The sequence below is a fragment of the Rhizobium sp. CFBP 8752 genome (genome assembly GCF_014842035.1).
GTDB lineage: Bacteria > Pseudomonadota > Alphaproteobacteria > Rhizobiales > Rhizobiaceae > Neorhizobium > Neorhizobium soli.
On the sequence record NZ_JACYUZ010000006.1, the window covers coordinates 57672 to 114774 of the forward strand.

The following is a 57103-nucleotide window of genomic DNA, read 5'->3' on the forward strand; positions in this document are numbered from 1 at the left end:
GTGGATCGCAGCTGACGACGACGACAAAATCGACCCTTTTTTTGCCGCCGGTCTCAAACAGCAAGGGAATGTCGAGCACGACGAGCGCTGCGCCGGCGCTTTTGTGTTTATCGAGAAATTCTGCTTCGCGTTTGCGCACCAGCGGGTGGACGATGGATTCCAGCAGTTTGAATTTTTCAGGTGCTGCCGAAAGCTGGCGCGACAGTTCCTGTCGGTCGACGACACCGTCTCTGACCGCATTCGGGAACGCCTCCGCGATCGGATCGACCGCTTCACCGTGATAGAGATCGTGGACCACCTGGTCGGCATCGTTGACCGGGATACCCTCTTGCGCAAACATTTGTGCGGTGGTGGATTTTCCCATGCCGATGGAGCCGGTGAGGCCGATAACGATCATCCGTGCATATCCATATCTGCGATGACGAGATCCCGCAGCGTCTGATCGACGACAGGGCGGAGGCCGAACCATTTCTCGAAACCCGGCACGGCCTGATGCAGAAGCATGCCGAGACCATCCACGGTCACGAAGCCCTGCTCCTCCGCCTGTTTCAGAATGTCCGTTTGCAGCGGGATATAAACGATATCGGTAACGACTGCGTGCGTGAGCATGGTCGAGAAGTCGAACTGCGGTATCGGCGCGCCGTCCATGCCGAGCGATGTTGTATTCACAAAGAGACCTGCGCCGGACATGACCTCGCCCAGTGCTTCCATCGCATGCGCGTGCACGTTTTGTCCGAACCGGTCGGCAAGTTCCTGCGCACGCGCCACGGTCCGGTTGACGACGTGGATTTCTCCGACGCCCTGATCCCTGATGGCTTGAATGATGGCTCGGCTGGCACCGCCGGCACCGAGAACGACGGCGCGATCGACATTTTTCCAACCGGGCGACTGTTCGTCGAGGTTGGCGGTAAAGCCGTAGACATCGGAGTTCGAGGCGTGAAGAACACCGTCCTCCACCCAGAGCGTATTGGCGGCACCGAGTTCTTCGGCTATCGCATCTGGACGATCAGCGAGCGCAAAAGCCATTTCCTTGTGGGGAATGGTGACATTGCCGCCGCGATAGCCCGATGATCCGTCTTTGAGCTTGCTGACGAAAGCTGGAAAATCCTCAGGTGCCACCGCTTCACGTGTGTAGCGGCCAGAAATACCGAACTTAGCCAGCCAATGACCGTGGATGATCGGCGAACGCGAGTGCTTGATCGGCCACCCCGTTACGAAAGCGTTAACCAAAAGTGTTTCACGTGAATCAGCCATCGATCGCTCCGATAGCGCGCAAAGTGTCGAGAAGCGGCAGCATGGGGAGGCCGAGAATGGTGAAGTAATCTCCATCGATCCGCGAAAAGAGCTGAATGCCCTCACCTTCCAACTGGTAGGCGCCGACGCTTCCGAACACGGTTTCGCCCACCCTATCCAGGTAGCGATCCACGAATATTTCGCTGAGCGGTCTGACAGTGAGATCGGCACGGGCAACGTGCTCCCACAGGGTTTCGCCATCGCGCACCAGAGCGACGGCGCTATTCAGTCTATGGGTCCTGTCTGACAGAGACAGCAGGCTTTCGCGCGCCCCTTCCCGTGATTTCGGCTTGTGATAGACGCGATCGTCCAGCGACATGGTCTGATCCGAACCAATCACGATGGCGCCTTCAAAGTGACTGCTGACATCAAGCGCCTTGGCCTTCGCCAAAGTCAGCGCGACGACATCAGGACTGGCGCCAACCAGTCCGGTCTCGATTTCACGTTCATCGATATCGGCCGCCCGGCTTTCGAAACTCAGGCCGGCATTTTCCATCAGCATTCGTCTGAACTTGCTGGATGAGGCCAATACGAGGGGCATGGTCACGGCATATCTCCGGATGGATTTGGTGCGGATTACCGCAGCTTCGGGCGGAGCGCAACGATAGCAGCGGCTGTCTCCTCGATCGAGCGGCGGGTGACATCGATGATCGGCCAGCCGTGGCGGGAACAGAGCGCTCTTGCATATTTCAGTTCTTCGTTGATCGTTGCCCGATCCGTATAGTGACCGCGATCGAAATTTTGCGTGGTTCCGAGTTCGCGGTGTTCGCGCACCTGAGAAATGCGGTCGGTCGTCGCAACCAGCCCGACAATCAGTGGCCGGGTCGCAGATAGAAGTGTCGACGGAAGCTCCACGCCCGGCACGATCGGAATATTGGCTGTCTTGATGCCGCGGTTGGCGAGATAGATGCTGGTCGGGGTTTTCGAGGTGCGGCTGATCCCGACCAGCACGACATCGGCCTCGTCATAGCCTTCGGGCATCTGGCCGTCGTCGTGATCCATGGTGAAGTTCAGCGCTTCGATGCGGGCGAAATATTCCGCATTGAGAGCGTGTTGCGCGCCGACGCGGTATTTCGACGGTGCCCCCAAATAAGTCTGGAATGTCGCCATAACCGGTTCGAGCACGTTGACGCATGGGGTTCCCATCTGACGGCAGCGCTCGTCCAGCAGTTTCGCAAGCACGCGATCAACGATCGTATAAAGGACGATCCCCGGTTCGCGATCGATCGCCTCCAGCACGGCGAGAACCTGCTTGCGGTTTCGCACCAGCGGATAGACGTGCTCGACGGCGAGCGAGGTCTGAAACTGGGCTGTCGCCGCGCGTCCTGTCGAGATCAGGGTTTCGCCCGTGGAGTCAGATATGAGGTGGAGATGGAAGAAGTTTTTTCTGTTCTCCACGTTGTTCTTCGTCCTCTGTTGATAACCGGGGAGAGAGTGACCGCGTTTGGAGGGACGGGCCCGACCCCTGGGATAACCTCCGAGTTGTCCACAATCACGTATTTCGAGGAAGCCGTTTCAGGCCACCTGTTCAAAGCGGGGATAACCGGATGAACCTATCGCTTGATTCACAAGATATCCACAAGAGAGCTTCACCAAGCGCCCGGCACAAGCAATTGATATCCCTGATCGAAATATGGTTATCCAGAAGCTCTGCCAAGAACGCCCGGAAGTTTTCCTTTTCAACGATACGGAGCGGCAGATCGTCGCGTTTTCTGTGCAGGAGTTTTAATCCTTGCTACTCACCGACTCTAAGAAATAGAAGATCTTAAGAATCTTATTTTCTTTATTTGGAGAACCCATTGGCCGGTCCGACCAGGAAGATCGTTGAGGTGCTGAACGGCAAGACGATCACCCCACCGCCGATATGGCTTATGAGGCAGGCAGGTCGATATCTGCCCGAGTACCGGGAAGTCCGTGCGGCAGCCGGTTCGTTTCTCGATCTCTGTTATACGCCGGATCTGGCTGTCGAAGTGACGCTTCAGCCTATCCGGCGCTACCAGTTCGACGCAGCCATCCTGTTTTCCGATATCCTCGTCATTCCCGATGCCTTGAAGCGCAATGTTCGCTTCGTGCAGGGAGAGGGTCCAAGGATGGATCCGATCGACGAAGCAGGGATTGCAGCGCTCGATGGCAGCACGATGCTTTCCCACCTTGCACCGGTGCTGGAGACGGTTCGGAGGCTTCGGCTGGAGCTACCCCCTGAAACTGCCCTGATCGGCTTCTGCGGGGCTCCCTGGACCGTTGCGACCTATATGATCGCCGGTCAGGGAACACCGGACCAAGCGCCGGCACGTCTGTTCGCCTACCGCTACCCCGAGGCCTTTGAAAAACTGCTGGCTCTGCTGGCGGAGATGTCTGCCGAATATCTGATCGGTCAGATCGATGCGGGCGCAGATGTCGTGCAGATCTTCGATTCCTGGGCCGGCGTGCTCGGGGAGAAGGAATTCGAGGAATTCTCGATCAAGCCCGTGCGGCGGATCATCGATATCATCAAGGCAGCGCGACCTGACGCGAAGGTGATTGCTTTCGCCAAGGGTGCAGGCATGAACCTCAAACACTACCGGGCCCGGACGGGCGCAGATGCAATCGGGCTCGATTGGTCGGTGCCGATGTCGTTTGCGCAGGAGCTGCAGAAGGACGGGCCCGTCCAGGGCAATCTCGATCCAATGCGCGTGGTGGCAGGCGGAAAGTCCCTAGACGACGGGATCGATGCTATTCTCCAGGGGCTTGGACAGGGACCGCTGATCTTCAATCTCGGCCACGGCATCACACCGCAGGCGGATCCGCAGACTGTTGCGCATCTTGTGAAACGGGTCAGAGGATCGGGCGTATGACGCGGGACGATCGCACCGGTGCCGGAAATGGGCGGCGTGTCGCGTTCCGGGCGGCGACGGCGCTTTCGGTTTTCGTCGTCGTGCTGTTTTTTATCTACTGGCTGCGGCCGGATGATTTCCTGCTCTACATCAAGGCCTTTCACGTCATCGCCGTGATTTCCTGGATGGCCGGGCTGCTCTACCTTCCCAGGCTTTTCATCTATCACACGGAAGCCGAACCCGGCTCCGCCCAGTCGGAAACCTTCAAAGTGATGGAGGGGCGGCTCCTGAAAATCATCATGAACCCGGCGATGATGATCAGCTGGGCGCTCGGGCTTTATCTCGCTTGGGCAGTCTACGGTTTCCAGGGCGGCTGGCTTCATGCCAAGATACTGTTTGTCCTGCTGCTCACCATGGCGCATATGCGGTTCAGTGCCGCAGTTCGGGCTTTTGCCATAGACGGGCCGCGCAAAACCGCCCGCTACTGGCGGCTGATGAACGAAATCCCGACGGTTTTGATGATCGCCATCGTAATCATGGTCATCGTTAAGCCATTTTGATGGTGTCTTGAGCTTTTTCTTAACTCCGCCTGCCCCTCCCCCTTGCAGGCGTGCTCGTGAACAGCTATTTTCCCGGCCATCTCATCTCGTGGCATGTGTGTAATCGTCTGTCCTACCCCGGTGTCTTCCGCGGTAGCGAATTTCACCGACACGCCTGTTTCCCCAAAAAATTCTGAATATGGTCCCCTCTTCATGGCTGAAATGAAGCTTCAAGAACTCAAGAGCAAATCGCCGACCGATTTGCTGACATTCGCCGAATCGCTGGAGGTGGAAAACGCCAGCACCATGCGCAAGCAGGAATTGATGTTTGCGATTCTCAAGATCCTGGCCAGCCAGGATGTCGAGATCATCGGCGAAGGTGTCGTTGAAGTTCTGCAGGATGGCTTCGGATTTCTCCGTTCGGCCAATGCCAATTACCTGCCTGGCCCCGATGATATCTACATCTCTCCCTCGCAGATTCGCCGCTTCTCGCTGAAGACCGGCGACACCGTCGAGGGACCGATCCGCGGGCCGAAGGAAGGCGAGCGCTATTTCGCGCTGCTGAAGGTCAACACGATCAACTTCGATGACCCGGAAAAAATTCGCCACAAGGTGCATTTCGACAATCTGACGCCGCTCTACCCGAATGAGCGCTTCAAGATGGAACTTGACGTCCCGACGTCGAAGGACAATTCGGCGCGCGTCATCGATCTCGTCGCACCACTCGGCAAGGGCCAGCGCGGCCTGATCGTCGCGCCGCCGCGTACGGGCAAGACCGTTCTCTTGCAGAACATCGCGCATTCGATCACGGCAAACCACCCCGAGTGCTATCTCATCGTTCTCCTGATCGACGAGCGGCCGGAAGAAGTGACGGACATGCAACGCTCGGTGAAGGGCGAAGTTGTTTCCTCGACCTTCGACGAACCCGCCATCCGCCACGTTCAGGTGGCTGAAATGGTCATCGAGAAGGCGAAGCGCCTCGTCGAACACGGCCGCGATGTCGTCATTCTGCTCGACTCTATCACCCGTCTTGGCCGCGCCTACAACACGGTCGTTCCGTCATCCGGCAAGGTTCTGACCGGTGGTGTGGATGCCAACGCCCTGCAGCGCCCGAAGCGCTTCTTCGGCGCCGCCCGTAATATTGAAGAAGGCGGATCGCTGACCATCATCGCTACGGCGCTGATCGATACGGGCAGCCGTATGGACGAAGTCATCTTTGAAGAGTTCAAGGGTACCGGCAACTCGGAAATCGTGCTCGACCGCAAGGTTGCAGACAAGCGCATCTTCCCGGCCATGGATATTCTGAAATCCGGCACGCGCAAGGAAGATCTTCTCGTCCAGCGCCAAGACCTGCAGAAGATCTTTGTTCTCCGTCGCATTCTCGCGCCGATGGGAACGACCGATGCAATCGAGTTCTTGATCGACAAGCTGAAGCAGACCAAGAGCAACAGCGACTTCTTCGACTCGATGAACACCTGATCCTTAGCCGGATTCACTGCTACCGAGAGGCGCTCGTCGTAAAGACGGGCGCTTTCGAGTTTCTGGGACACAGTCGGAAAGCCGCACCATGAACCCTGATACGATCTTTGCCCTTTCGAGTGGAGCACTGCCCGCAGGTCTCGCCGTTATCAGGCTAAGCGGCAACCAAGCCTTCACCGCGGCTGAGACGCTTGCTGGTCGTTTAGCGACAAACCGTAAAGCATCGCTCAGAACGATTCGCGGCCGAAACGGCGCGATTATCGATCAGGGACTGGTGGTCGGCTTCCCGGGGCCAAACTCGTTTACGGGTGAAGACTGCGTCGAACTGCATGTGCATGGCAGCCGCGCCGTTGTTGCAGCTCTCATCCTGGAGCTCGAGCAAATCGACGGACTGAGGTTGGCCGAGGCGGGAGAGTTTTCAAGGCGAGCGTTTGAGAACGGCAAGTTGGATCTCGTCGAGATTGAAGGTCTTGCGGATCTCATCTCTGCCGAAACGGAAATGCAGCGCCGTCTTGCGGTCGAGCAAAGCTTTGGCGGCCAGTCAGCGCTCTATATCGACTGGGCTGAACGTCTGACGCGGTCGCGTGCTCTGATCGAGGCCGAGCTGGATTTCGCTGACGAGGACGACGTGCCGGGTTCCGTATCGGAGCGGGTCTGGAGCGAGGTGGGACAGATTTATCTGGAACTTCTCCAGCATCTGGAAACCGCAAAGTCTGGCGAGATCATCCGAGATGGCTACAAGATCGTCATCGCCGGGCCTCCGAATGCGGGCAAAAGCAGCCTTTTGAACGCGCTTGCGAACCGGGATGTGGCGATTGTGACGGAACGTGCAGGAACGACCCGGGATATCCTGCATGTCGATCTCGACATGTCGGGTTATCTCGTCCGTTTCTTCGATACGGCTGGCCTGCGGGAAAGCGACGACATTGTTGAAGTCGAAGGGATCCGTCGAGCCCGTGTTGCGATCGAGCAAGCCGACATGATCCTCGCTCTCAACGAGATCGATTCGCCGGCGTTACAAAACCATGAGTTCAGTCAGATTAACGTCCTGACTGTCGGAACGAAGCTGGATGCGCACGCACCTTCGGACGACTTCGACCTTTGCATCTCAACAAAAACTGGCGACGGGCTCGAGCTCCTCAGGGAGACCATCCTCCGAAAGATCACAGCGCTGTGGACCGGTTCGCTGCTTCCGAACAGAGCTCGGCAAGTCGACGCACTGAAAGATGCTTCCAATTTTATCGCAGAGGCGTTAAACGGCACGGAACTTGACTTGAGAGCCGAAAGCCTTCGAGCAGCCGCATCCGCCTTGGGGCGCATTACGGGCCGCGTCGATGTCGAGCAGTTGCTGGATGTTATCTTCTCGCAGTTCTGTATCGGAAAATGATTCACGTGAAACACTCGGCTGACGTGGGACAATGAATATGGACCAAAATTTCGATGTCATCGTCATTGGTGGTGGTCATGCCGGTTGCGAGGCCGCGAGCGCTGCGGCGCGGATGGGCGCGAGGACGGCCTTAATCACCCACAAACGTGAAACGATTGGTGTCATGTCCTGCAATCCCGCGATCGGCGGGCTGGGCAAAGGTCACCTCGTGCGCGAGGTCGATGCGCTTGACGGTCTGATGGGCCGCGTCGCAGACGTTTCTGGAATCCAGTTCCGTTTGCTCAACCGGAAAAAGGGTCCCGCCGTTCGTGGTCCCCGTACGCAGGCCGACCGGCGCCTTTACCGTGAAGCGATGCAGAAGGAAATCTTCAATCACCTGAGCCTCACTGTCATCGAGGGTGACGCATTCGACCTCATCACGGACACTGGTCGAGTGTCAGCTGTCATCATGAGGGATGGCCGTCGATTCGGATGCGGAACGGCTGTACTCACGACCGGTACGTTCCTGCGCGGGCTTATTCATATCGGGCAGGAAAAGATACCGGCCGGTCGGGTGGGTGAGGAACCATCGCTCGGGCTATCAGCGACGCTTCTTGGACTTGGCGTTGCCCTGGGGCGCCTGAAAACCGGTACACCGGCACGGCTTGATGGGCGGACCATCGCTTGGGACCAGCTTGACAAGCAGGAAGCCGATGAGCAGCCAGTTCCATTCTCGTTCATGACCGATAAAATCGTAACGCCGCAGATCAGCTGTGGAGTGACCCGCACGAACGAGGCGACCCATCGGATCATCTCCGACAACATCCACCTGTCCGCAATGTATTCCGGCCAGATCGAGGGCGTGGGCCCACGTTATTGTCCGTCGATCGAAGACAAGATCGTGCGGTTCGGTGAGCGCGACGGGCACCAGATCTTCCTAGAGCCCGAAGGGCTTGATGATCCAACTGTTTATCCAAACGGAATATCCACGTCCCTGCCCGCATCAGTCCAGGAAGCTTTCATTCGCACTATCCCGGGCCTTGAGCAGGTCGAGATAATTCAGCCCGGCTATGCGATCGAGTATGACTATGTTGATCCGCGGGAATTGACACCCACGCTGGAAGTCAAGAAATTGCCGGGGCTGTTCCTGGCTGGCCAGATCAACGGCACCACGGGTTACGAGGAAGCTGCCGCGCAAGGAATGGTCGCCGGCCTTTCAGCAGCGATCACGGCTTCGGGTGGGAAGCCGGAGCCGTTCAGCAGAGCCGAATCCTATATCGGTGTCATGGTCGATGACCTCACGTCGAAGGGCGTGACGGAACCTTATCGGATGTTTACATCACGTGCAGAATACCGCCTTTCGCTACGAGCCGATAATGCCGATATCAGGCTGACTCAAAAGGGCATTGAACTGGGCTGCGTGGGCACTGATCGTGCAGCGAAGTTCGCGGCCTACTTCAAAGCAGTCGACGAAATCCGTGCGATGCTGAAATCGCTCTCGCTGACGCCTAAACAGGGTGCAGCGCACGGATTGTCCCTCAATCAGGACGGCCAGCGGCGTACGGCGTACGAACTGCTCGCCTACCCCAACCAGTCGATGGCTGATCTGGCCGGTGTCTGGGGAGAACTCCGTGGGGTCAATCCAAAGGTAGCGGAAGCTCTCGAGATCGAATCCACCTACTCTGTCTACATGAATAGACAGGCTGCAGATATTGGCTCAACGATCCGCGATGAGTCAAAAACCATCCCCCTGTCCTTCGATTATTCTACAGTGCCCGGTCTCTCAAACGAGCTACGAATAAAGCTCGCGAAGCATCAGCCCAGCAATATGGCGCAGGCCGCAAAAGTTGACGGTATGACGCCGGCAGCGTTGGCACTTATTCTTGCGCTTGTAAAAAAAGAAGCCGCGGTCTCGGATCGCGTAAAACGAGTCTCGGCATGATGTTGAACGGCAGAAGTGTTTCACGTGAAACGCAGGAGAGGCTTGAGCACTTTGCCACGCTCTTCTCCAAGTGGGCGAAAACAATCAACCTTGTCGCTCCCTCGACCCTGAACGAGATTTGGCAGCGCCATATCGCCGATAGCGCGCAAATCTTTCAACTATCCCCGGAGCCATCAAAATGGATCGATCTTGGCTCGGGCGGTGGCTTTCCGGGCGTCGTGACCGCGATATTGCTCGCCGAGCTTGAAGATGGTTGGGTTCACTTGGTCGAAAGCAACCATAAAAAGGCTGCTTTCCTCCGCGTCGCCCTGAACGAAACCGGAGCTCGGGGTTCGGTTCATCCGCTCCGGATTGAGCAGGCGACACATGACTTGCCTGGATGCCAGCGCGTTTCCGCTCGCGCTCTGGCTGATCTCGACCAACTTCTATCCTATTCCTCCGATTGGATGGTCGAAACGGAAGCCAGAGGCTTCTTCCACAAAGGCCGGGATTATCGCCGTGAAGTCAGCGAAGCCCGTAGTCGCTGGGATTTCGATCTGCTAGAACACCAAAGCGTTGTCGAGCAGGACTCGGTTATTCTTGAGATCAGCAACCTCCGACGCAAGGACCCGTAAAGTCAGGTGCGATATGTTCGAAAAGAACCGTATTATTACCATCGCTAATCAAAAAGGCGGCGTCGGTAAGACGACGACAGCGATCAACCTGGCAACGGCGCTCGCCGCAATCGGCGAAAACGTCCTCATCATCGACCTTGATCCTCAGGGAAACGCCAGCACTGGCCTCGGTATTAACCGCAAGGATCGCGTTCATTCGTCTTATGACGTGCTGATGGGTGAAAGCGATATTGGTGAAACTGCCGTTCCGACTGCTGTTCCGAACCTGTCCATCGTTCCCTCCACCATGGATCTTCTCGGTTTCGAGATGGAGATTTCGCAGGCCACGGACCGCGCTTTCCGGTTAAAGCGGGCGCTGGATACTGATGTCGCGCGTGCATATTCTTATATCCTCGTCGACTGCCCACCCTCTTTCAATCTCCTGACGATGAATGCGATGGCGGCAGCGCATTCGGTGCTCGTACCTCTGCAGTGCGAGTTCTTTGCGCTCGAGGGTTTGAGCCAGCTCTTGGAAACGGTTGACCAAGTCCGCCGGACAGTTAATCCGCTGCTCGATATCCAGGGCATCGTTCTGACGATGTTCGATGCGCGCAACAATCTGGCCCAACAGGTCGTCAGCGACGTCAGGACATATCTCGGCGATAAGGTGTACCACACACTGATCCCGCGCAACGTTCGGGTATCCGAAGCGCCATCATATGGTAAGCCGGCTATTCTTTATGATCTCAAATGCGCTGGGAGCCAGGCCTACCTTCAGCTCGCCTCCGAGGTGATCCAGCGGGAACGTCGGCGCAAGGCGGCTTGAAACCCTTCTTTGATTACACGAAATAACAGGTGACAGGATGAACGAAGATCCCTCGAAAAGGCGGCTGGGCCGCGGGCTTGCTGCGCTTATCGGTGAGATGGATCAACCTGTGCAGGTCAATACACCTGCGAAAAACGTCAATCCGGACCGCATGGTGCCGATTGAGCATGTTTCGCGCAGTCCGAAAAACCCCAGGCGCCATTTCGATGAGGCCGAGCTGCAGGATCTCGCCAGCTCGATCAGGCAGCATGGCATTGTCCAGCCGGTCGTTGTTCGGACAGTCGACGGTCGCCTTGAGATCATTGCCGGTGAGCGCCGGTGGCGTGCAGCGCAACTGGCGGGACTGACTGAGATCCCGGTCATCGTCCGCGACGTAGACGATCGGACCGCACTTGAAATCGCAATCGTTGAAAACGTTCAGCGGTCCGACCTCAATCCGCTCGAAGAGGCACTCGGTTACGAGCAGTTGATTGCCGAACATGGGTATACCCAGAACGATCTGGGTGAAATCATCGGCAAGAGCCGCAGTCATGTCGCAAACAGCCTTCGCCTTCTGAAATTGCCGGACCCGGTTCGCGACATGCTGTCTGCTGGAAGCCTTTCGGCTGGTCACGCGCGTGCCTTGATCACCACGTCCGATCCCTCGTCCCTCGCGCGCACGATCGTGTCCAAAGGCATGTCGGTGCGCGACGCAGAGCGGCTTGCGCAAAACGATATCAAGTCCCAGGGCATGCCCCAGCTTGAAACCAAGTCGGTCGAAAAAGATTCCGATACGCTGGCCTTGGAGCGCACGTTGACCGATGCTCTCGGACTGGATGTGAAGATCAATCACCGCGGCGGCAGCGGCCAGGTTCGGATCAACTACCGCAATCTCGAGCAGCTTGAAGAGGTTTGCCGGTTGCTGGAGCGGCGCGGTTAGCGTCTTCCCAGATCGTCTTCAGCGATATCGCGACGACTGTATCGCGATTGCCATCAGGCTGTGGAAGGCGATGCTGGGCTCGAGACTTTGTCTTTGCCGGGACTGGAGGACGGCCGCCTGCAGGCGCTCGGTTTCCCGGGCAAGTGCCGGCGCGGTCCAGGATCGCAGCGCCTTTTCGATAATCGGCTTGCGCTTGAAATGGATATGCCGACCGAGCGTCATCATGACCTGTGCGGCCTGCAGCTTCTTGTCGTCCATTTCCGCCCGCATCACATCCAGCAACTGGAACTGTCTGAGGCAGGATTGCAGGATCAGGAAGATCGGCGTCTTGGATACAAGCACCTTCTGGAAAGCGCGCTGAAGAGACGCCACGTCTCCGGAGAGAATGGCGTCGACGGCCTCGTCCGCGGAGACGCTGCTCGCATCGCCGATGATTTCATCGACGTGATCTTCGGTAACAGTCCCCGCACCGCGACAATAGAGCGCCAGCTTCTTCACCTCATTGCGGGATGCGATTCGATCGCCGCCGAGAAGCTCCATCAGGCGCTGGCGGGCAGCGCCGCTGATGGTGAGGCCTTCGGCCGACAGTTCCGTATCGATCAGGCCAGCAAGCGCGCGTGCATCGTCCGCATAGCAGGGAATGACGGCGATGGAGCGGACCGGCTCCACCACCTTGCGAAGGCCGCTGCCCTTCTTCAGGTCACCAGCCTCGATGATTAAGATATTGGCGGGAGGCTCATCCTTGGCGAGCGCCTGCATGGCATCCAGCAGCGGCTTCTCGTTCATTGCGCCACGGAGCCAGACGAGCTTGGCGCCTCCGAAAAGGCCGAGTGAGTTGACCTCATCAAGCAGACGGCCGGGATCGCCCTGGAGATCGGATACATCCAGCTTGAGCATCGCGAATGGGTCGTCCTGCGCGACACCGGTCTTGGCTGCGATCTGCGCAGCCCGCTCGGAAACGAGCCCGCGATCGGGCCCATAGATGACGAAGATCTTGTAGAGGCCGACCGACTTGTCAAGAAACCGGTCGAACTCGTGGGATTTTATTTCTGCCATACGGGAGGCGACTGGGGCTCGCGGGCAAGGGCAATGGCGATTTCACCACGCAGGAACTCGGCTGTCTCGCGGGCAGCACGGTTTTCAGCGTCGCGGATTGCGCGCAGTTTTGCAAAGCTCTGTCCCGGGACATCGATCAAGGCGACGACTTCGCGCTTGGCCGATTTCAGGATCTTGCTGTCGCTGATACGGGTCAGCGTATAGGTGACATCCACCTGAACGCGGCCGGCAACAGGGATGTTGCTGACAGACACGGTGTCATCGTCGCTGGTAAGGTCGAGAATGCTCGAGGCGGAGCTCGTGGCCGTCATTTTCACTTCGTAGAGCGGATGGGCCGTCTCGCCTGCACCATGACCGGTGAGGAAGACGAGATTGTTGCGGATCACCTGCTCGATACGGGTCTTCGGATCCGCAAACTCCACGGATGCGAGCTTCTGACCGGTGCCTTCCTGTTCGGAATAGAGAGGCCGTGCCTGGCATCCCGCCAGAAGGGCAAGGCCGGCGATGCCAAGTGCGATGCCAAAGCGGCGGAATGAACGATCAGGCAACAATGTTCACGATCCTCTGTGGGACGACGATGATCTTCTTCGGTGGCTTGCCATCGAGAGCGGCTTTTACCACGTCGAGTGCGAGGGCTGCAGCCTCGACGGCAGTTTGATCCGCGTCGCGCGCGATTGTCAATTCGGCGCGCTTCTTGCCGTTGATCTGGACCGGCATCGTGACGTCGTTTTCGACAACGAGTGCCTGGTCGAACTGTGGCCAGGCAGTTGTCGAAACCATCGCGCCATTGCCGAGCACGGCCCAGCATTCCTCGGCCAGATGCGGCGTCATTGGCGCGACGATCTGGATCAGGATTTCCGAGGCGTTGCGAACAGCGGCACGGTAGGCGGCGTCGCCCTTGCCGGCGGCAACATCGGTCAGCGGCGCTGCAAGCGCGTTGACCAGTTCGTAGATCCGGGCCACGGCCTTGTTGAAGGACAGCTTGTCGAGATCGCCCTGCACGGCCTGCAGCGTCTTATGGGCAAGCTGCGAGATTGCCAGTCCATCGCCATCCTTAGCCGGAGTCGGATCGACCGTTTTGAGGTTTTCGGCGGCTTCAGAAATCAGGCGCCACAGGCGCTGGGTAAAGCGGTAGGCACCTTCGACACCCGCTTCCGACCAGATCACATCGCGATCCGGCGGGCTATCGGACAGAACGAAGAAGCGGGCCGTATCGGCGCCGTAGGATGCGATGATGTCATCGGGATCGACGACATTCTTTTTCGACTTCGACATTTTTTCGATCGAGCCGATGGTGACGTCGGCGCCGCTTGTCAGCAGCGTCGCGGTACGCTTGCCGTCGACTTCCTCGATACGGATATCGGCGGGAGCGACCCATTCACCGTTCTGGCCGGACTCGCCGAGACGGTAGGTTTCGTGCACGACCATGCCTTGCGTGAACAGGCCCTTGAACGGTTCCTTCACGGCCACGTGGCCGGTCTCGCGCATGGCACGGGTGAAGAAGCGCGAATAGAGCAGATGCAGGATCGCGTGCTCAATGCCGCCGATATACTGATCGACCGGCAGCCAGTGATCGGCAACGGCCGGGTTTGTCGGCTCGTTCAGCCAAGGGGCTGTGAAGCGCGTAAAATACCAGCTGGAATCGACAAACGTATCCATCGTGTCCGTCTCGCGACGGGCATCGTGGCCGCATTTCGGGCAGCTGACATGGCGCCAGGTCGGGTGGCGGTCGAGCGGGTTGCCCGGCAGGTCGAAGGTGACGTCGTCGGGCAACTGCACCGGCAGGTCCTTCTTCGGCACCGGCACGACGCCGCAGACTTCGCAGTGGATGACCGGGATCGGGCAACCCCAGTAGCGCTGGCGGGAAATGCCCCAGTCGCGCAGGCGGAAGTTCACCTTGCGCTCGCCCTGCGGTGCATTGCCGAGCGTCTGTTCGGACAGCCTATCGGCAATGATCTGAAACGCTTCGTCCGTGGACTTGCCGTCCAGGAAGCGGGAATTGATCATCACGCCGTCGTCGACGAAAGCGGTATCGCCGATCTCAAACGTGGCGGCATCACCATCCCTGGGCATCACCACGGCAACGACTGGAAGATTGTATTTGCGGGCAAAATCCAGGTCGCGCTGGTCGCCGGCCGGGCAGCCGAAGATTGCGCCTGTGCCGTATTCCATCAGCACGAAGTTCGCGACATAGACCGGCAGTTCCCACGAGGGATCGAGCGGATGCTTGACGCGGACGCCTGTGTCGATGCCCTTTTTCTCGGCCGTTTCCAGCGCAGCGAGAGACGTGCCCTGCCGCCGGCATTCCTCGGCGAAGGATTCGATCTCAGGGTTGTTCGCAGCCGCGGCCTTCGCCAGCGGATGGTCGGCAGCGATCGCCAGGAACGATGCGCCGAAAAGCGTGTCGGGACGGGTCGTATAGACCGTTACGTCCTTGTCGACGCCGGCGGGTGCGGTTTCCGCTACGATTTCCCAGCGCAGGCTCATGCCTTCGGAGCGGCCGATCCAGTTCTTCTGCATCAGGCGGACCTTTTCAGGCCACTGGTCCAGGTTATCCAGCTCGTCGAGCAGATCCTGGCTGAAATCGGTGATCTTGAAGAACCACTGCACGAGCTCGCGCTGCTCGACCAGAGCGCCCGAACGCCAGCCGCGACCGTCGATCACCTGCTCGTTGGCCAGAACCGTCTGGTCGACCGGATCCCAGTTGACCTTGGATTGCTTGCGATAGACCAGGCCCTTTTCCATCATGTCGAGGAAGAGGTGCTGCTGCTGCTGGTAATATTCCACGTCGCAGGTGGCGAACTCGCGCGACCAGTCCAGCGAAAGGCCCATCGCCTTCAGCTGCTTCTTCATGGATTCGATGTTCTGGTAGGTCCAGGCCTTGGGATGGGTCTTGTTGTCACGCGCGGCGTTTTCGGCCGGCATGCCGAACGCGTCCCAGCCCATCGGGTGCAGAACGTTGAAGCCGCGGGCGCGCTTGTAGCGGGCGACAACGTCACCCATCGCATAATTGCGCACGTGACCCATGTGAATGCGGCCGGACGGATAGGGGAACATCTCGAGGACGTAATACTTTTCCCGCGGATCGGCATTGTCGGTTTCGAAAACCTTCGCCTCGTTCCAGGTCTGCTGCCAACGGGGCTCGGCATCGCGCGGGTTGTAACGTTCAGTCGCCATCTGGATGATATTCCGGGAAATCAGGATATAGGAGTCGGGCAGACCTTCACCATGAATGGCCGCAAGCGTCAAGTTTTTGAGGCCTGACACGTGCCAAACTTTGATGGGACATGCCCTTGGCAGAGCCTCATATGGGCTTTAATCGCTTGCATCACAAGAATAGCGAAAGGTGACGGACAATGAGCGTCGAAGAACGGCTCCAGGAAGTCAGGACAAGGATCGGCAAGGCGGAAGAGACGGCCAATCGCTCCGCGGGCTCTGTCTCGCTCGTCGCTGTCTCCAAGACATTCGATGCCGGTGACATTAGGCCGGTCATCGCGTCGGGCCAGCGTGTGTTCGGCGAAAACCGGGTGCAGGAGAGTCAGGGCAAGTGGCCGGAGCTGAAGGCGGAAACGCCTGATATTGTGCTGCATCTGATCGGCCCGCTGCAATCCAACAAGGCCGGTGATGCGGTGGCTCTGTTCGATGTGATCGAGACGGTGGACCGCGAGAAGATTGCACGAGCGCTGGCGGCGGAAATGGCCAAGCAGCGCAAGTCGCCGAAGCTCTATGTGCAGGTGAATACCGGGCTCGAACCGCAAAAGGCCGGCATCGAGCCGAAAGAGACGGTAGCGTTCGTGGAGCTCTGCCGAAACGAGCTGGGGCTCGCAATCGAAGGGCTGATGTGCATTCCGCCGGCGGATGAAAATCCGGGACCGCATTTCGCGCTTCTGGCAAAGCTTGCCAAAGAATGCGGCGTGGACAAGCTTTCCATGGGCATGTCTGGCGATTTCGAGACGGCGGTGGAATTTGGCGCCACCAGCGTCCGCGTCGGTTCGGCAATCTTCGGCGCACGCTGAGGTCTAACCCGTTGGTCGGGCTTCCCGCCCGATCGTCCCTCCCCTACACTCGCCCGATCAGGCTATGCGGTTGTGTTGGGAGGTACAGATGCAAAGCCAATATTTCGACGTTTACAGCAGCTGGGAAAACAACCCAGATGCCTTCTGGAAGTCCGCGTCAGAGGCGATCGACTGGTTCAAAGAACCGGACGCGGTCTTTGATGCCAATGCCGGTGTCTATGGTCGGTGGTTCGTGGGGGGTGAAACCAACACCTGCTACAATTGCCTCGACCGCCATGTCGCAGCAGGCAACGGCGATCGGCTCGCCTTTATCCACGACAGCGCGATGACCGGTGCGCAACGGTCCTTCACCTATGCCGAGGTTCTGGCGGAGGTGAAGGCAATTGCAACTGTCATGCGCGATCTCGGCGTCGGTTACGGCGACCGGGTCGTCATCTACATGCCGATGGTGCCGGAAGCGATCTTCTCGATGCTCGCCTGCGCGCGGATCGGTGCTGTGCATTCCGTGGTGTTCGGCGGTTTCGCGGCACAGGAACTGGCAGCACGTCTCAACGATTCACAGGCGAAACTCGTTATCTCCGCGAGCTGCGGACTGGAGCCCGGTCGGGTCGTCGCCTACAAGCCGCTGCTCGACAAGGCAATCGAGCTCGCAACCGTGAAGCCGGAGCACTGCCTCATCGTGCAGCGGCCGGAACTCATAGCGCAGCTCAGGCCCGAAAAGGGCGAACTCGACTTTGCCGATCTGGTCGGCAACGCGCTTGGCCGGGATATCGAATGCGTGGCGGTCAAGGCTACCGATCCGCTCTACATTCTCTACACATCCGGTACGACGGGACAGCCAAAGGGCGTGGTGCGCGACAACGGCGGTTACATGGTGGCGCTCGCCTGGAGTATGCCGAATATTTTCGGGATCAAGCCGGGCGAGGTGTTCTGGACCGCGTCCGATATCGGCTGGGTGGTCGGTCACTCCTATATCGTTTACGCGCCGCTGCTTGCCGGCAATACCAGCGTCATCTTCGAGGGAAAGCCGGTGGGAACGCCGGATGCAGGGACCTTTTGGCGCGTCATCGCCGACCATGACGTCAAGGTGTTCTTTACGGCGCCAACGGCGTTCCGCGCTATCCGCCGCGAAGACCCGGACGGCGAACTCATGGCGCATTACGATCTCAAGGGTCTGCGTGCTCTTTTTCTGGCGGGCGAAAGGGCGGATCCGGAAACGCTGAAATGGGCGGAGCAGAAACTGAAAGTGCCGGTGATCGACCACTGGTGGCAGACGGAGACCGGCTGGCCGATCGCCGCCAATCCGCTGGGCCTGGGGCTGATGCCGTTCAAGCACGGATCTCCCACACGACCGATGCCCGGCTACGCCATCGATGTTCTTGATGATTCCGGACTGCCGGTGCCGGCGGGGACGCTCGGCAACCTCGCCATCCGGCTGCCGCTGCCGCCCGGATGCCTGCCGACCTTCTGGAGCGCAGATGAGCGTTTCCGCGAGACCTGTCTCAGCACCTTCCCTGGGTACTATACGACCGCAGATGCAGGCGTGATCGACGAGGACGGCTACGTCTTCGTGATGGCGCGCACGGATGACATCATCAACTGCGCCGGGCATCGCCTTTCGACCGGCTCGATGGAAGAGGTCTGTGCGAAACATCCTGATGTGGCGGAATGCGCCGTGATCGGCATCAGCGATACGGTGAAGGGGCAGATCCCCTGCGGCTTCCTTGTCCTAAAGCACAATGTTTCACGGGAAACGGATAAGATCTCGTCGGAAGTCGCAGAAATGGTGCGCTCGGAGATCGGCCCGGTTGCGGCGTTCAAGACGGTCATGATTGTGCCGAAACTGCCCAAAACACGCTCGGGCAAAATCCTGCGGGGCACGATGCAGAAAATCGCGGACGGGATGCCCTGGACCATGCCGGCAACGATCGAGGATCCGGGCGCACTGGATGCGGTGACAGCCGCGCTCACCGCGAAAGGCTATGGAGGGGGCATGCGGGCTGTATCGCGCACAGGCGACACCTAGGCTGGCGACTGAGCGCCCAAATAAAAAGCCCCGGGCTGTGGCCCAGGGCTTTCGTAAAATCGTATCTCGAAGATCGCGGCTTAGAAGCGGCCGTCGTCTTCTTCGTCGTCGTCCTTGCGGGTCGACTTGAGGGAGGAAAGCTTGGCGAACACGGCGTTCGCATCGATTTCCTTTTCCTTCTCTTCTTCGCGTTCGCTGCGGAAACCGCCGAAGCCGATGTTTTCGGCTTCTGCAGCCGGCTGCAGGGATGCACCGAGTTCGGCAGCGGTGGGCAGCGGGCGACCCTTCGAGGCCTTCTCGACTTCAAGGTCGAGATCGATCTGGCTGCAAAGGCCGAGCGTGACCGGGTCCATCGGCGCCAGGTTTGCGGCGTTCCAGTGGGTGCGCTCGCGGATCTGTTCGATGGTCGACTTCGTGGTGCCGACGAGGCGCGAAATCTGCGCGTCCTTCAGTTCTGCGTGATTGCGCACCAGCCAGAGAATGGCGTTGGGGCGATCCTGGCGCTTGGAGACCGGCGTGTAACGCGGGCCGCGGCGCTTGGATTCGGGAACGCGAACCTTCGGCTCGGAAAGCTTGAGCTTGTAGTTGATGTCTTTTTCAGCGCGTTCGATCTCGTCGCGCGACAGCTGGCCGGTGGCGATCGGGTCGAGGCCCTTGATACCCTGCGCTGCTTCGCCGTCTGCAATCGCCTTCACCTCGAGCGGGTGAAGTTTGCAGAACTGGGCGATCTGGTCGAACGAAAGCGCGGTGTTGTCGACGAGCCAGACGGCTGTCGCTTTCGGCATGAGCAGTGTTTGAGCCATAGATATAGTTCCTCTGTCCGTCCGCGCCGGTGTCGCGGGCGTGGGTATCAACCACAATTTCCGGGAATTTATTGCCCTATATTCGATTTGCGTCGGAATTGCAAATCGTCCAGCACCTTACCCTTTGTCTAATTGCGGCCCATGTTCCAAGTGTTAGATATGGGTCAAAGCAGGGAGGAGCACATGTCCGAAAAAATTTATCCGGTCGAGAAAGCCACCAAGGCAAAGGCGCTCATCGACAAGGACAAGTATGACAAGTGGTATGAGGAAAGCATCGAAAACCCGGACAAGTTCTGGGGCAAGCACGGCAAGCGGATCGACTGGTTCAAGCCTTTCACCAAGGTGAAAAACACGTCGTTCAAGGGCAAGGTCTCGATCAAGTGGTTCGAGGATGGCCAGACCAACGTTTCCTATAATTGCATCGATCGGCACCTGAAGACGCATGGCGAGCGCACTGCGATCATCTGGGAAGGTGACAACCCGTATATCGACAAGAAGATCACCTACAACCAGCTCTACGATCAGGTCTGCCGCATGGCGAACGTGCTGAAGAAGCACGGCGTCAAGAAGGGCGACCGTGTCACGATCTACATGCCGATGATCCCGGAGGCAGCCTATGCGATGCTGGCCTGCGCCCGTATCGGTGCGGTGCATTCCGTCGTGTTCGGCGGATTTTCGCCGGAAGCGCTGGCCGGCCGCATCATCGACTGCCAGTCGACATTCGTGATCACCTGTGACGAGGGCGTGCGCGGCGGCAAACCGGTGCCGCTCAAGGAAAATACCGATACCGCTATCCGCATCGCGGCCAAGCAGTATGTCACGGTCAACAAGGTTCTAGTGGTGCGCCGCACCGGCGGCAAGACGAACTGGGCGCCCGGCCGTGACCTTTGGTATCACCAGGAAATCGCCACCGTGAAGGAGCATTGCGAACCGGTGAAGATGAAGGCGGAAGACCCGCTGTTCATCCTCTACACGTCCGGTTCCACCGGAAAGCCGAAGGGCGTTCTGCACACGACCGGCGGCTATCTGGTCTATGCGGCGATGACGCATGAATACACGTTCGATTACCATGACGGGGATATCTACTGGTGCACGGCCGATGTGGGCTGGGTGACCGGGCATTCGTATCTCGTCTACGGGCCGCTGGCGAACTGCGCGACAACGCTGATGTTCGAAGGCGTGCCGAACTTCCCCGATCAGGGCCGGTTCTGGGAAATCGTCGACAAGCACAAGGTCAACATCTTTTACACGGCGCCGACAGCGATCCGTTCGCTGATGGGCGCCGGCGACGAGTTCGTGACGCGGTCGTCGCGGGCCAGCCTGCGGTTACTCGGAACGGTCGGCGAGCCGATCAATCCGGAGGCCTGGAACTGGTATCACGAGGTGGTCGGCAACAAGCGCTGCCCGATCGTCGATACCTGGTGGCAGACGGAAACCGGCGGCCACATGATCACGCCGCTGCCGGGTGCCACAGCGCTCAAGCCGGGTTCGGCGACAAAACCCTTCTTCGGCGTGCAGCCGCAGCTGGTCGATAACGAAGGCAATGTGCTGGAAGGGGCTGCCGACGGCAATCTCTGCATCATCGACAGCTGGCCGGGCCAGATGCGCACGCTTTACGGCGATCACGACCGTTTCGTCGAGGCGTATTTCACCACCTACAAGGGCAAGTACTTTACCGGCGACGGCTGCCGGCGTGACGAGGACGGCTATTACTGGATCACGGGCCGCGTCGACGACGTGCTCAACGTTTCCGGCCACCGTCTCGGTACGGCGGAAGTGGAATCGGCGCTGGTGTCGCACAATCTCGTGTCGGAGGCGGCCGTGGTCGGCTACCCGCACAACATCAAGGGTCAGGGCATCTACTGCTACGTGACGCTGATGGCCGGCAACGAGGGGACGGAGGAGCTTCGCCAGCAGCTGGTCAAGCATGTGCGCCAGGAAATCGGCCCGATCGCGGCACCGGACAAGATCCAGTTCTCGCCCGGCCTGCCCAAGACCCGATCCGGCAAGATCATGCGACGCATTCTGCGAAAGATTGCCGAGGACGATTTCGGGGCGCTGGGAGATACGTCGACACTCGCAGATCCAGGCGTGGTGGATGATCTGATCGCCAACCGGCAGAACAGGTCGGATTGATCCGATAACTCGCGTGGGATGTCAGCGATGGCATCCCACCCGGGACTGGATTTCCTGAACGTCTCGAAGCGAATGGCATACGGTTTCACACGGGATGCCGTCGCGGTCGGCATCGGCCCGGCTATACCCCTCGCACCAGAGGATGACGGCCTCTTCGCAGCTTGAAACGTCCTTGCAGATTTTCGCCTGCGCTCCCCCGCCAAGCAAAACCGCCGCAACCAGTATTACAAATCTCTTCATTTCCACCCCCGAATGCGAGGGTATATCTGCATCCGTGCCCAATTCAACCGGGCGATGCAGGCTCAGTCATCACAGACCTGCGCCATTTTGCGGCCGCCGTCATAGGGCTGGACCAATCCGGCCAGAAGCAGGTCCGAGCCGGCGCTGCGGCCATCTGGCAGCACGACATCGGCGACGATGCGGCCGAAATACTTGTCTCCGGTAATGTTGACGAGCTGGATCGTGGCGGACGCCGCCGTCAGTGCTTCCAGCGCCTGGCGCGCGTCACCACCGGCCTGTCGGATGGAATGACACTTCGACTTCAGCTCCGGCGCATCGATGCCGCGGATGCGGACATAGACTTCCACCGTCTGCTGCGGCCAGGGACGGGCCGCGACCAGGATCGTATCGCCATCAATGACGCGCAGGATCTCGGCAGCAACCGGTCCGGAGATTTCCTCGCGCGCGCTCGCGCCACCTGTAAAGGCACCCAAGAGAACAGCAATGAGCGCGAGATATCTGACCATGAAAGGAATAAATTCCGATCATTGGCTGAAGTCAATAGGAATATTTGCTTACCGCTTTGCCGCTCAGAAATCGATGGCGCGGCCGTTGATTTCCCAGTCGCCGAAGCGGGCGGGATCGGCGCCGCCGCGGCCGCCGAATTCTTCTGGCGTGTCCGCCTTCGCTGCAGCCTGCCGGCGCTCCTCGGCTTCCTTCAGCGCGCGCTGGGCAGCCGGCGAGAGCGGTTTGCTGGGCGCTGCGGTCTCGATCTGCGTTTCGCTGTTGTCGTTGTCGGGCGTCTGCATTTCATTCACCGGATGGTTTATTGAAAGTCTGAGCGAATTCACCACATTATAGGGCGTTCTGAAGATTTCGAAAACCCTTACACGGGTTGAATTGGCAACAGGAGATATGACGATGAATGTGATGCGCACCGCCATGCTTCTGGCCTTCATGACGGCGTTGTTCATGGGCATAGGCTTCCTGATCGGCGGCAAGGGCGGGATGATGATCGCGCTGGTGATTGCGGCCGGCATGAACCTGTTTTCCTACTGGAACTCCGACAAGATGGTGCTGTCTGCCTATCATGCGCAGGAAGTGAATGCGCAGTCGGCGCCGGAATTTTACCTGATGGTGCAATCGCTTGCGGCCAATGCCGGGCTGCCGATGCCGAAGGTCTATATCTACGACAACCCGCAGCCGAATGCGTTTGCGACCGGCCGCAATCCTGAAAATGCCGCCGTTGCCGCCTCGACCGGTCTGTTGCAAAGCCTGACCCATGACGAAGTGGCCGGTGTCATGGCGCATGAGCTGGCGCATGTGCAAAACCGCGACACGCTGATCATGACGATCACAGCGACGCTCGCCGGCGCGATTTCCATGCTGGGCAATTTTGCGTTTCTGTTCGGCGGAAATCGCGGAAACAACAGCAATCCGTTCGGTTTTATCGGGGTGATTGTTGCCATGGTCGTTGCGCCCTTTGCGGCAATGCTGGTGCAGATGGCGATCAGCAGGACGCGCGAATATTCGGCCGACCGTCGCGGCGCCGAGATCTGCGGCAAACCGCTGGCGCTTGCCTCCGCACTCTCCAAGATCGCCGGCACGGCGCGCCAGGTTCCGAATTACGAAGCGGAGCGCAACCCGGCGACGGCGCATATGTTCATCATCAACCCGCTTTCGGGCGAGCGGATGGATAACCTGTTCTCGACCCATCCGAATACGGACAACCGGATCGCAGCTCTTCAGCAGATGACCGGTGAGTTCCGGGGGGACATCGGCGGCGGTGGCTCGACGGGGCAGTCTTCGGCTGCTAGACCGCAGCGAAGCGCGCGCTCCGTTCCGAATTCCGGCTCCGACAGCCGGTGGGGCCGCAGTTCGAACGAACCGCCCAAGGGTCCATGGTCTTGAACGACAAGAAAAACAACAAGCCTTCCAGATCAACTGGCGCGCGGGAAAACCCCACATCCCATGCTCCAGGCTCCCGTCCGGACGCCGGACCGGCAAAGCCGGGGCTCGAAGTCCGCATGACGGCGGCAAAGCTTTTGTCCGCGGCGATCGACAAGAAGATTTCGCTCGATGGTATGCTCGACCTTTCGCATGGCAACCCGGCCTACAAGGCGCTGGGAGATGCCGACCGGGCCCTGACGCGTGCCATCCTGACCACGGCCCTTCGCCATCTTTCGCGGCTCGAAGCGGCGATTTCGTCCATGATCGATACCCCACTGCCGCATGGGGCAAAATCACTGCATCATGTTCTGGTGGTCGCCGCAGCGCAGATCCTGCATCTCGACGTTCCCTCGCATGCGGCAGTCGACTTGGCCGTCGAGCAGGCCAATCGCGATCCGCGCAACCGTCGCTTTGCCAAGCTGGTGAATGCCGTTCTGCGCCGCATGGTGCGCGAAAAGGAAGAGATCCTCGCCGCCACCGCTTCGGTGTCGCCGGTACCGGACTGGTTCCGCAAGCGTCTGGTTGCCGCCTACGGCGAGACCGAGGCCGACAAGATTGCGGAAGCGCAGCTGACGCCGGCCGCGATTGATCTGACAGTGAAAAGCGATGCCAAGGGCTGGGCGGAAAAGCTCGGCGGCAAGCTGTTGCCAACAGGCAGCATCCGCCTCCAGGCTTTCCAGGGATCGGTGACCGGTCTCGAGGGCTTCGAGGACGGTGAATGGTGGGTGCAGGACGTTGCCGCATCCATTCCGGCACAGTTGTTCGGTGACCTCACGGGCAAGCGCATCGCGGATCTGTGTGCCGCCCCCGGCGGCAAGACGGCGCAGCTGGTTGTGGCCGGCGCGCACGTGATTGCCGTCGAGCAATCCGCCAACCGGCTGGCGCGGCTGAAGGAAAACCTGGCACGGCTCGGTCTCGAAGCGGAGCTTTCGAGCGGCGATCTGTTCGAATTCAAACCGGACGAATTGCTTGATGGCGTGCTGCTTGATGCACCCTGCTCGTCCACCGGCACCACCCGCCGCCATCCCGATGTGCTCTGGACCAAGGGACCCGAGGATATCGGCAAGCTTGCCGTGCTGCAGGAACGCATGCTGCGGCATGCGGTGACGCTGGTAAAACCGGGCGGGCTCATCGTGTTTTCGAACTGCTCGCTCGATCCGCTGGAGGGCGAGAAGCTGGTGGCCAAGGTTCTGGCGGATACGCCGACACTGGAACGGCAGCCGGTCAGCCCGAGCGATTGGCCGGGTCTGGAATCCGCGGTTTCCGATCTCGGCGAATTTCGAACCACGCCGGCCATGCTGCCGGGGGATGAGACTTTCGCCGGTGGCATGGATGGCTTCTTCGCAAGCGTGCTGCGCGTCCGGTAAGTCTTTATTCACTATAACCTTTCATAGTTTCGGTTGATCCATAATCGATTCCGGGTGCTCGGGCAGAGCCTCCGGCCCTGCGGAGTATTTCTCGAGTGACGATGCGGCTTGCCGATCGCCGAAGGCTTCTCGCCTTCGGCATGCGGGAGATCTGGCGACGCATTTGTCGCCGGTCCGCCCGCATGCGCCTTGCTCTGACACCGCTGCCGGTGCCGGACAGGCTGATCGTGGCGCCAACCGATCTGCGATCGATCGATCCGTTCATTGCCGAGGAAATTCTTGAGGGGCGCTATCCGCTGGCCGGGCGCGTTCTCGAAACCTATGGTCACTCGCCGTTCCAGGTCGAGCTTCCGTCCAAGGCGTTTGCCGAGCGGCTGCATTCGTTTGCCTGGCTGCGGCATGTTCGCGCCAACAAGACGGAAGAAGCCTGCGATCACGCGCGTGACGTGGTGGCGGACTGGATCACGCTGCATGGCCGTCGCCAGAGGGGCATCGGCTGGGAACCGAGCGTGGTGGCCGAGCGCGTGGTCGCGTGGCTGTCCCACTCGACCGTCCTCTTGCAGGGCGCGGAGGCCGGCTTCTACCGCCGCTTCATGAAGAGCCTGGCGTTTCAGGTGCGCTACCTGCGCAAGATCGCCGGCTGCATTCCCGCCGACGAGACCCGGCTTCGCATCCGCATCGCGCTCGCCATGGCGTCTGTTTCCATGCCTACACGCGCGGCCTTCATCCGTCGCGAAGGTGCGCGGCTCGACCGTGAACTGGAATTCCAGATCCTTGCCGATGGCGGCCATCTCTCGCGCAATCCGCGCTCGATGCTGGATGCGCTGCTCGACCTTCTGCCCTTGAGGCAGACCTATATCAATCTCGGCCATGATCTGCCGCAAAAGCTGATCCCGACGATCGACCGCATCTATCCGGCGCTGCGCTTCTTCCGGCACCAGGACGGCGATCTCGCGCTGTTCAACGGTGCCACGGCGACACCGGCAAGCGAACTGATGTCGGTGCTGCGGTATGACGAAAGCGGTGGCAAGCCGTTCAAGGCGCTGCCGCATATGAACTACCACCGGCTGACGGCCGAAGACACGACGCTGATCGTCGATACCGGCTGGTCGGAGCCGGAATTCTCGCGCACGGCGCATGCCGGTTGCCTCGCCTTCGAGCTCTCGTCGGGCCGCAACAGGTTCATCGTCAACTCGGGCTCACCGAAATTTTCAGGGCGCGGCCACCGCAAGATGGCGCGCTCGACGGCGGCGCATTCGACGCTGACGCTGTCTGAGACGTCATCGAGCCGGATCGCCAAGTCGAAGCTTGCCGGCCCCATCCTCCTTCCCGGCGTTTCGGACGTCACGATCGACCGACGTGACGATGCGCATGGCAACGACTGGCTGCGGGCGACCCATGACGGGTATCTCAAGGAGTTCGGCTATCTCTACCACCGCGAGATCGGCCTCAATACGACAGGCAACAAGATCAAGGGCCATGACCGGCTGTTCGTGCCTGATGGCGAAGAGGCAAGCGACGAGAGACTGGTGGCGGTGGTTCGCTTCCATATTCACCCGGCCATCCGTCTGGTGCGGCGCGACCCGGAAAGCGTGGTCATGCAGGCGAGTGACGGCGAGAAATGGCTGTTTTCGGCGCCGGGTCTCGATGTCATGATCGACGAGGACATCTTCTTTGCGGATGTTTCCGGCCCTCGTCCGAGCCAGCAGCTGGCGATCGAATTTACCCTGCCCGAGGTCACCGAAATCCGCTGGATGCTGCGTCGCGCCGATTAGCCCTGGTTGGAATAGGGTTTCCCTGAAGGGGCAGCTGTGCTAACCGGCGGCCAATCCCTTTTCGCCCTTTTGGGCACCCTCTTTCAGGAGAGACCGATGGCCGTCGCATCCAAGAAAATCCCAGCGCCAGACCGCGTCAAGATCCGCACAGCGCTTCTTTCCGTGTCCGACAAGTCCGGCATCATCGAGCTCGCGAAAGCGCTGACCGAGCAGGGTGTGAAGCTGCTATCGACCGGCGGCACGCACAAGGCGATCGCGGCCGCGGGTCTTGCCGTCACCGACGTCTCCAAGGTTACCGGTTTTCCTGAGATCATGGACGGTCGCGTCAAGACGCTGCATCCGACGGTGCATGGCGGCCTTCTCGCCATCCGCGACGACGAGGAGCATGTCGCGGCGATGCAGAAACACGGCATCGAGAGCATCGATCTTTCGGTCATCAATCTCTATCCATTCGAGGAAGTGCGCGCGGCAGGCGGCGACTATCCGACGACGGTCGAGAATATCGATATCGGCGGCCCGGCGATGATCCGTGCGTCCGCCAAGAACCATGCCTATGTCACGATCGTCACCGATCCCTCCGACTACCCTGCCCTGATAGAAGCGCTGCAGGCCAATGGCGGCGAGACGGACTATGCATTCCGCCAGAAGCTTGCCGCCAAGGCCTATGCCCGCACCGCAGCCTATGACACGGCGATCTCCAACTGGTTTGCCGAAGCGCTCGAGATCGAGACGCCGAGCTACCGGACGATCGGCGGCGTGCTGAAGGAAGCCATGCGCTACGGCGAGAACCCGCACCAGAGCGCCGGCTTCTACGTGACCGGCGAGAACCGCCCGGGCGTTGCCACCGCGACGCTGCTGCAGGGCAAGCAGCTCTCCTACAACAACATCAACGACACCGATGGCGCCTTCGAGCTGATCGGCGAATTTGCGGCCGACCAGGGACCGGCTTGTGCCATCATCAAGCACGCCAACCCCTGCGGCGTCGCAACCGGCTCGACGCTGAAGGACGCCTATCTGCGGGCGCTGGCCTGCGACAGCACATCAGCTTTCGGCGGCATCATCGCGCTCAACCAGCTGCTCGATGCCGAGACGGCGGAAGAGATCGTCAAGCTGTTTACCGAAGTAATCATCGCACCCGAGGTTTCCGACGAGGCGAAGGCGATCATCGCTTCCAAGAAGAACCTGCGCCTGCTGGTGACCGGTGGCCTGCCGGATCCCCGTTCGCGCGGCATCACGGCAAAGACCGTTGCCGGTGGCCTTCTTGTCCAGAGCCGCGACAGCGGCGTGATCGAGGATGTCGATCTGAAGGTCGTCACCAAGCGAGCACCGACGCCGACCGAGCTTGAAGACATGAAGTTCGCCTACAAGGTGGCAAAGCACGTCAAGTCCAACGCCATCGTCTATGCCAAGGACGGCCAGACGGCAGGCATTGGCGCCGGCCAGATGAGCCGCATCGATTCCGCCCGCATCGCCGGCCTCAAGGCCGAAGATGCGGCGAAGGCGATGGGCTGGGCCGAGCCGATGACCAAGGGGTCAGCGGTCGCTTCGGAAGCCTTCTTCCCGTTTGCCGATGGTCTGCTTTCGGCGATTGCTGCCGGCGCAACCGCTGTCATCCAGCCCGGCGGGTCGATGCGCGATGCGGAAGTGATTGCGGCCGCCGATGAGCATGGTGTGGCGATGGTGTTTACCGGCATGCGGCACTTCCGGCACTAATCCGAGCCGAAAACTTTCTATCCGGCCGATCTGTCGGCCGGATAGGGCACGGTCAGAAGCAGGATAAGGCCGGTGCCGAGAAAGACTGTCAGCGTCGCCATACCAAGATGGGCCGAGCCCGTTGCATAGGTGACGATGGAAAATGACAGCGTTGCGAGAAAGCTCGTGGCGCGTCCAGACAGCGCGTAGATGCCGAAATAGCGGCCGGCCTCCGACACATCGATGCTGCGGGCAAGGTATGACCGCGACGAGGCCTGGACCGGGCCGAAGGCGGCACCGATCAGAAGCCCGAACAGAATGTAGGCCTTTTCCGCCGCGGTGCCGAACATACCGCCTGAATCCTCCATGGAAAGCGGCATCAGGCCGAAGAAGACCTCACCCGGGCTGGTGGAAACGATGCCGAGCGTTGCGATCAACAGCAGGACTAGACTTGTAACCACGACAGTCTTTGATCCGAGCACGCGGTCGAGGACCCCGGCGGCGATACAACCGAAGATCGCCACGACATTCAGGATGATGCCGTAGATGCCGATCTCAATGGTCGCCCAGCCGAACATTGCGGCCGCAAACGTGCCGCCGAGAATGATCAGGCCGTTGACGCCATCCTGATAGAGCATGCGGGCAATCAGGAAACGGATGGTGCCGGGGCGATGCTTAAGTTCACGCAGCGTGCCTGCAAGTTCGCGGAAGCCGGAGCCGACGGCCTTTGCGAGAGGCAGGCCTTTCGGGGCGTCCGGCGTGAAGAAGAACATCGGCAGGATGAATAGAAGATACCAGATCGCCGCGATCGGGCCGGTGATGCGCGCGTCCTCGCCGAGCGCCGGATCAAGCCCGAAGAGCGGCGGAATGCCGAGGAGCGTCAGACCCGTTTCCGGATTGGCGGCAAGCAGCGCGACGACCGCGATCAGCACGGTCATGCCGCCGAGATAACCCAGACCCCAGGCGATGTTCGAAACCTTGCCGATATCGGCCTTGGATACGAGGCGCGGCATCATGGAATCGTTGAAGACGATGGAAAACTCCGCCGCGATCGAGGCAAGGATGATGCAGGTCACCGGCAGGGTGAGTGGCGAGCCGGGGGCGGCCTGCCAGAGCATGACGAGGCTTGCGACCTTGATCAGTGCAAAGCTTGCGATCCATGGCTTTCTGGCCCCCGACTGATCGGCGATCGATCCCAGGATCGGAGACAGGATGGCGATGACGACGGAGGATGCCGTCGCCATGTTGCTCCAGGTGGTCTGGGCGGAGATCGGGTCGTCGGTGAGGCGCGCGACGAAATACGGGCCGAAGATGAAGGTGATGACAACCGTGAAGAACGGCTGTGCCGCCCAGTCGAACAGCATCCAGCCCCAAATGCCGCGCCGGCCTGGTTTAGCCGGCGCCTCGTCAATTCCTGTCTCGGCCATCTTCTTTTCCCCGGAGCCCCTGCCCTCAAGTCGACCGTGCGTGTGCCAGATCTCCTAGCAGGCCGGCGGCGACGGAAATCTTCGAGAGGGTCAGATCGCCGCTTTCGCTCAGGCTCATCAGTTCAGCGCCGATGCGATTGACGCGCAGTCGATCGCCAGCGATCCAGGCCTCCACCGGCTTCTTGTCCTTGCGGTGCTCGGTCAAGACGGCAATGACGATGTCCCGGCGGGCCGAGGCGAGCTGTTGAAGGCTGCGCGAAAGCGCCAGGCTTTCGTAATGATCGCTTGTGCCAATCCGCTCGCCGGCCACGATCAGCCGGTTGACGCGGAACGTTTCGGTGACGGCGAAATAGCTCTCGATGGCGCGCGCCATGCTTTCGCCGGTCCGGTCGGCAATCCGCATGATCTCCGGCACGATGACGAGGGCCGATAGCAGGCGTATCTCTTTCACGAGACCGGACGGCGCACCTTCGGCCTCAAGTTCTGCGGCAAGCGGGCCCGTTTCGGCGATGATATCGTCGGTCACGGTGGCGCGCAGCCCCTTGATGGCGGCCCTGAGCCTGGCGATGGCATCAGTCAGTTCCGTCGTGCCGATCTGCGTCTGGAGCGCGAGATAGGTGCCGATGCCGATGATGCGGGTAACCTGGGCGTAGAGATCATTCTGAACCCGGCCGGAGATCTTGCCATCCAGCTGGTCGATTTCGGCCCAGATATTCTCCAGATCGAAGCCGTCGCGAACGAGGAAGAGTGCCTTCACGACATTGGCCGCGGTGGCGCCCGTCATGTCGCTCATCATGTGGATAAAGCCCGGTCCTCCGCGGTTGATGGCTTCGTTTGCCAGCGCCGTCGCGACGATCTCGCGGTGCAGGCGGTGGCCGGCAATATCGGCGGCATAAGCCTTCTGCATCTTCGCCGGGAAATAGGCTTTCAGCACGGATGCGAAATACGGGTCGTCGGGGATGGTGCTGTCGATCAGGGCGTCGAACAGGACGATCTTCGAGTAGGAGACGAGCACGCCGATCTCCGGTCGTGTCAGCGGCCGGCCGCTGGCATAGCGCTCGGCAAGTTCGACATCGTCGGGCAGCGTTTCGACCTTGCGGTTCAGCCGCCCTTCGCTTTCGAGGACCGACATCAGGCGGGCTAGCTGCTCGCGATTGGCGGTACCCTTGCGCTCGACGAGTGAAATCGCCAGTGGCTGAAGGTAGTTGTTGCGCAAGACGAGATGCCCCACGTCTTCCGTCATAGAGGCGAGCAGCGTATTGCGCTTGGCGCGGGTCAGCCTGCCGTCCTGCATGGCCGGATTGAGCGCGATCTTGATATTGACCTCGACGTCGGACGAATTGACGCCTGCGGAATTGTCGATCGCGTCGGAATTGCAGCGCCCGCCGGCCAGCGAATAGGCGATGCGGCCCTTCTGGGTAACGCCGAGATTGGCGCCCTCGCCGATGACGCTGGCACCGACTTCGCCGGCCGTGATGCGGATCGGATCATTGGCGCGGTCGCCCACTTCGGTATCGGTTTCGGACGCGGCCTTGATATAGGTGCCGATGCCGCCGAACCAGAGAAGGTCCACCTTGCTTTTCAGGATCGCCGTCAGGATCTCGAAGGGTGAGGCCGTCATCTTGTCGATACCGATCGCCGCTGCCGCCTGCTTGGTCAGCTTGACGGATTTTTCCGTGCGCGAAATGATCATTGCACCTTCAGACAGCGTCGAGCGGTCGTAATCCTGCCAGCTGGAGCGGGCAAGGGCGAACATGCGGCTGCGTTCGGCGAAGGACTTTTCGATATCCGGATCCGGATCGATAAAGATGTCGCGGTGGTCGAAGGCGGCGATCAGACGGATCTTTTCCGACAGAAGCATGCCGTTGCCGAAGACGTCGCCCGACATGTCGCCGACACCGGCGACCGAGAACGGCGTCGTCTGGATGTCGATGTCCTTTTCGCGGAAATGCCGCTTGACCGCTTCCCAGGCGCCGCGGGCGGTGATGCCCATCTTCTTGTGGTCGTAGCCCGCAGAGCCGCCCGATGCGAAGGCATCATCCAGCCAGAAGCCGGCTTCCTGCGCCAGACCGTTCGCGGTGTCGGAGAAGGTTGCCGTTCCCTTATCGGCAGCGACGACAAAGTAAGGATCGTCCTCATCGATGCGCAGCGTGTTTTCGGGCGGGACCACCTCTCCGTCGATGATGTTGTCGGTAACCGACAGAAGCGTGCGGATATAGGTCTTGTAGGCTTCCTTGCCGGCGTTGAAGAAGGCGTCGCGCGCGGCGGCGGCGGGAAGCATCTTCGGGAAGAAGCCGCCCTTGGCGCCGACGGGAACGATGACGGCGTTCTTCACCTGCTGCGCCTTCACGAGGCCCAGCACTTCGGTGCGATAATCCTCGCCGCGATCCGACCAGCGGATGCCGCCTCTAGCGACCTTGCCGAAGCGCAGGTGAACACCTTCGACTTCGGTGCCGTAGACGAAGATCTCGCGGTACGGGCGCGGTTCCGGCAGGCCGTCGAGCATGTCAGGATCAAGCTTGAACGCCAGCATCGGCTTTGCGCCGCCGTTCTCGTCCACCTGGAAATAGTTGGTGCGAAGCGTTGCGTCGATCGCGTTGACGAAGCGGCGAAGCGTGCGGTCCTCGTCGAGGTTCGGGACGTTGCCGAGCGCTTGCTCGATCGTCTCGTGCAGCTCGGTCAGCTTCCTGATACGGGCTTTTTCGGCAATCTTCGGATCGAACCCGTCGCGGAACAGGCGGAAGACGGAGGCGGAGATTTCCGGATACTTGTTGAGCGTATCGGCGATGTAGGTCTGCGAGTAGACGATGCCGGCTTGGCGCAGATAGCGCGCATAGGCGCGCAGCACGGTCACTTCGCGGGCGGAAAGTCCGGCGAGCAGAACAAGGCGGTTGAAGCCGTCATTGTCGATCAGTCCCTCGAACGCCCTGAGGAATGCGTCTTCGAGCCGCTGTCCCTCGCGGGCGAGATCGATCTCACGGGCACCGTCGAGCTGCAGTTCCATGTCGTGCAGGACGATGAGGTCCGCTTGCGGGCCGGCGTGGATCTCGAATGTCTGCTCGCTGACCACGTGAAAGCCGAGATTTTCGAGAAGCGGCACGCGGCGCGACAGGGAAAGATGCTGGTCGCGGTGGAAGATCTTTAGCGAAACGGTATTGGCATCGTCACCGGGGCGCCGGTAGAAGTCGATGCGGATGGTCTCGCCGGCAGCGCAGGCGGCAATATCGGGCAGGTCGGCAAAGGTCTCTTCCGGCGAAAATGCTTCCTGGAAGGCGCGGGTGACGGAAAGGCGGGGGCCGTCTTCCGCAAGCAATGCGAACCTGTCTTCCCACGGCGTCGCGATAAGGCGCACGGCCTCCTCAAGCTTTGCCTGCGCGACGCGCGGCGTCTTGCCGCCGCTGCGGCCGATAATCATGTGGACGCGGGCAACGCGGGCTTCCGGAAACGCCGGGTAATAGGCCGAGACGTGGCCGTCGAAGATTTCGCAGAGATACGCGCCGACCTTTTCGCGGACGATCGAATTATAATCCTCGCGCGGCACATAGACGATGACAGAAACGAAACGGTCGAAATGGTCGATACGCGGCAGTACGCGGACGCGCGGCCGCTCGCTCAGCTCCATGATCTGTTCGCAGAAGCTCGAGAGAACATCGAGATCGATCTGAAAAAGGTCGTCGCGCGGGTAGGATTCCAGCGTGTTTTCGAGCATGCGGCCCGAATGGCTTTCCGGATCGAACCCGAAATTCTTTTCAATACGGGCGATCTTTGCGCGCAGCAGCGGCACGTCGCGGACGGACTGCGTGTAGGCCGTGGAAGTGAACAGGCCGACGATGCGCAGTTCTCCGACCACATTGCCCTTTTCATCGAAGCGCTTCACCCCGACGTAATCCATATAGGCGCGACGGTGCACGACGGATTTGACGTTGGCCTTGGCGACGATGAGGAAATCCGGGCCGTCGAGGAATTCGAGGATTTCTGGCGTCGTCGTGACCTGATCCTTGCCCTGTCGCAGCACGAGCACATCCGGATCGGACAGGATGCCGAGGCCCCTGCCCTTGCCGCGCTCCACCTTGGCATCGGCGCCCTTGCCCGAATAGGTGTATTCGCGCATGCCGAGGAAGGTGAAATTGTCGTTCCTGAGCCAGTCGAGAAAAGCATACGCCTCGTCGGCATCGGCCTTCTTGCCTTTTTTCGCGTTGACGAGTTGGGCCTGGGCGTCTTTGAGAACGCCGAGCATCGCGGACCAGCCGGTGATGGCCTGGTGCACCTGGTTAAGAACATAGCGGATTCGCTCGACCAGCCCGTCGGCTTGCTCGTCGTTGAGCTGGGGCACATGGATCTGGATCAGGCTGACATGATGGGCCGGGTCGCCGGGTCGCTCGCTCGAGTGAAGCGTCGGCTGCTTGCCGGGTTCGATGACGAGGATCGGATGGACGGCCATCGTGAGGTCGCGATAGGCCGTCGTCACCTCACCCATGACCGAATCGAACAGGAAGGGCATGTTGCGATCGATCACCGTAATGATCGAAACGGGCATTCCATCGGGCTCGACGCCATCGAGTGTCTCGATCGTGACGTCGGCCTTCATGCGCGTCCAGGCTTTCAGCCTTCTGGCGGCATGCCCGGCGCAGAGTGCGAGCATTTCGGGCGTGTAGTTTTCGAGATCGTCACTGCTGGCGCGGCTGAAGATCAGGAAGGGATCGAGATGGTCCTCCATGCCGGAAGCGGCCGCAATCTTGCCCGCCTTCTCGATCTGCTTGTCCCGCTTCGGGTTTTGCCGGCCTGCCATCTGTCTCTCCCTAAATTTTTTCTCAACGTGCGATAAAACGCAGCCAATGTCATTATGCTTTGCCGCGGTGTCTCACCGGTGCTTGCGGCTGGAATTTGTCATAGGCGTGTCACGTCTTGTTGACATGCCGACACAGAGATCCGATCAACGGTTCGATAACGTCGAAAGCAAGCATCATGCAGGGTAATTCAGGCGCGGTCATCGTCATTTCCAGCCATGTGATCCGTGGCTCGGTCGGTAACCGGGCCGCCGTCTTCGCGCTCGAGACCCTGGGATATCCCGTCTGGGCCATGCCGACCGTCGTTCTGCCCTGGCATCCCGGGCACGGTCCTTCGACGCGCCTGACGTTTCCCGAATCGGATTTCGACAAGGCTATAGACGATCTTATCCGGGCGCCATGGCTCGGCGAAGTGAAGGCGGTGCTGACCGGGTATTTCGGAAATGCCGCGCAGCCGCGCGCCGTGGCACGACTGATCGAGGCGCTGCGGAGAAACAACCCGGACCTTATCTATGTCTGCGATCCCGTGATGGGCGATCTCGGCGGGCTCTATATCCCGCAGCCGACAGCCGAAGCGATCCGCGACGAGCTTCTGCCGCTTGCCACCATCGCCACGCCGAACCGATACGAGCTTGCCTGGCTCTCGGGTGCACCGCTCGATGACAACAATGCGATCATGGAGGCGGCAATCGCGCTCGGGCCGCCGCGGATGCTGGTGACCTCGGCGGTGCCGATGATGACCGGCAGTACCGGCAATCTCTATCTCACCGGCAATCATGCGCTGCTGGCTGAACACCGGCTGATCGACCACGCCCCGAACGGGCTCGGAGACCTGCTCTCAGCGGTTTTTCTCGCCCGCGTCATGTCCGGCATGGATGAAGAGAAAGCCCTGCAAACAACGACTGCCAGCGTGTTCGAAGTGCTGGCGCGTTCGGTAAAGCGCGGGGCCAACGAGCTGACGCTGGAAATGGATGCCGCCAGCCTCTCGACGCCGATGGCGATGGTCCAGATGCGCCGGCTCGTGCATCCCCTTAAGAGGCGCAAGCCGTAAGCTCAAAGAGCATGCGCATCCACACAATGGCCGTTGATTCTCGTCTGGCTGCACGATAATCGTGAGCCATGAGCGAATTTCCAGAAAAACTGCTTTCGGGCTACCGTAACTTCATGAGTGGTCGCTACAGCGACGAGCGGGAGCGCTACCGCGCGCTCGCCGATACCGGCCAGAAGCCGCATACGCTCCTGGTTGCCTGTTGCGACAGCCGCGCGGCGCCCGAGACGATCTTCGACTGCGGTCCGGGAGAACTCTTCGTGGTCCGCAACGTCGCCAACATGGTACCGCGCTACGAGCCCGACAGCCAGTTTCACGGGACATCGGCTGCGGTTGAATACGCGGTGCAGGTGCTCGAGATCCGCAATATCGTTGTCATGGGCCACGGCCGCTGCGGCGGTATCCAGGCAGCGCTCGACGCTTCCATGAAGCCGCTGTCGGAGGGGGATTTCATCGGCAAGTGGATGGGTTTGGTCAGGCCTGCGGCCACGCAGATCCAGAGCAACGACCTGATGACCCAGAGCGAGCGTCAGACAGCGCTCGAACGGGTGTCGATCCGCAATTCGATCGCCAATCTGCAGACCTTCCCCTTCGTCCGCGATCTCACGGAAAAGGGAGAACTCGACATTCACGGCGCCTGGTTCGATATCTCGACCGGCGAGTTGTGGGTGATGAACGAGAAGGGCGATTTCACCCGGCCAGACATCAGTGTACCGGCGATCGAGGCCGAGCAGAGCCCGGCCTGATCATTTCAACCGTGTAACGGCTCAGCCGCCGTCGATCTGGGCGCCCATGTATGCGATCGCCTGCTGGTAGACGGTTGCCGCGTTCCAGCCTTGGATGGCGACGAAATTCGGCTCGCCCTGCTGGTAACCGGCGCCTGTACGCCAGCCATGACCCTTGAGGAAGTTGGCGGTCGATGCCAGCGCATCGGCGCGCGAACGGACCATGTCGATATGGCCGTCACCGTCGCCATCGGCGCCGTAGCGGATGACGTTGAGCGGCAGGAACTGCGTCTGGCCGATCTCGCCATGCGCCGCACCCTTTGCAGTGGTGCTGAGATCACCGCGGGCAACGAGCTGCAGGGCAGCGTAAAGCTGTTCGGTAAAGTATGCCGAACGGCGGCAGTCATAGGAAAGCGTTGCGACGGCTGACAGCGTATGCTGGTCGCCCATGTAATTGCCGAAACCGGTTTCCATGCCCCAGATCGCCAGGATCGGACCGGCCGGAACGCCGTAGCGGCGCTCAATCGACGCAAACAGCGCTGCGTTGGATTTCTTCATGGACTTGCCGCGCGAGATGATCGTTGCGCCACCGCGCTTCTTCATGAACTCGTCGAAGGAAAGCTTGAAGCTTTTCTGGCCGCGGTCGGCGCGAATGGTCGGGCGGTTGTAGACGACGTTGGCAAAGGCGCGGTCGAGAACTGCAGGGCTGATACCCTTGGACGGTGCCTGCTGCTTGAAATCGGCGACCCAGCTGTCGAAACCGGCTCCATCATTGCCGCAGGCGGCGGCAAAGGCCGGGGCTGCGGTTGCAAGCGTTGCTGCTGCGATCAATCCTGCCAGAATAGTCTTCATCATGCGGTCAAACCCGTCGAAAGTCCGGATTGCTTGGCCGAAAGCTTCCGGAAGAATTGCGCTATATTCGGCCTTATGACCCCAGTGGCGGATAATCGCAATTCATCTTCCCATGAATAGTTCGTGAAGAGAGACGAATCGAAAAAACCCCGTCATTTCTGACGGGGCTTTCTAAGCGGATTTGCTTAATAAAGTACGTTACTTATTAAGCAGCAACCTTGCGTGGCTTGATCAGACCGCGATTGACCAGAAGTTCGGCGATCTGGATCGCGTTCAGCGCGGCACCCTTGCGCAGGTTGTCGGAGACGACCCAGATGTTGAGTCCGTTTTCGACGGTTGCGTCCTCGCGGATACGCGAAATGTAGGTCGCATCTTCACCGGCGCATTCGAGAGGCGTGATGTAACCGCCGTCTTCGTGCTTGTCGATGACGAGGCAACCCGGCGCTTCGCGCAGGATATCGCGGGCCTGATCGGCGGTGATCTCGTTTTCGAACTCGATGTTGACGGATTCGGAGTGGCCGATAAAGACCGGAACGCGAACGGCCGTGCAGGTGACACGGATCTTCGGGTCGAGCATCTTCTTGGTCTCGGCCAGAACCTTCCACTCTTCCTTCGTGTAGCCGTCTTCCATGAAGCTATCGATATGCGGGATGACGTTGAAGGCAATACGCTTGGTGAACTTCTTCGATTCGACCGGATCGGCGACGAACACGGCGCGGGTCTGGGTGAAGAGTTCGTCCATGCCTTCCTTGCCGGCACCGGACACCGACTGGTAGGTGGAAACGACGACGCGCTTGATCTTGGCAAAGTCGTGAAGCGGCTTCAGCGCGACGACGAGCTGGGCCGTCGAGCAGTTCGGATTGGCAATGATGTTCTTCTTGGAGAAACCGACGATGGCGTCGGGGTTCACTTCCGGAACGATCAGCGGCACTTCCGAATCGTAGCGCCAGGCGGACGAGTTGTCGATGACGACGCAGCCCTGCGCACCGATCTTCGGCGACCACTTCTTGGAGGCATCGCCGCCGGCGGACATCAGGCAGATGTCGGTATCGGAGAAATCGTAGTTCTCGAGGTTGGACACCTTGAGCGTCTTGTCACCGAAGGAGACTTCCGTGCCCTGGCTGCGGGCGGAGGCGAGTGCGACGACTTCATCAGCCGGAAAACCACGTTCGGCCAGAATGTTCAGCATTTCCCTGCCGACATTGCCGGTTGCACCGGCGACTGCGATCTTGAAACCCATTTCTTTGCTCTCTTTCTGTCTCTCCTCGGTTTTCTGAGGGGGAAGCCCGTGTCGTGCGCGACGCGGTGTTCCTTGTCCCCGGCCGTACCGGGGAGAGAGCGGTGGCCAGAGACGTCAGACGATAATTTTCGTCGTCGTTTTGGCCGTGGTTTTGTCGGAAACCGAAAGGGCAACATCCAGCCGCCCGGCAGATACTGCCAGGTCATCACACGCAGCAAAGCGAAAGTCGCGGCGAAGCATGGACACTCCTTTTCCAACGCTGCTCATAAAAGATTTTGCCACAGAGTCAAGGTTGATGCGATCGGACATCGGCGCCGTTATCACGTTTCTGTCATTGCACTGTCATCGCATGGGGCTATCCCCGAACCTCTATGCGACGCAACGACGGGGGTTTTCCATGCGTATGCTTCTTGCTGCCTTTGCAGCCACCACAATTCTTTCCGGCGGCATGCAAGCCGCCCACGCCGCGAACGTCTTTCCGCTTGATCGGGCGACGATCCTGACCGGCTCTCCATTCGATTTCAAGGTCGAGTTCAGCTCGGTCGTGAAGCCTGAGGACGTCAAGATCACCGTCAACGGCCAGGACTACAAGTCCGTGTTCGGCAAGGATGTCGAGTTCGTTGCAGAAGAGAAGAACAAGGACAAGGTCCTCGGTTCCGCCGTCGTGCTGCGCGCACTGACGATCGCGAATGCCGGCGACTACAAGGTTGAGGTGTCTGCTGGTTCGGAAACCAAAAGCGTGACCTGGAACGTCTACGGCACCGCGGCGCAGCCAAAGGCCAAGAACGTGATCTTCCTGATCGGTGACGGTCTTTCCGTGGCGCATCGCACCGCTGCCCGCATCATGGCCAAGGGCATGACCGAGGGCAAAGCGAACGGTCGTCTCGCGATGGACGACATCCCGCCGGCAGCCCTTATCGGGACGTCTGCGACGGACGCCGTCGCCACCGACAGCGCCAACACGATGTCGGCCTATATGACCGGCCACAAGACAGCCGTGAACGCAATCGGCGTTTATGCCGACCGCACGCCTGACTCGATGGACGATCCGAAGGTTGAAACATACGCGGAAGCGGTCCGCCGCCAGACGAAGAAGTCGATCGGCATCGTCACGACCGCAGAAGTTCAGGACGCAACACCCGCAGCCGTCGTCGCCCATACCCGCAAGCGCGGCGACAAGGCGGAAATCAACGGCATGCTGTTCGACGTCAAGCCGGACGTCCTGCTCGGCGGCGGTTCCGCCTACTTCCTGCCCCAGGCGACGCCTGGATCCAAGCGCAAGGACGACAAGGACTATATCGCCCTGTTCAAGGACGCCGGCTACATGCTTGCGACCAGCAAGGCTGAACTGGCAACGGCATCCGGCACCAATACCGGCAAGATCCTCGGCCTGTTCCACACCGGCAACATGGACACGACGCTTGACCGCGAATTCCTGAAAAAGGGCACGACGGCGAAGTTCCCGGATCAGCCGGGCCTCGTCGACATGACCAAGGTCGCGCTCGACACGCTGTCGAAGAACCCGGACGGCTTCTTCCTGATGGTCGAAGCTGCCAACATCGACAAGATGTCCCATCCGCTGGACTGGGACCGCGCCGTCGTCGATACGATCGAATTCGACAAGGCAATCGCCGCAGCCCGCGAATTTGCCGACAAGAACCCCGACACGCTGATCATCGTCACCGGCGATCATACCCACGGTGTTTCGATCATCGGTACGGTCAACGATGAAAAGCCGGGCGACGACATGCGCGAAAAGGTCGGGACCTATGCCGAGGCAGGCTTCCCGAACTATATGGACGAGAACAAGGACGGTTATCCTGACAAGGTCGATGTGACCAAGCGCCTGTTCCTGAACGCCAATAACGGCCCTGATCATTACGAGACATTCCGTCCGAAGCTCGACAATCCCTTCGTTCCCGCCATCCAGAACGAAAAGAAGGAATATGTCGCCAACGAAGCCTACAAGGATGTCCCAGGTGCCGTTCTCGTGACCGGCATCATCCCGAAGAGCGCTGACAGCGGCGTCCATGCGGTTGACGACGTGGTGCTTCAGGCTGCCGGCCCGGGTTCGGAAGGCTTCCGCGGCTACATGGAGCAGAGCGACGTCTACAAGGTTCTCGCGGAAACTTTCGCGCTGGGCGCCAAGCAGACCAACTAATCAGACCTATCGGGCATGAACGACAAGACTGAAAGAGGGGGCATGTCCTGTGGCATGCCCCCTGTCCAATGAGATATCGCGGGACTTGAAGATATGACTCACCTGCTGGATGATGACTGTGATCAACGCGGGAGAGTGATCATGGGAGCGCTCGAGATGGTCGATCGTCGCCAGATGCTCAAGACCTCGCTCGGCATCATTGCCGGCCTGCCGCTGCTGATATCAGGAGCAATAGCCCGAGCGGAAAACGGGCTTTCCTTCGACGAGCTCTATGGCAAGGTCAGCGTTCTCGGGCTGGAATTTTCCGACAAGGTCAAGCGGCTGAACGGCCAGGAGATCGCCATGCGCGGTTTCATGGCGCCACCGCTGAAGGCGGAAGCCTCGTTCTTTGTTCTGACCGAAGTGCCGATGTCGATCTGCCCGTTCTGCTCCACCGATGCGGATTGGCCGGACAATATCGTCGTTGTCTATCTCGATGAGAAGCAGACATTCACCCAGCCAAGCCAGACGATCGAGGTGCGCGGCACGCTCGAGATGGGCTCGTGGACCGATCCGGACACCGGCTTCGTGAGCCTGCTGCGGATCCGACAGGCGGAATACGGTACGGTCTGACGATATGATGCCTCTGAAGGTGCAATCTCTCGCCGTCTCGTTTCCCGGTCTGGCGACACCGGTTCTTTCCATCGACGCCCTTGAGATCGCTGCCGGCAGCCGGGTTGCGCTCACGGGCGGGTCGGGTTCCGGCAAGAGCACGCTTCTCAATATCATTGCGGGGCTCGAGCGTGTTCGCACCGGTGAGGTCATCTGGGGTGGGCAGGATATTGCCAGACTGTCGGAAGGCCGGCGAGACCTTTGGCGGGCCGAAAATGTCGGCCTGGTGATGCAGGATTTCCATCTGTTTGCGGGCCTCTCCGCGCTGGATAACGTGCTCTTGCCGGCGAGGCTTTCGCGGGTTGCGACCCTAAATCTGGTGAAAAGAGCGCATGAGCTGATCGAGACCGTGGGGTTGAAGCGAACCGGTCAGTCCGTCGAGACTATGTCGCGCGGCGAGATGCAGCGGGTGGCGATTGCCCGGGCGCTGCTGCGCAAGCCGGGTATCATAATTGCCGACGAGCCGACGGCAAGCCTCGATGTCGAAAACGGCGAGGCGGTCGGGGATCTGCTTCTGTCGGTCGCGGCCGGTGCCGGCAGCACGCTCGTTGTGGCGACGCACGACCAACGCATGATCGAACGCCTCGACCGGCGCATCGTGCTCAGGAGCGGGTGCATCGTCGGCGATGATGTTGTCGGGAAGGTGCCGGTATGATCCGTTTTATTGTCGCCGACCTGCGGCGTCTCTGGCTGGGCTGCGCCGTCGTGGTGCTTCTGGTTGCCTTAGCTACGGCGCTCGGGGTTGCCGTGACCCTGCAGGAACGGTCGCTGCGTCTCGGAAGTGCGCGTGCCGCCGACAAGTTCGATCTCGTGATCGGCGCCTCCGGCAGCGAAACGCAGCTGATCCTCTCCTCGATCTTTCTCCAGCCCGCGCCGCTGCCGCTGGTCGATGGAGAGCTACTTTCGAAACTTGCCGCCGATCCGCGCGTCGCCTGGGCAGCTCCCGTCGGTTTCGGCGATTCCTTTGCCGGCTATCCGATCGTGGGAACGACGACGACGCTTGTGACCAGCACGACGCCAGGCTTTGGCGAGGGGCGCTTGTTTGCCGCGGAAGGCGAAGCGGTTCTCGGCGCTTCCGTCACTCTTCCGGTCGGCGCCGTCGTCAAGCCGATGCATGGAACAGCCGAAACCGGTGGTCCAACCCATACGGACATCGCATACAAGGTCGTGGGCAAGCTGAAACCTACCGGCACGCCTTGGGACCGCGCCATTCTCGTGCCGATCCAGGCCGTATGGCATGTCCATGGTCTCGGCGACGAACCTGAGCACGAGGACGGAGGCACGGAGCCTGCGGCAACTGTCGCCCCTGCCACCCATGACGAAGACCATCACCACGGCGGCATCGATCCGGATGCGCCGATCGTTGAGGATTTCGGCGCTGATACCCCCGGCCTGCCGGCCATTTTGGTCAAACCGAAGTCGATTGCCGACGCTTATCGCCTGCGTCAGGCCTATCGCGGCAATGGCACGGTGGCGGTCTTTCCCGGCGAGGTGCTGACCGGCCTTTATGCAACGCTTGGCGATGCGAAAATGGTGTTGAGTGCGGTCGCTGCGGGATCTCAGGCTCTTGTCGCGGCGGCACTGGTGCTGGTGACGGTGATCCATGTGGGGCAACGGCGCCGGCAGATCGGCGCGCTGCGCGCGTTCGGGGCACCGCGCGGCGCCGTCTTCCTGATCGTGTGGCTGGAGCTGCTTCTCCTGGTTGCGCTTGGCATCGGGCTCGGCTTCGTCTGCGGGCTACTGGGGGCGCAGTTCGGCGCCCATCTGTTTACCGCGAAAAGCGGGGTCATCCTGCCGGTCGGGTTCACGAGAGACGACGTACGTCTGGCACTTTTTCTGCTGGGCTTTGCAGCGGTCCTTTCGGCCGTGCCGGCACTTCTTGCCTATCGGCAGTCGCCCGCCCAGGCGCTTCGCTCCTGACCATTCCGAGCTACGTCATTAGACGAAAGTCATAAGCCGAAAGCATGTCTCATCCGGCGTGCCAAATTCTGTCACTCTGCAACGATTGCGCTAACCTGTCTGGCCGAGGAGGAGAATGGCCGGACAGGAAGGCACGGAGTTCATCTTGTTGGGAGGACGACAATGGCACACGTCGCAACGGCAGCCCGGACGAAGGCTAGCCCCATGACGCGCGAGGAAAAGAAGGTCATCTTCGCCTCGTCGCTGGGTACCATTTTCGAATGGTATGATTTCTATCTCTACGGAACGCTTGCCGTCATCATCGGCCGGCAGTTCTTTTCGGCGTTTCCGCCCGCCACGCAGGCCATCTTTGCACTGCTGGCCTTTGCTGCAGGCTTTCTCGTCCGCCCCTTCGGCGCACTGGTCTTCGGACGGCTCGGCGATCTTGTCGGACGCAAATATACCTTCCTTGTCACGATCGTGATCATGGGCCTATCGACATTCTTTGTCGGTCTTCTGCCGAGCTACGAGCAGATTGGTGCAACGGCGCCCATCCTTCTCATCGCGCTGCGCATGTTGCAGGGCCTGGCGCTTGGTGGCGAATACGGTGGTGCTGCTGTCTATGTGGCGGAGCACGCCCCGCCCGGTCGCCGCGGATTTTACACGGCCTGGATTCAGACGACGGCGACGCTTGGCCTGTTGCTGTCGCTCGCCGTCATCGTGACGCTGCGCGTCAACATGGGTGAAGAAGCCTTTGCCACAAGCTATCCGGTCATATTCGGTCTGCTGGGCGGCTGGCGCATTCCGTTCCTCGGATCGGCACTGCTGCTTGCCGTCTCCATCTACATCCGCTTGCAGATGAACGAGTCCCCCGTCTTCCAGAAGATGAAGGAAGAAGGCACCCGTTCGAAGGCACCGCTGACGGAAGCCTTCGGCACCTGGAAGAACGGCAAGATCGTGCTGATCGCACTGTTCGGTCTTGTCGTCGGCCAGGCGGTCGTCTGGTATACCGGCCAGTTCTACGCGCTGTTCTTCCTGCAGAGCATCCTGAAAGTCGACCTTCTGACGGCGAACGTACTGATTGCCTGGTCGCTTCTTCTCGGCACACCATTCTTCCTCGTCTTCGGTGCGCTGTCTGACCGCGTGGGCCGCAAATGGGTCATTCTGGCAGGCTGCGGGCTCGCAGCGGTCACGTACTTCCCGCTGTTCCACGCATTGACCAATACCGCCAATCCGACCTACGCGGCAGCGATCAAAAACGTCCAGATCCAGGTTTCGGCGGATCCGGCGACATGCGGATCCCTGTTCGACCCGGTTGGTATCAGAACCTTCACGCAGCCCTGCGACGTCGCGCGACGCACGTTGTCGCAGCAGGCGTTTACCTACACGCTGGTGCCAGCAGCCGCCGGTGCGCCAACCACGGTCAGCGTGGCGGGCACGGACGTTCCCGTTGCCAATGTGACGTTGCCGGACGGCAAGACCGAAACCTTCGCGCAGCGTCTCGGCCCGGCCAGCGTGGCAGCCGGCTACCCTGCCGCCAACGATGCTGCCAAGGTGCGTGTCGATGGCTTCTTCGCGGTGTTCGGCAATGCCCAGGCTTTGACGGTCATCGCCATTCTCTGGGTCATGGTCGTCTATGTGACGATCGTCTACGGCCCGATCGCCGCGGCGCTGGTGGAGTTTTTCCCGACACGCATCCGCTATACCGCCATGTCGCTGCCGTATCACATCGGCAACGGCTGGTTCGGCGGGTTGCTGCCGGCCACCTCCTTCGCGATCGTTGCCTCGACCGGGGATATCTACGCCGGCCTCTGGTACCCGGTCGGCTTTGCCGTTCTCACGATCATCATCGGCGCGGTCTTCGTGAAGGACCGGCGCAATATCGATCTTAACGACTGATCAGTCAGCAAAAAGAAGGGCCCGGCGGAGACGTCGGGCCCTTTTTCGTTTCAGGGAAGTGGTCCCCTCGCGGGATGCCTCAGGCCGAAAGACCGGCAAATTCCTTGAGGATGGCGTCGCCCATGTCGCCGGTGCCGACTTGGCGGCAGCCGTCGGCCATGATGTCGCCGGTGCGGATGCCCTGGTCGAGAACGTTGGCGATCGCCTTTTCCAGGTTGTCGGCTTCAGTGATCATGTTGAACGAATAACGCAGGCACATGGCAAAGGACGCGATCATGGCGATCGGGTTGGCAATGCCCTTGCCGGCAATATCCGGTGCCGAACCATGGACCGGCTCATAAAGCGCCTTGCGCTTGCCGGTCTTGCCATCGGGGGCGCCGAGGGACGCGGACGGCAGCATGCCGAGCGAACCCGTCAGCATGGCCGCAACGTCGGACAGCATGTCGCCGAACAGGTTGTCGGTGACGATGACGTCAAACTGTTTCGGGGCGCGAACCAGCTGCATGCCGCCGGCATCGGCCAGCATGTGGTCCAGCTTCACATCGGAATATTTCGCCTTGTGGATTTCGGTGACGACCTGGTTCCACAGCACGCCCGACTTCATGACGTTGCGCTTTTCCATGGAGCACACGGCATTCTTGCGGGTGCGCGCCAGTTCGAAGGCAACGCCTGCGATGCGTTCGATCTCGTAGGTGTCGTAGATCTGGGTATCGATGCCGCGCTTCTGGCCGTTGCCGAGATCGATGATTTCCTTCGGCTCACCGAAATAGACGCCGCCTGTGAGTTCGCGGATGATCAGGATGTCGAGCCCGTCCACCAGTTCGGGTTTCAGCGAAGAGGCGGCGGCAAGCGCCGGATAGCAGATGGCGGGGCGAAGATTTGCGAAAAGCTCCATGTCCTTGCGCAGGCGCAGCAGACCAGCTTCCGGGCGAACCTCATAGGGAACACTATCCCATTTCGGACCGCCGACGGCGCCGAACAGGACGGCATCGGCCGCCATCGCTTTTTCCATATCCGCGTCGGAAATGGCGGCGCCATGCGCATCATAGGCGCAGCCGCCGACCAGACCTTCGTCGGTGACGAAATCGGCACTCATGGCGTCGTTCATATGGGCGATGATCTTGCGCACTTCGCCCATGGCCTCTGGACCGATGCCATCACCGGGAAGCAGGAAAAGGTGTTTTGCCATTGTGCAGATGTCCTTGATTGTTCAGGCGGCGGTTGGGCAGCTGTTTCAGGAAGCGCCGGCACCGATGCGTGCGGTCACTTCGATCTCGATTTTCATTTCAGGGGTGGTGAGGCCGCAGACGATCATGGTCGCTGCCGGACGGATGCTGGCAAATGCCGATCCGACGACCTCGACCACAGAATCGTAATCGGCCATGTCGACGAGATAATAGCGCACGCGGACAACGTCCTTCAGGCTGCTGCCGGCTTCGCCAAGCGCTTTTGCGATAGTGGCGAGCGCGTTGCGGGTCTGGTCAGCGACATCGTCAGGCATCACCATCAGGGCATAGTCATAGCCCGTCGTGCCAGAGACATAGACCATGTCACGGTCAACAACTGCGCGGGAATAGCCGATCCGCGCTTCGAACGGTGATCCGGAGGAGATATGCGTGATCATCTGATAACCCTCAGAGCCAGGGGCGGTCCGTGCTGTTCTTGTCCTCGAAACTCGAGATCACGGCGTCGCTCTTCAGCGTCGATGCAATATCGTCGAGACCTTCGAGAAGGATCTGGCGGCGGCCGGGGTCGATGTCGAAATGCAGCGAGCCGCCATCCGGGCCGGTGATCTTCTGTGCTTCGAGATCGATCGAAATGACGGCATTGGAGCCACGATCCGCATCATCGAGCAGCTTTTCGAGATCTTCCGGAGATACGATGATCGGCAGGATGCCGTTCTTGAAACAGTTATTGTAGAAAATATCGGCAAAGCTGGTCGAGATCACGCAACGGATGCCGAAATCGAGAAGTGCCCAAGGCGCGTGCTCACGCGACGAGCCGCAGCCGAAATTGTCGCCAGCCACCAGGATCTTGGAATTGCGATAGGCCGGCTTGTTCAAGATGAAATCCGGGTTTTCTGACCCATCCTGATTGTAGCGGGATTCTGCAAACAGTCCCTTGCCGAGACCGGTTCGCTTGATCGTCTTCAGGTAGTCCTTGGGAATGATCATGTCGGTGTCGATGTTGACGACCGGAAGCGGCGCTGCGACGCCTGTGAGTTGCGTGAACTTGTCCATGATCTGCCTCCAAGGGAGTTGTCGTGAAGGCCAAATAAAGCAATTTGCCACCGATTTGAAGGGCATTATGCCTTCAACCGGTACTCCGCTGCGCCAGAGCGCGCAGGCGGAGCGAACATGATGACGCTAGAGGTCGATGATGGTACCGCGGCCGTCGTTCCACACACGGATATCACGGCTGGCCGGCTTTGGTCCGAACGATTTCGCTCGCACGGGTACAGGGTTCAACCTGGTCGAGATCGCCCTACCAATTGAAAGAAGGACGAGAATGCCGGCAAATGCGACGGTCAGAGACGCTGTAAAGAGCGCCGCCATGGCAAGCACCGCAATAGCTGAGGCGACGACGAAAAATGCACGAATGTTTTGCATGGATCATACCTTTCAACGTCTGAAATGTGGGACCGGCGGGCCTCGCTTACAAGTGGTTTCGCGACCTCCTGTCTTGCCGAGGGCCAAAAAGCTTGTCACAACCACGTTATGACTTTTCCCAATGATTACATGGTCCCGAAGCGATGGCCGCTTTGATCCGGCGCTCGCTCCTGAGCGTTCCCGCGAGCAACACCCGTGCGCTTTCGAAAATCCCGCAGCTCGACTGCGACGGCGTGATTTTCGATCTGGAGGATTCCGTGGCCTCCGGGCAGAAGGCGGAAGCGCGGGATAACCTCCGCAGAAGCTTTGCCGAGCTGAATTCCGATGGTCTCGAGACGGCTATCCGGATCAATCCGCTCACAAGCGAATTCGGTCCTGCGGATCTCGAGCTCATCGTCGAACTTCTGCCGGATGCGGTGGTCATTCCCAAGGTTGAGCATGCGGACGACGTCCGGGTGATCGCCGAGCGCCTTTCTCAGGCGGGCGTGCCGGAGAGGGTCTCTATCTGGGCGATGATCGAAACGCCGCTCGGCGTCCTCAACGCAGCCGAAATCTCGAGCGTGGGCGGACGGATCAAATGCCTCGTCGTGGGGCTCAACGATCTCCGCAAGGCAACGGGTGTTTTGCCGCAGCCGGGGCGGGCCAATCTCATACCCTGGCTGATGCAGGTCGTGCTGGCGGGCAGGGCCTATGGTGTCGATGTGATCGACAGCGTGTTTAACGATTTCAAGGACGAAGCCGCGTTCGAAGCCGAGTGCGCCCAGGGCCGTGCCATGGGATTTTCCGGCAAGATGCTGATCCATCCGGCGCAGATCGACGCGGCCAACCGTCATTTCGGTCCTTATGATGATGCGCTTGAAGAGGCACGCGGCATCATCGAGGCCTTCCGCCAGCCGGGAGCCGAAACGCTCAACGTCATCAACCTCGACGGCCGCATGGTCGAGCGTCTGCATCTCGAAGATGCGGAAAAGCTCGTCGCCAGCGCGGCGGTCATCGCCAACAGAAAGAGAAAGCAATGAAAGTATATCGTTTCATCACCGGTCCTGACGATGCCGCCTTTTGTCACCGGGTGACGGCGGCGCTGAACAAGGGCTGGGAACTCTCCGGTTCGCCAAGCTACGCCTTCAACGGCAAGACGGGCGAGATGCATTGCGGCCAGGCCGTGATGAAGACCGTAGAAGGCAAGGAATACAGCCCCGACATGAAGCTCGGCGAGCAGTAAAGCTCAGCCGAGGTCTGTAAGCCGGCGCTGGATCAGCGCTGGCTTGCTTCCTCGGCGCTCGCCTCGATGCGCTCCATGTCGTCGTCACTCAGGCCGAAGTGATGGCCGATCTCGTGGATAAGGACGTGGGTGATGATATCGCCCAGCGTTTCCTCATTCTCCGCCCAGTAATCGAGGATAGGCCGGCGATAGAGCCGGATGCGATTGGGCAGTTCGCCGGTTTCCACCGTAAACCGTTCCGAAATGCCACGTCCTTCGAACAGGCCCAGAAGGTCGAACGGCGTTTCCAGCGCCATGTCTTCGAAAACGTCGTCGTCCGGAAATTCTTCGACCTCAATGGTGAGGTTCGTTGTAAGTTTGCGGAATTCGTCCGGAAGGTGGCTGTAGGCTTCTAATGCCAGCGACTCGAACGTGCTGATCGTCGGCGCATGGCGATCCTGCCAATCATCGGTCTGGTCAATGCGGGCCATGGGATCTCCTTCCAACTCAGGCACATATAATACCTGAAGCAGCTATTTCGAGAAAAGAATCATTGCGATAGCTTTTAGAGGAAAAGATTCCTGATCGGGAGCTGTTGACTCTTTGCCACGTGTCTGGAATCCATAAGAACATAAAGCGAACATTATCGATGGAGTTAACGCCATGGCCAAAGGTGCCTGGGCGCGGGAGAGACTTTTGCCCTGCGCAAGCCGATCTCGGAAACGGAAAGCGGTCGGCGAGCTTGCTCGTGATGCTCGCGTCTGGTCTGGATTGGAACCCGCATGACCGCCTGTTTTCGATCCGCTCTAGCGTATGGACAGAGGCGTATTCTGACACTCGTGTTCCCGCGTCTGTCAACCGACAGAATCGCGCGCCGCCGCTGGGGTATGGACTGGCGGTCGTCCCGCCATCACGACCATCCACCGATCGTCTTTGCCGGGCGCCACGCCGACAGGATGTGCCTGACAGTGCTCGACGCGGCCGCCGAACGCCTTAACCTGAAGCTGGGGCAGGGCGTTTCAGAAGCGCGAGCTATCTTTCCGGAGCTCGACGTGATGGACGAAGACGATGATGCCGACGCGGCGCTTCTGATGGCGCTCTCCGACTGGTGCGACCGATATACGCCACTGGTGACGCTAGAAGGGCGCAACGGGCTCTCTCTGGATATCACGGGCTGTGCGGATTACGGTGGCGGAGAGCAGGGCTTGCTCGGCAATGCCTCCCGCAGACTCCGTCAGATGGGTTTCGACGTCAAAGGGACACTCGCATCTTTTCCGGGCGTGTGGAGCGATTCTGCTTCTGCCGCGGACGGAACCTGTGGCGGCGCGTTGTTTCGATCGAGTGACGTCCGAGCCTTTTCAGAGATATCGCAGCGACACAGCAGCCGGTTAGGCATCACTGCCTCCGATCACGGATCGTTGATAAGGGGGTTATGATATGTCAATTACCGGGCTGGATTCTTTCTTGACATCGCTTGTCCTCTTTTGCAAAAAGTCTGTATCGAGGTCAATGTTCTCCAGGTCGATCCAAAATGCTGGTTTGCAGTTGCAATTACATCACCGAAAGGGAGATCAAGGATACGATCATCCAACTCCTCACTGAGGACTGTTGGCAGCTGATCGTTCCCATCAAGGTCTACCATGCGATGGAAAAACGCGGCCGTTGCTGCGGTTGCTTTCCCAATGTCGTCGATCTGATCATCAAGACCACTGAAGAATATCACGCCCAGCGGCACTCGACGGAAGCTGACGTGATCGTCTATATGTCGCGCTTGAAACAACTCCACGAAGAAAACAGGAGAGCGGACATTGAAAGGCGACTTACAGGTCATCGAGCGGCTTAACGAGGCACTCTTCCTCGAACTTGGCGCTGTGAACCAATACTGGCTGCACTATCGTCTCCTGCATGATTGGGGTTTTACCAAGCTTGCCAAGAAGGAGAGGGCCGAATCCATCGAAGAGATGCAGCATGCCGATCGCCTGATCGACCGCATCATCTTTCTCGAGGGTCATCCGAACCTTCAGACGCTGGCACCGCTTCGCATCGGCCAGAACGTCAAGGAAGTTCTCGAAGCCGATCTGGCTGGCGAATACGATGCCCGCACCGCCTACAAGGCGTCGCGTGATATCTGTCACGCCGCCGGCGACTATGTCTCCATGAAGCTTTTCGAACAGCTGCTGATGGATGAGGAAGGTCATATCGACTTCCTGGAAACGCAGCTCGAACTTCTCTCGAAGATCGGCGAAGAGAGATACGGCCAGCTCAACGCGGAATCAGCCGACTCCGCTGAGTAAAGCTCAAATCATCGACACTCTATCGCTCGAGCCCGGTGGAAGATGCTTTCACCGGGCTTTGCTTTATCCGACCAGCGCTAACCGGACGTGCAATCAGCCTGCCGGCGCGAGGTGGGCAAATTCGGCGACGACCCTGTCATAGACCGCGCGCTTGAACGGCACGATCAGGCCGGGCAGATCCTGCATCGGCTTCCATTCCCAGGCATCGAATTCAGCCGTATGGCCTCCCGGCGGCGGGTTGATGGCGATCTCGCTTTCATCGCCGTCAAAGCGGAAGGCAAACCAGCGCTGCGTCTGGCCGCGATACTTTCCCTTCAGTCCGATACCGATCAGGTGTTCCGGAAGATCGTAATTGATCCACTCGCCGGCTTCGGCAAGCAGCGCGACGGAACGCATGCCCGTTTCTTCGTACAGTTCACGATAGGCGGCGGGCAGGGGATCTTCGCCCTTGTCGATCCCGCCCTGCGGCATCTGCCACAGTTGCGGAGACCCGTCGAATTCGCTGTTGCCGGCAGCAATGCGGCGTCCCGCCCAAACGAGGCCCTCGCTGTTGAGCACCATGACCCCGACGCAGGGACGATAGGGAAGATCGTCCGCTTTCACCGGTTTCTTGTGATCCTTGGCCATATCATTCCCCTTGCTTCAAGGTGCCACGCTCTCGCGGGCAAGCGTCGATACACCGACGATTTCTACACCGCGTTGCGAGGCTTCGTCGGCCCATTTGCGGATCGCCGCGATGCTCTCGTCGAAGGCGGAGGCGATGCCGATTGCCGTTCCCTTGCGTTGGGCTATCCGCTCCAGTTCGTCAAGTTTCTTGAGGATCGCGTCGGATTGAAGCTGACCGTCCAGGGTCAGGTCACCGAAGGCGTGCGGCAGTTGCATCGCCTTTGCCAGCACCTCCGTCTTCGACTGGGCCGAGGTGCCGTCATCGAGGAACAGCAGGCCGCGGGAGGCCATGTCGCGCAGGACAGGCTCAAGCGCCTTGACGTCGGAGAGATAGCGGCCGCCCTGGTAGTTCATGATCCCCGTATAGTTGGTGATCTCGCCCATCGCCACGTGCAGTCGCTCAAGGTTCTTTGCGGCAGGATCCTTGACGAGAAGTGTGCCTGGTCCAGGGTCGTTGGCCGGATAGTCGTAAGGCTCGAACGGGACCTGGATGATGATTTCGTGGCCCGCGCGGCGCGCTTCCTGCATCCAGCGCTGCAGGCTGTTGCCGCTTGCAGCAAGGCCTAGCGTTACGCCTGGCGGCAGTTGCTGGATGGCGCGCTGGGTGCCCGTCTGGCTGAGGCCGAGGCCACCGACCACGATCGCGATCCTTGTGCCGCGGGCGCCGGACCAGGGTCGTGCATACTGATCCATCGGTCGCATGCCATCCTCGCCGAGGATCGGCAGTTTGCCGTATTCCGTGTCTTCCAGAAGAGACGTATTCGGCTCTGCCGCAAATCGCGGGTCCTGGCCAATTCTCTGGGCATTGATAAGGACGGGACCGTTTCCATCCCTTGCGCGCGGCGTGTATTTTGTCACGACCGAGCCGTCCGCCATCCGGTTCTGCTCAATGGTCGCGCCGGAATTCGGATTGGACCGGGGCATGCCGTTGGGGTTGGCATTTTCGGGAGAAACTGCATCATCGGCAGGTGTCTTGGGGGCGATCGCCGTGGAGGAGGGGGGCTCGCTCGAGGCGATGCGCTCAAGCTGAGGGTCGTTTCGCATCGCATAGATCGACAAGCCGACGACGGCAATCACGCCGATGCTTCCTAAAACGGCAACGGCCGACAGGCGACGCGCCGTTCGTCGCTTCGGCGGCCGGTTTTGACCGAGCGGTGCATGGAGATCGCTGCCCAAGGGATATGCCCGCGTCTGCGCTGCCGAAATGAATGCGGTCAGGCGGCTGTGATGAAACAGCCGCCTGACCGGTTTGCCTGATTAGTTCTTGACGGCGGCCGCAGCCTTGTCGGGGCTTGCCGGGAAGGACGGGTCTGTCTTTGTCCCATGCAGCAGGTCCATGGCATAGTTCAGCTGCAGGTCGTCCTTGGTTTCCGGCGGCACATAGGCAGCCGAACCGGAACCTTCGTCTGTTTCGGCCGCGCCCTGGATATGGCCCTTGAGGCTGGATTCGCCTTCGGCGCGGACCTTGCCCTGCAGTTCCGGCGGCAGCGGCTGTTCGACCTTGATGTCAGGCGTGATGCCCGTTCCCTGGATCGACTTGCCCGATGGCGTATAGTAGAGCGCCGTCGTCAGACGTAGTGCACCGGATTCGCCAAGCGGAATGATCGTCTGGACGGAGCCCTTGCCGAACGAGCGGGTGCCGACAACGGTCGCACGCTTCAGGTCCTGAAGAGCGCCGGCAACGATTTCAGACGCCGAAGCCGAGCCGCCGTTGACGAGCACAACCACCGGCTTGCCGTCGGTCAGGTCGCCAGGGCCGGCATTGAAGCGGCGTGTCTCATCCGCATTGCGGCCACGGGTGGAAACGACTTCGCCGCGTTCCAGGAAGGCGTCGGAGACGTTGATCGCCTGATCCAGCAGACCGCCCGGGTTCAGGCGCAGGTCAAGCACGAAGCCCTTCAGCTTGTCGGCAGGCACGTCGGCCTTGATCTTCTTGATCGCCTTTTCGAGATCGTCATAGGTCTTCTCGGTAAAGGAGATGACGCGCACATATCCGATGTCGCCGGCTTCGACGCGCGATTTCACGGCGCGCACCGCAATGATGTCGCGCATGACGGTGATGTCGAGTGGCTTGTCGGCACCCTGTCGGATGACCGTCAGCTTGATCGGCGTATTGACGGCGCCGCGCATCTTTTCGACGGCATCTTCAAGCTTCAGGCCGCGAACGGCCTGGCCATCGATTTCGGTAATGAAGTCGCCGGCAAGAATGCCAGCCTTGGATGCCGGCGTGTCGTCGATCGGCGTGATGACCTTGACGAGCTCGTTCTCCATCGTCACTTCGATGCCAAGACCGCCGAACTCACCGCGCGTCTGGGTGCGCATGTCTTCGGCATCTTTGGAATTCATGAAGCTCGAATGCGGATCCAGCGAGCTCAGCATGCCATTGATGGCATTTTCGACCAGCTTGTTTTCATCCGGTGGCGTCACATACTGGGCGCGGACCCGCTCGAACACGTCGCCGAAGATCGACAGTTCCTTATAGGTGGAAGCCCCGGCGGCCTGGGCCGGGACACCGGCCGAATAAATGACGCTCATCGCGGTCGCACCCAACAGTGCTCCGACGATGACAAGAGAAGCCCTACGAATCATTTCGCGCCCTTCCAGTTTCTTTGCTGGCCCACCACGGTTTAGAATCAACCGGAGTGCCGTCTTTTCGGAATTCAATGTAAAGCGTCGGGCGATCCGTTTCCAGCGCCAACGCAGTCGCACTTGCTACTCTTTTCTCACCCATGGCAGCGATCGGTTCGCCAGCAAAGACAAACTTGCCCTGCCGCGCGTTGACCATGTCCATTCCTGCCAGAACAACATGATAGCCGTCTCCGGCGTTCAGGATGATCATCTGGCCATAGCTCCGGAATGCACCGGCAAACACGACCAGCCCATCGGCCGGTGCCGTCACCACTGCGCCGGGGTTGGAGGCCACGGTCATACCGCGTGCCGGGTGTCCCGTCCCGTCTGCATCGCCGAACGCACGCAATATTTCGCCGGCAACTGGAAGCTCCAGTTTTTGCCTGAGGCTTGAAAACGCGTATGCGGGCGCAATACGGTTTTTGTCGGGCACACCGCTTTCGGCCAATTGCCGGGCTTTCTCGCGTTCTTCTTCGGACATCTGCCGCCGGCGTTCTTCCTCGGCACGGGCCAGATCCATGCCTTCGCGCACGGATGCGATCTGTCCCTCAAGCCCCTGAATGAGATCCTGAAGCGAGGTGGCGCGGCCGACAAGTTCCTGAGAACGCGCGCGTTCTGCAGCGAGCTGTCTTTCATTCTCGGCGTTCAGCTTGGCGTTTTCTGCCAGCAGCAGGTTCATCCGCCGTTCTTCCTCGACGCCTGCGGTGATGGTTTGCGAAACGGTTTCCTTCTCCCGGGCCGCTTCGGCCTGGAGGCTCGCGAGATTTTGAAGATCCGTGACCAGTCTTTCGGCCTCGGCCCGCATGCCGGGCACGACGGCGCCGAGCAGGATGGCGCTTCTCACCGAACCCAGCGCATCATCGGGGGAGACGAGCAGCGCTGGCGGCGGGCTGCGGCCCATGCGTTCCAGCGCGCCCAGCACTTCGGCAAGAATGGAGCGACGCCCCCTCAGGGCCACGCGGATCTTGTCTTCCTGCACTTTCAGCGAGGCGAGCTTGTCTTCGCTCACCTGGATCTTCGACTGCAGGTCCTTGCGCCTTGCGGCTGAATCGATCAGCGCCTGGCGCATATCCGCAGACGTCTTCTTGATGCCGGAAATGCTGTGCTCGATCTGAGCGACCTTTTCCGACGAGAGGCTCATGCTTTTGGCCAGCACTTCCAGCTCGCCGCGGGTCTCGTTGCGTCTCTTTTGAAGATCCGCTGTCGGATCCGCCAAGGCTTCGGTCGCGGGCGGGGAGGGTTGGGCCGCAGGCGGTGCCGGTTCCTGTGCCAAGGCAATCCAGTGAAACGGGGGCAGGCGGAGAGGCGCGAAGGCAAGCGCCGATGCCATCGCTGGCAGCGCAAGGCCCAGGGCTATGGCTCTCCTGATCGTCATCGCGTTCTCGAATTTTGCAGCGGACCGGTGAAGCCTAAGCTGATTTGCCGGGGCCAGCCATAAACAACATCGTGTTTCGCAACATCGGCCCGGAAGGTAAACGAAGTCTAAACGCGGTGGTAGGGATGGCCTGAAAGGATGGTGACGGCGCGATAGAGCTGTTCGGCAATGAGAATGCGGACCAGCTGGTGCGGCCATGTCATCGAGCCGAGATTGAGGACGACATCGGCGCGTGCGCGAAGATCCGGGTCCAGCCCGTCTGCGCCGCCGATCGCGAGCATCATGTCGCGCTTGCCGCCGTCCTTGTATTTGTCGATCAGGCCGGCAAAGGCCTCGCTGTCCAGCGCCTTGCCGCGTTCATCGAGGAGCACCAGAATGGCGCCCTCGGGAAGGGTCTTCTCCAGTGCGGCCGCTTCCTCGCGCTTTCGCGTTTCGGCATTGGAAGCGCGGCTTTCCGGCACTTCGATCATCCTGGCAAGTTCGAGCCCGATTGCGGGCCCGGCCTTGGAGAAACGGTCGAGGTAACGGGACGCAAGATCCTTCTCGGGTCCGGCTTTGAGCCGTCCCACGGCGAAAAGGCTGATGCGCATATCCTGATCCGTTGTTTTTTCAGAGCGACCGTTTGCCACTCGGCCGGCACGGCGTAAGCGTGCCGCCGTTTGCAGGCAATCGTCGCCTCTGGTCGGCTCAGGACTGTCCCGGCCTGTTAGTGAAGCACTGTGCCTTCCTCGACATCCGGAGCAGCCCACATCTTCTCGATGTTGTAGAACTCGCGGATTTCGGGGCGGAACACATGGATGATGATATCACCAGTGTCAATCAGCACCCAAT

The 57103-nt window shown here is 60.1% G+C and carries 53 protein-coding genes (2 of these 53 only partly in view); 27 read left to right on the forward strand and 26 right to left on the reverse strand.

Annotated features, from left to right (window positions below):
- The 4 genes in view from coaE to IFT59_RS22340 are tightly spaced (at most 29 nt apart) and all read right to left on the reverse strand, a layout consistent with a single transcriptional unit that may run on beyond the window.
- Positions 1-397, reverse strand: the 5' portion of a protein-coding gene (coaE, locus tag IFT59_RS22325; protein ID WP_192088320.1) for a dephospho-CoA kinase. Its footprint begins 212 nt before the window's first position; only the first 397 of its 609 coding nucleotides appear in the window; it begins with the start codon at positions 395-397; the stop codon falls past the left edge of the window.
- The gene (locus IFT59_RS22330; protein ID WP_192088321.1) at positions 394-1254 is read right to left on the reverse strand and encodes a shikimate dehydrogenase; all 861 of its coding nucleotides are present in this window, start codon (positions 1252-1254) and stop codon (positions 394-396) included. The genes coaE and IFT59_RS22330 overlap by 4 nt, the downstream gene beginning before the upstream one ends.
- The gene (locus IFT59_RS22335; protein ID WP_192088322.1) at positions 1247-1840 is read right to left on the reverse strand and encodes a Maf-like protein; all 594 of its coding nucleotides are present in this window, start codon (positions 1838-1840) and stop codon (positions 1247-1249) included. The genes IFT59_RS22330 and IFT59_RS22335 overlap by 8 nt, the downstream gene beginning before the upstream one ends.
- Before the next feature lie 29 nt (positions 1841-1869).
- Entirely contained in the window at positions 1870-2691 is an 822-nt protein-coding gene (locus IFT59_RS22340) for a pyruvate, phosphate dikinase/phosphoenolpyruvate synthase regulator (RefSeq protein ID WP_192088323.1), read from the reverse strand.
- 401 nt (positions 2692-3092) lie between these two features.
- Between IFT59_RS22340 and hemE the strand changes: the two genes are divergently transcribed.
- The 8 genes from hemE (at position 3093) to IFT59_RS22380 (ending at position 11770) form a co-directional block, all read left to right on the forward strand.
- Positions 3093-4127, forward strand: a complete 1035-nt coding sequence (gene hemE / locus IFT59_RS22345) for a uroporphyrinogen decarboxylase (RefSeq protein WP_192088324.1) — start codon at positions 3093-3095, stop codon at positions 4125-4127.
- Complete coding sequence (gene hemJ / locus IFT59_RS22350; protein WP_062577089.1) at positions 4124-4666, forward strand: protoporphyrinogen oxidase HemJ; 543 nt, start codon at positions 4124-4126, stop codon at positions 4664-4666. Before hemE ends, hemJ begins: the two co-directional genes overlap by 4 nt.
- Before the next feature lie 192 nt (positions 4667-4858).
- Positions 4859-6124, forward strand: coding sequence for a transcription termination factor Rho (rho, locus tag IFT59_RS22355; RefSeq protein WP_092665173.1), 1266 nt, complete (start codon positions 4859-4861; stop codon positions 6122-6124).
- Between the two features lie 88 nt (positions 6125-6212).
- Entirely contained in the window at positions 6213-7511 is a 1299-nt protein-coding gene (gene mnmE, locus IFT59_RS22360; RefSeq protein ID WP_192088325.1) for a tRNA uridine-5-carboxymethylaminomethyl(34) synthesis GTPase MnmE, read from the forward strand.
- Between the two features lie 37 nt (positions 7512-7548).
- Positions 7549-9432, forward strand: coding sequence for a tRNA uridine-5-carboxymethylaminomethyl(34) synthesis enzyme MnmG (mnmG, locus tag IFT59_RS22365; protein ID WP_192088326.1), 1884 nt, complete (start codon positions 7549-7551; stop codon positions 9430-9432).
- Positions 9429-10046, forward strand: coding sequence for a 16S rRNA (guanine(527)-N(7))-methyltransferase RsmG (gene rsmG / locus IFT59_RS22370; RefSeq protein ID WP_192088327.1), 618 nt, complete (start codon positions 9429-9431; stop codon positions 10044-10046). Before mnmG ends, rsmG begins: the two co-directional genes overlap by 4 nt.
- Positions 10047-10059: 13 nt before the next feature.
- Positions 10060-10851 (forward strand): ParA family protein, encoded by a 792-nt coding sequence (locus IFT59_RS22375; protein WP_092665164.1) that lies wholly within the window; start codon positions 10060-10062, stop codon positions 10849-10851.
- A 37-nt stretch (positions 10852-10888) separates the two neighbouring features.
- On the forward strand, positions 10889-11770 hold the full coding sequence (locus IFT59_RS22380; RefSeq protein WP_062462870.1) for a ParB/RepB/Spo0J family partition protein: 882 nt from the start codon (positions 10889-10891) through the stop codon (positions 11768-11770).
- 18 nt (positions 11771-11788) lie between these two features.
- Here IFT59_RS22380 and holA read toward each other — a convergent pair whose 3' ends face one another.
- From holA to leuS, 3 genes are read right to left on the reverse strand one after another with little or no spacing between them, the layout of a single operon-like run.
- Complete coding sequence (holA, locus tag IFT59_RS22385) at positions 11789-12826, reverse strand: DNA polymerase III subunit delta (RefSeq protein WP_113167256.1); 1038 nt, start codon at positions 12824-12826, stop codon at positions 11789-11791.
- Entirely contained in the window at positions 12814-13374 is a 561-nt protein-coding gene (locus tag IFT59_RS22390) for a hypothetical protein (RefSeq protein WP_371816224.1), read from the reverse strand. Before IFT59_RS22390 ends, holA begins: the two co-directional genes overlap by 13 nt.
- The gene (gene leuS / locus IFT59_RS22395) at positions 13367-16003 is read right to left on the reverse strand and encodes a leucine--tRNA ligase (protein WP_192088328.1); all 2637 of its coding nucleotides are present in this window, start codon (positions 16001-16003) and stop codon (positions 13367-13369) included. Before leuS ends, IFT59_RS22390 begins: the two co-directional genes overlap by 8 nt.
- A 179-nt stretch (positions 16004-16182) precedes the next feature.
- Between leuS and IFT59_RS22400 the strand changes: the two genes are divergently transcribed.
- Together IFT59_RS22400 and IFT59_RS22405 are read left to right on the forward strand one after the other, a co-directional pair.
- Complete coding sequence (locus IFT59_RS22400; RefSeq protein WP_192088329.1) at positions 16183-16842, forward strand: YggS family pyridoxal phosphate-dependent enzyme; 660 nt, start codon at positions 16183-16185, stop codon at positions 16840-16842.
- An 88-nt stretch (positions 16843-16930) separates the two neighbouring features.
- The gene (locus tag IFT59_RS22405) at positions 16931-18868 is read left to right on the forward strand and encodes a propionyl-CoA synthetase (RefSeq protein WP_192088330.1); all 1938 of its coding nucleotides are present in this window, start codon (positions 16931-16933) and stop codon (positions 18866-18868) included.
- An 80-nt stretch (positions 18869-18948) separates the two neighbouring features.
- Here IFT59_RS22405 and IFT59_RS22410 read toward each other — a convergent pair whose 3' ends face one another.
- A complete protein-coding gene (locus IFT59_RS22410; protein ID WP_062462856.1) occupies positions 18949-19671 on the reverse strand; it encodes a DUF1013 domain-containing protein in 723 nt (240 codons plus the stop codon).
- A gap of 183 nt (positions 19672-19854) precedes the next feature.
- Here IFT59_RS22410 and acs point away from each other — a divergent pair, with 183 nt between their 5' ends.
- Positions 19855-21807 carry an acetate--CoA ligase gene (acs, locus tag IFT59_RS22415; protein WP_062577075.1) on the forward strand — a complete coding sequence of 651 codons (1953 nt, stop codon included), beginning with the start codon at positions 19855-19857 and terminating at the stop codon, positions 21805-21807.
- A 302-nt stretch (positions 21808-22109) separates the two neighbouring features.
- On the opposite strand, the gene IFT59_RS22420 is transcribed toward acs, so the two are convergent.
- Entirely contained in the window at positions 22110-22553 is a 444-nt protein-coding gene (locus tag IFT59_RS22420; RefSeq protein ID WP_192088331.1) for a thermonuclease family protein, read from the reverse strand.
- A gap of 63 nt (positions 22554-22616) precedes the next feature.
- Complete coding sequence (locus IFT59_RS22425) at positions 22617-22835, reverse strand: DUF1674 domain-containing protein (protein WP_174197304.1); 219 nt, start codon at positions 22833-22835, stop codon at positions 22617-22619.
- A 112-nt stretch (positions 22836-22947) separates the two neighbouring features.
- Between IFT59_RS22425 and htpX the strand changes: the two genes are divergently transcribed.
- The 4 genes from htpX (at position 22948) to purH (ending at position 28831) form a co-directional block, all read left to right on the forward strand.
- On the forward strand, positions 22948-23937 hold the full coding sequence (htpX, locus tag IFT59_RS22430; protein WP_192088332.1) for a zinc metalloprotease HtpX: 990 nt from the start codon (positions 22948-22950) through the stop codon (positions 23935-23937).
- Positions 23928-25343 carry an RsmB/NOP family class I SAM-dependent RNA methyltransferase gene (locus IFT59_RS22435; RefSeq protein ID WP_192088333.1) on the forward strand — a complete coding sequence of 472 codons (1416 nt, stop codon included), beginning with the start codon at positions 23928-23930 and terminating at the stop codon, positions 25341-25343. Before htpX ends, IFT59_RS22435 begins: the two co-directional genes overlap by 10 nt.
- Positions 25344-25444: 101 nt before the next feature.
- Complete coding sequence (locus IFT59_RS22440) at positions 25445-27118, forward strand: heparinase II/III family protein (RefSeq protein ID WP_192088386.1); 1674 nt, start codon at positions 25445-25447, stop codon at positions 27116-27118.
- Between the two features lie 96 nt (positions 27119-27214).
- Positions 27215-28831, forward strand: coding sequence for a bifunctional phosphoribosylaminoimidazolecarboxamide formyltransferase/IMP cyclohydrolase (gene purH, locus IFT59_RS22445; protein ID WP_192088334.1), 1617 nt, complete (start codon positions 27215-27217; stop codon positions 28829-28831).
- Between the two features lie 17 nt (positions 28832-28848).
- On the opposite strand, the gene IFT59_RS22450 is transcribed toward purH, so the two are convergent.
- On the reverse strand, positions 28849-30237 hold the full coding sequence (locus IFT59_RS22450) for an MFS transporter (protein ID WP_192088335.1): 1389 nt from the start codon (positions 30235-30237) through the stop codon (positions 28849-28851).
- Between the two features lie 25 nt (positions 30238-30262).
- A complete protein-coding gene (locus tag IFT59_RS22455) occupies positions 30263-35026 on the reverse strand; it encodes an NAD-glutamate dehydrogenase (RefSeq protein WP_192088336.1) in 4764 nt (1587 codons plus the stop codon).
- Between the two features lie 176 nt (positions 35027-35202).
- On the opposite strand from IFT59_RS22455, the gene pdxY reads away from it, so the two are divergent.
- Positions 35203-36075, forward strand: a complete 873-nt coding sequence (gene pdxY, locus IFT59_RS22460) for a pyridoxal kinase PdxY (protein WP_175487304.1) — start codon at positions 35203-35205, stop codon at positions 36073-36075.
- 68 nt (positions 36076-36143) lie between these two features.
- Positions 36144-36818 (forward strand): carbonic anhydrase, encoded by a 675-nt coding sequence (locus IFT59_RS22465; RefSeq protein WP_113109984.1) that lies wholly within the window; start codon positions 36144-36146, stop codon positions 36816-36818.
- A gap of 21 nt (positions 36819-36839) precedes the next feature.
- Here the strand turns inward: IFT59_RS22465 and IFT59_RS22470 are convergent, their stop codons facing one another.
- The 3 genes from IFT59_RS22470 to IFT59_RS22480 all read right to left on the reverse strand — a co-directional run bounded on the left by IFT59_RS22470 (position 36840) and on the right by IFT59_RS22480 (position 39198).
- The gene (locus tag IFT59_RS22470; protein WP_192088337.1) at positions 36840-37652 is read right to left on the reverse strand and encodes a lytic murein transglycosylase; all 813 of its coding nucleotides are present in this window, start codon (positions 37650-37652) and stop codon (positions 36840-36842) included.
- Between the two features lie 202 nt (positions 37653-37854).
- Positions 37855-38889, reverse strand: a complete 1035-nt coding sequence (locus IFT59_RS22475; protein WP_062577062.1) for an aspartate-semialdehyde dehydrogenase — start codon at positions 38887-38889, stop codon at positions 37855-37857.
- A 114-nt stretch (positions 38890-39003) separates the two neighbouring features.
- On the reverse strand, positions 39004-39198 hold the full coding sequence (locus IFT59_RS22480; RefSeq protein WP_162734925.1) for a hypothetical protein: 195 nt from the start codon (positions 39196-39198) through the stop codon (positions 39004-39006).
- 88 nt (positions 39199-39286) lie between these two features.
- Between IFT59_RS22480 and IFT59_RS22485 the strand changes: the two genes are divergently transcribed.
- The 5 genes from IFT59_RS22485 to IFT59_RS22505 all read left to right on the forward strand — a co-directional run bounded on the left by IFT59_RS22485 (position 39287) and on the right by IFT59_RS22505 (position 45499).
- A complete protein-coding gene (locus IFT59_RS22485; RefSeq protein WP_192088338.1) occupies positions 39287-41050 on the forward strand; it encodes an alkaline phosphatase in 1764 nt (587 codons plus the stop codon).
- A 174-nt stretch (positions 41051-41224) separates the two neighbouring features.
- Complete coding sequence (locus IFT59_RS22490) at positions 41225-41662, forward strand: hypothetical protein (RefSeq protein WP_244508928.1); 438 nt, start codon at positions 41225-41227, stop codon at positions 41660-41662.
- 4 nt (positions 41663-41666) lie between these two features.
- Complete coding sequence (locus IFT59_RS22495) at positions 41667-42356, forward strand: ABC transporter ATP-binding protein (protein ID WP_192088339.1); 690 nt, start codon at positions 41667-41669, stop codon at positions 42354-42356.
- Positions 42353-43621, forward strand: a complete 1269-nt coding sequence (locus IFT59_RS22500) for an FtsX-like permease family protein (RefSeq protein WP_192088340.1) — start codon at positions 42353-42355, stop codon at positions 43619-43621. The genes IFT59_RS22495 and IFT59_RS22500 overlap by 4 nt, the downstream gene beginning before the upstream one ends.
- Before the next feature lie 162 nt (positions 43622-43783).
- A complete protein-coding gene (locus IFT59_RS22505) occupies positions 43784-45499 on the forward strand; it encodes an MFS transporter (RefSeq protein ID WP_249407710.1) in 1716 nt (571 codons plus the stop codon).
- 79 nt (positions 45500-45578) lie between these two features.
- Here IFT59_RS22505 and leuB read toward each other — a convergent pair whose 3' ends face one another.
- From leuB to IFT59_RS22525, 4 genes are all read right to left on the reverse strand, one after another.
- A complete protein-coding gene (gene leuB / locus IFT59_RS22510) occupies positions 45579-46688 on the reverse strand; it encodes a 3-isopropylmalate dehydrogenase (protein ID WP_192078885.1) in 1110 nt (369 codons plus the stop codon).
- Positions 46689-46733: 45 nt separating this feature from the next.
- The gene (locus IFT59_RS22515; RefSeq protein ID WP_192088341.1) at positions 46734-47123 is read right to left on the reverse strand and encodes a RidA family protein; all 390 of its coding nucleotides are present in this window, start codon (positions 47121-47123) and stop codon (positions 46734-46736) included.
- Between the two features lie 10 nt (positions 47124-47133).
- Positions 47134-47739 carry a 3-isopropylmalate dehydratase small subunit gene (gene leuD, locus IFT59_RS22520; protein WP_192088342.1) on the reverse strand — a complete coding sequence of 202 codons (606 nt, stop codon included), beginning with the start codon at positions 47737-47739 and terminating at the stop codon, positions 47134-47136.
- Positions 47740-47865: 126 nt separating this feature from the next.
- Positions 47866-48108, reverse strand: a complete 243-nt coding sequence (locus IFT59_RS22525; RefSeq protein ID WP_062462792.1) for a hypothetical protein — start codon at positions 48106-48108, stop codon at positions 47866-47868.
- 143 nt (positions 48109-48251) lie between these two features.
- Between IFT59_RS22525 and IFT59_RS22530 the strand changes: the two genes are divergently transcribed.
- Together IFT59_RS22530 and IFT59_RS22535 are read left to right on the forward strand one after the other, a co-directional pair.
- The gene (locus tag IFT59_RS22530) at positions 48252-49127 is read left to right on the forward strand and encodes an HpcH/HpaI aldolase/citrate lyase family protein (protein WP_192088343.1); all 876 of its coding nucleotides are present in this window, start codon (positions 48252-48254) and stop codon (positions 49125-49127) included.
- Complete coding sequence (locus IFT59_RS22535; RefSeq protein ID WP_062462785.1) at positions 49124-49330, forward strand: DUF1737 domain-containing protein; 207 nt, start codon at positions 49124-49126, stop codon at positions 49328-49330. The genes IFT59_RS22530 and IFT59_RS22535 overlap by 4 nt, the downstream gene beginning before the upstream one ends.
- A gap of 32 nt (positions 49331-49362) precedes the next feature.
- On the opposite strand, the gene IFT59_RS22540 is transcribed toward IFT59_RS22535, so the two are convergent.
- Positions 49363-49800 (reverse strand): metallopeptidase family protein, encoded by a 438-nt coding sequence (locus IFT59_RS22540; RefSeq protein WP_062462782.1) that lies wholly within the window; start codon positions 49798-49800, stop codon positions 49363-49365.
- A gap of 477 nt (positions 49801-50277) precedes the next feature.
- Between IFT59_RS22540 and IFT59_RS22545 the strand changes: the two genes are divergently transcribed.
- The 3 genes from IFT59_RS22545 (at position 50278) to bfr (ending at position 51603) form a co-directional block, all read left to right on the forward strand.
- On the forward strand, positions 50278-50745 hold the full coding sequence (locus tag IFT59_RS22545) for a hypothetical protein (protein WP_174197292.1): 468 nt from the start codon (positions 50278-50280) through the stop codon (positions 50743-50745).
- 95 nt (positions 50746-50840) lie between these two features.
- On the forward strand, positions 50841-51152 hold the full coding sequence (locus IFT59_RS22550) for a (2Fe-2S)-binding protein (RefSeq protein WP_192088344.1): 312 nt from the start codon (positions 50841-50843) through the stop codon (positions 51150-51152).
- Positions 51118-51603, forward strand: coding sequence for a bacterioferritin (bfr, locus tag IFT59_RS22555; RefSeq protein WP_062462773.1), 486 nt, complete (start codon positions 51118-51120; stop codon positions 51601-51603). Before IFT59_RS22550 ends, bfr begins: the two co-directional genes overlap by 35 nt.
- Positions 51604-51696: 93 nt before the next feature.
- Here the strand turns inward: bfr and IFT59_RS22560 are convergent, their stop codons facing one another.
- The 6 genes from IFT59_RS22560 to rsfS form a co-directional block, all read right to left on the reverse strand.
- Complete coding sequence (locus tag IFT59_RS22560) at positions 51697-52230, reverse strand: RNA pyrophosphohydrolase (protein ID WP_062577041.1); 534 nt, start codon at positions 52228-52230, stop codon at positions 51697-51699.
- Positions 52231-52245: 15 nt separating this feature from the next.
- On the reverse strand, positions 52246-53445 hold the full coding sequence (locus IFT59_RS22565) for a divergent polysaccharide deacetylase family protein (RefSeq protein ID WP_249407711.1): 1200 nt from the start codon (positions 53443-53445) through the stop codon (positions 52246-52248).
- A gap of 81 nt (positions 53446-53526) precedes the next feature.
- Positions 53527-54858, reverse strand: a complete 1332-nt coding sequence (locus IFT59_RS22570) for a S41 family peptidase (RefSeq protein ID WP_192078880.1) — start codon at positions 54856-54858, stop codon at positions 53527-53529.
- A complete protein-coding gene (locus tag IFT59_RS22575; RefSeq protein WP_249407712.1) occupies positions 54848-56272 on the reverse strand; it encodes a murein hydrolase activator EnvC family protein in 1425 nt (474 codons plus the stop codon). Before IFT59_RS22575 ends, IFT59_RS22570 begins: the two co-directional genes overlap by 11 nt.
- A 107-nt stretch (positions 56273-56379) precedes the next feature.
- The gene (rlmH, locus tag IFT59_RS22580) at positions 56380-56862 is read right to left on the reverse strand and encodes a 23S rRNA (pseudouridine(1915)-N(3))-methyltransferase RlmH (protein WP_192088345.1); all 483 of its coding nucleotides are present in this window, start codon (positions 56860-56862) and stop codon (positions 56380-56382) included.
- 116 nt (positions 56863-56978) lie between these two features.
- A protein-coding gene (rsfS, locus tag IFT59_RS22585) for a ribosome silencing factor (protein WP_062577032.1) crosses the window boundary here: on the reverse strand, positions 56979-57103 show its 3' portion. Its footprint extends 292 nt past the window's final position; 125 of the gene's 417 nt are visible here — the last part of the coding sequence; its start codon lies beyond the right edge, outside the window — the gene reads right to left on this strand; its stop codon occupies positions 56979-56981.

Excerpts from the sequence above, each read along its gene's own strand:
- IFT59_RS22330 (WP_192088321.1), bottom strand. The coding sequence starts at position 1,254 with ATGGCTGATTCACGTGAAACACTTTTGGTTAACGCTTTCGTAACGGGG.
- hemJ (WP_062577089.1), top strand. The coding sequence starts at position 4,124 with ATGACGCGGGACGATCGCACCGGTGCCGGAAATGGGCGGCGTGTCGCG.
- rho (WP_092665173.1), top strand. The coding sequence starts at position 4,859 with ATGGCTGAAATGAAGCTTCAAGAACTCAAGAGCAAATCGCCGACCGAT.
- mnmE (WP_192088325.1), top strand. The coding sequence starts at position 6,213 with ATGAACCCTGATACGATCTTTGCCCTTTCGAGTGGAGCACTGCCCGCA.
- mnmG (WP_192088326.1), top strand. The coding sequence starts at position 7,549 with ATGGACCAAAATTTCGATGTCATCGTCATTGGTGGTGGTCATGCCGGT.
- rsmG (WP_192088327.1), top strand. The coding sequence starts at position 9,429 with ATGATGTTGAACGGCAGAAGTGTTTCACGTGAAACGCAGGAGAGGCTT.
- IFT59_RS22375 (WP_092665164.1), top strand. The coding sequence starts at position 10,060 with ATGTTCGAAAAGAACCGTATTATTACCATCGCTAATCAAAAAGGCGGC.
- IFT59_RS22380 (WP_062462870.1), top strand. The coding sequence starts at position 10,889 with ATGAACGAAGATCCCTCGAAAAGGCGGCTGGGCCGCGGGCTTGCTGCG.
- holA (WP_113167256.1), bottom strand. The coding sequence starts at position 12,826 with ATGGCAGAAATAAAATCCCACGAGTTCGACCGGTTTCTTGACAAGTCG.
- leuS (WP_192088328.1), bottom strand. The coding sequence starts at position 16,003 with ATGGCGACTGAACGTTACAACCCGCGCGATGCCGAGCCCCGTTGGCAG.
- IFT59_RS22400 (WP_192088329.1), top strand. The coding sequence starts at position 16,183 with ATGAGCGTCGAAGAACGGCTCCAGGAAGTCAGGACAAGGATCGGCAAG.
- IFT59_RS22405 (WP_192088330.1), top strand. The coding sequence starts at position 16,931 with ATGCAAAGCCAATATTTCGACGTTTACAGCAGCTGGGAAAACAACCCA.
- IFT59_RS22410 (WP_062462856.1), bottom strand. The coding sequence starts at position 19,671 with ATGGCTCAAACACTGCTCATGCCGAAAGCGACAGCCGTCTGGCTCGTC.
- acs (WP_062577075.1), top strand. The coding sequence starts at position 19,855 with ATGTCCGAAAAAATTTATCCGGTCGAGAAAGCCACCAAGGCAAAGGCG.
- IFT59_RS22420 (WP_192088331.1), bottom strand. The coding sequence starts at position 22,553 with ATGGTCAGATATCTCGCGCTCATTGCTGTTCTCTTGGGTGCCTTTACA.
- IFT59_RS22425 (WP_174197304.1), bottom strand. The coding sequence starts at position 22,835 with ATGCAGACGCCCGACAACGACAACAGCGAAACGCAGATCGAGACCGCA.
- htpX (WP_192088332.1), top strand. The coding sequence starts at position 22,948 with ATGAATGTGATGCGCACCGCCATGCTTCTGGCCTTCATGACGGCGTTG.
- IFT59_RS22435 (WP_192088333.1), top strand. The coding sequence starts at position 23,928 with ATGGTCTTGAACGACAAGAAAAACAACAAGCCTTCCAGATCAACTGGC.
- IFT59_RS22440 (WP_192088386.1), top strand. The coding sequence starts at position 25,445 with ATGCGGCTTGCCGATCGCCGAAGGCTTCTCGCCTTCGGCATGCGGGAG.
- purH (WP_192088334.1), top strand. The coding sequence starts at position 27,215 with ATGGCCGTCGCATCCAAGAAAATCCCAGCGCCAGACCGCGTCAAGATC.
- IFT59_RS22450 (WP_192088335.1), bottom strand. The coding sequence starts at position 30,237 with ATGGCCGAGACAGGAATTGACGAGGCGCCGGCTAAACCAGGCCGGCGC.
- IFT59_RS22455 (WP_192088336.1), bottom strand. The coding sequence starts at position 35,026 with ATGGCAGGCCGGCAAAACCCGAAGCGGGACAAGCAGATCGAGAAGGCG.
- pdxY (WP_175487304.1), top strand. The coding sequence starts at position 35,203 with ATGCAGGGTAATTCAGGCGCGGTCATCGTCATTTCCAGCCATGTGATC.
- IFT59_RS22465 (WP_113109984.1), top strand. The coding sequence starts at position 36,144 with ATGAGCGAATTTCCAGAAAAACTGCTTTCGGGCTACCGTAACTTCATG.
- IFT59_RS22470 (WP_192088337.1), bottom strand. The coding sequence starts at position 37,652 with ATGATGAAGACTATTCTGGCAGGATTGATCGCAGCAGCAACGCTTGCA.
- IFT59_RS22475 (WP_062577062.1), bottom strand. The coding sequence starts at position 38,889 with ATGGGTTTCAAGATCGCAGTCGCCGGTGCAACCGGCAATGTCGGCAGG.
- IFT59_RS22480 (WP_162734925.1), bottom strand. The coding sequence starts at position 39,198 with ATGTCCGATCGCATCAACCTTGACTCTGTGGCAAAATCTTTTATGAGC.
- IFT59_RS22485 (WP_192088338.1), top strand. The coding sequence starts at position 39,287 with ATGCGTATGCTTCTTGCTGCCTTTGCAGCCACCACAATTCTTTCCGGC.
- IFT59_RS22490 (WP_244508928.1), top strand. The coding sequence starts at position 41,225 with ATGCTCAAGACCTCGCTCGGCATCATTGCCGGCCTGCCGCTGCTGATA.
- IFT59_RS22495 (WP_192088339.1), top strand. The coding sequence starts at position 41,667 with ATGATGCCTCTGAAGGTGCAATCTCTCGCCGTCTCGTTTCCCGGTCTG.
- IFT59_RS22500 (WP_192088340.1), top strand. The coding sequence starts at position 42,353 with ATGATCCGTTTTATTGTCGCCGACCTGCGGCGTCTCTGGCTGGGCTGC.
- IFT59_RS22505 (WP_249407710.1), top strand. The coding sequence starts at position 43,784 with ATGGCACACGTCGCAACGGCAGCCCGGACGAAGGCTAGCCCCATGACG.
- leuB (WP_192078885.1), bottom strand. The coding sequence starts at position 46,688 with ATGGCAAAACACCTTTTCCTGCTTCCCGGTGATGGCATCGGTCCAGAG.
- IFT59_RS22515 (WP_192088341.1), bottom strand. The coding sequence starts at position 47,123 with ATGATCACGCATATCTCCTCCGGATCACCGTTCGAAGCGCGGATCGGC.
- leuD (WP_192088342.1), bottom strand. The coding sequence starts at position 47,739 with ATGGACAAGTTCACGCAACTCACAGGCGTCGCAGCGCCGCTTCCGGTC.
- IFT59_RS22525 (WP_062462792.1), bottom strand. The coding sequence starts at position 48,108 with ATGCAAAACATTCGTGCATTTTTCGTCGTCGCCTCAGCTATTGCGGTG.
- IFT59_RS22530 (WP_192088343.1), top strand. The coding sequence starts at position 48,252 with ATGGCCGCTTTGATCCGGCGCTCGCTCCTGAGCGTTCCCGCGAGCAAC.
- IFT59_RS22535 (WP_062462785.1), top strand. The coding sequence starts at position 49,124 with ATGAAAGTATATCGTTTCATCACCGGTCCTGACGATGCCGCCTTTTGT.
- IFT59_RS22540 (WP_062462782.1), bottom strand. The coding sequence starts at position 49,800 with ATGGCCCGCATTGACCAGACCGATGATTGGCAGGATCGCCATGCGCCG.
- IFT59_RS22550 (WP_192088344.1), top strand. The coding sequence starts at position 50,841 with ATGCTGGTTTGCAGTTGCAATTACATCACCGAAAGGGAGATCAAGGAT.
- IFT59_RS22560 (WP_062577041.1), bottom strand. The coding sequence starts at position 52,230 with ATGGCCAAGGATCACAAGAAACCGGTGAAAGCGGACGATCTTCCCTAT.
- IFT59_RS22570 (WP_192078880.1), bottom strand. The coding sequence starts at position 54,858 with ATGATTCGTAGGGCTTCTCTTGTCATCGTCGGAGCACTGTTGGGTGCG.
- IFT59_RS22575 (WP_249407712.1), bottom strand. The coding sequence starts at position 56,272 with ATGACGATCAGGAGAGCCATAGCCCTGGGCCTTGCGCTGCCAGCGATG.
- rlmH (WP_192088345.1), bottom strand. The coding sequence starts at position 56,862 with ATGCGCATCAGCCTTTTCGCCGTGGGACGGCTCAAAGCCGGACCCGAG.